Here is a 56,753-nt window from a genome sequence, read left to right on the forward strand (position 1 = left end):
CCGCGGCATTGCCGCGTGGCCTGCCGAACGCCCGGCCAGGATGGTCGGGCTGGGCGATCCGAAGTCATTGCGTGGCGCCAGGGATGGCAGCGGCAACATCATCGAAGCGAGTGCCCGCGGCACTGCCGCGTGGCCTGCCGAACGCCCGGCCAGGATGGTCGGGCTGGGCGATCCGAAGTCATTGCGTGGCGCCAGGGATGGCAGCGGCAACATCATCGAAGCGAGTGCCCGCGGCACTGCCGCGTGGCCTGACGAAGCCCGGCGAGGATGGCCGGGCGGGAAGATCAGAGGCCGATCACGCGATCGATCGCCGTCCTCATTTCGTCGGCGAGAACACCACCTTCGTGCTCACTGCCACTTCGTTCGGAAGCACGCTCGTGTCGGCCCAGTCACCGGTGCCGATGCCGAAATCCAGGCGCTTGACCGTGGCCTTGCCGCTCAGCACCGGCTGCGCGCCAGGCGTCCAGGTGAACGTCAGCGTCACCGGCTTGCTCACGCCGCGCAGGCTCAGTGTGCCGTCGGCCGCGTACTGGTTGCCGCCGAGGCTGCGGAACTTGCTGGACGTGAAGCGCGCCTGCGGGAACTTCGCGATGGAGAAGAAATCGGCGCCCTTCAGTGCTTCGTCGCGATCGTCGTTGGCGGTGGTCACGCCGGTGAGCGGGATCGCCACGTCCAGCTTCGACGTCGCCAGCTGCTTCGGGTCGAACGACAGCTTCGTGGTGAAGCTCGGGAACTTGCCGGTGAACACTTCGCCTTCGTACTTGCTGGCGAAGGTGAGGCTGGAACCGGCGGCCTGGACGTAATCGGCGGCGAAGGCGGGTGCGGCGACGACCAGCGACAGCGCGAACGCAGTCGTCAGCGTGGAGGACTTGATCGACATCAACGGATCTCCGAAGCGGGGGAAGTGGTGCGACGACGCGGCAACATGCGCGTGAGCGTGGCGTCGCGCTGGACGAGGTGGTGGTAGAACGCGGCGGCCGCGTGCACCAGCACGAGGGCGATGAGCGCCCAGAACAGCCATTCGTGCCAGTCGCGCACCAGCGGTTTCAGCGCCTGGCTCGGGTCGGCGAGCTTGGGCACCTTGAACAGTCCGAACCAGCGCAGTGGACGCAGGCCGCTGACCGAGTCGTACAGCCAGCCCGACAACGGCACGGCGAAAGTGAGCGCGTACAGCAGCCAGTGGGTGATGCTCGCCACGCGCTCCTGCCAGTGCGGCGTGCCCGCGACGGCGCGCGGCGCACCGGCGATGAAGCGCCACGCCAGGCGCAGCGCGACCAGCGCGAGCACGCTCAGGCCGAACGATTTGTGCAGGTCGTACACCCAGAAATAGCGCGGCGACTTGGGCAGCTCGACCATCACCAGGCCGACCACGCCCAGGCCCAGGATCAGCAGCACGATCAGCCAGTGCAGCAGCTGGCTGATGGGGCCCCAGCGGTCGTCGGTGTTCTTCAGGATCATGGCGTGGGTTCGGGCTGCGGTTCGGTGGGCGGCGCCGGTTCGGCGGGTGGTTCGTTCGTGGGCTCGGCCTGCGTGTCGGCGGGTGTTTCACCGGATGCATCAGCGCGACCGCGCACGGCCTCGGCTTCGATGCGCAGTTCGATACTGTCGCCGATGACGTTCTTCCACGCGTCGATGCCGTACTCGGCGCGGCTCAGCGTGGCGGTCGCGGAGAAGCCCGCCGTGCGGCGGAACGGCGGCAATGGATGACGTTTGAGTGCGTTGAGCACGACATCCATGCACAGCGGCCGCGTCGTTCCGCGCAGAGTGAGGTCGCCGCAGACTTTGGCGTGGTCGGCTTCGCCGGGTTCGACCGTGTGCGAGACGAAATGCGCTTCGGGATGGCGTTTGCCGTCGAGCAGGTTCGTCGCCAGCACCGCTTCGTTCCACTTCGCATCGCCCAGATCGAGACGATGGATCGGCACGCGCACGTCGAGCTTCGCGCTGCGCCAGTCGTCGCGATCGAACACGAGCGTGCCGGAGCTTCCCGACACCGTGCCCATCGCCTTGGAGAAGCCCGCATGCTCGACCGCGAACAGCACGCGCGTGTGCACCGGGTCGAGCGTGTAGGTTTCCTCTTCGGCGTGCGCCGCGAGTGGCAACAGCAACGCCAGTGCGAATGTCGCCAGCGACGGGACGCGGCGACCGGCCGCGAGGGCGGGACGGGCGAACGGCATGCGACGGCTCCTGGCGGACGGGTTGCCCGGGATTCTAGGCGCAGCCGGGTGAACGGGTCGGACGATCCCTGTAACGAACCGTTGCAGGCTCCGCCCGGACACAGTCGCACTTGCGCCCTCGGCCGCATTGGCCGAGCCTAGCGCCGGGGTTGGGGACAGGACGACGGAACGCCATGCTGGCAAGGGCAATCGTGTGGGCAGTACTGGCATGCATGCTGTCGGGGCCGGTCCGGGCGCACCTGCCGGAAACGCCGCGGCCGCGCCAGATCACCGTCGCCGACGGTCTGCCGTCCAACCGCATCAACGGCATCACCGAAGACCGCAACGGTTATCTGTGGATCGCCACCAGCGACGGGCTGGCGCGTTACAACGGCATCGGCTTCCGCGTGTGGCGCGTGGAGCAGGGACTGCGCGACAGCTTCGTATGGGCGGTGCACGTCGATGCGCGCAATCGGGTCTGGGTCGCGACCAAGACCGGCCTGGCGATGCTCGACCGCGAGCGTAAACGCTTCACCTGGCACGACCGCGCCAATACGCCCGGGATGGGCGACGACATCATCTGGACGGTGACCTCCACGCCCGATGGCGCGGTCTGGTTCGGCACGCCGTTCGGCGGACTGCATCGCCTCGACGCCGACGGCAAGGTCACCCGCTTCATGCCGCGCGAGGGCGACCCGCGCAGCCTGCCCGATGCGGAAGTCTCGCAACTGGTGGTCGCGCCCGACGGCACCTTGTGGGTCGGCACCAAGGGTGGCGTCGCGCGCTGGACCGGCCGCGACTTCGAACGCGTCCCCGAACGCGCGCTCAGTTCGCCGCTGATCAACGGCATCACCGCCGAACGCGACGGCACGCTGTGGTTCGCCACGCCGCGTGGTGTCGGCGTGCGGCGCGCGGACGGCACGTACTCGGCCACGCCGTGGCAGGACGCGGGCATGCGCGACACGATCCTGCACGTGCTGATGCGCGATCGCGGCGGCACGTACTGGTTCGACGTGCCGCAGGGGCTCGGGCGCGAGGACGACGGGCAGATGGGCATGGTGCCGCTGTACAGCAACGCCGCGCAGGGCATGGTGCGCCCGTCGTGGGTCGGTGCCTATGAGGACCGCGAGGGCGGGCTGTGGTTCGCCAGCAGCAGCAACGGCCTGTGGTACCTGCCGGGCAACTGGCGCCAGTTCGCGGTGCTCAACCGCCGCATCGACGATCCCGCTTCGCTTGCCAACGCGCACGTGCGTGCGATCGCGCCCGCATCGGACGGTGCGATGTGGCTGGTCGGCAGCGGTGGCGTGCTCGACCGGCTCGATCCCGACACCGGCCGCGTGCGCCATGTCGCCTCGGACATCGGCCACGGCCTGATCCTTGAAAGCGTGGTCGAGGATTCACACAAACGCGTATGGGTCAGTTACCGCGGCGGCCTGGCGCAAGTGGAACCCGCGAGCGGGCAGGTACGGCGCTGGAGCGAGGGCGACCGCACGGATGCGCCCCCGGCGGGCGTATCGCAACTGGTGTGGACTGCCGACGGATCGTTGTGGATCGTCACCGAGGAAGGCGACGTGCAGCGTCGCGACAAGGACGGCCATGTGCGCGACACCCTTCGCGCCGGCGATGGTCGCGGCCTTCCGCGCGACATCTTCGTCGAGGACGTCGAGCAAGGCCCGGACGGCGCGCTGTGGGTCGCCGGTTCGCGGGGACTGGTGCGATGGAATGATGCGGCCGGACGCTTCGAGCGCCTGCCGGGCGTCGACGAGGGACGCGTCGCCGCGTTCGTGGCCGACGGTCGCGGCGGGATCTGGCTGGCGCGGCTGGGACGCATCGAGGCGTACCGCTGGGATGGCGCGTCGATGCAGCGCACGCTGGAACTGACCGGCGCCGACGGCCTGCCCGCGCTGGCACCGAGCAGCCTCAACGTCGACGCGGCCGGCATCGTCTGGGCATCGAGCGTGCGCGGCCTCCTGCGCATCGATCCGGCGCGGCGTTCCACGCGCGTCTACGGCGTGCGCGATGGCCTTCCCAGCCAGGAATTCGACGGCTCGCTCGTATCGCGCCCGAGCGACGGCCACATGCTGGTCGGATCGCCGGTCGCGCTGGTGATGTTCGATCCCGCCGACGTGCGGCCCAACACGCAGGCGCCGCACCTGGTGGTGGAGAACATCGACGTGCGCCATCAGGACCGTCGCGTCGTGCTCGATCCCACGCGCTCGTTCGAACTCGCGCACGAGGACCGCGACCTGCGCATCGTCGTGCGACTGATCTCGTTCAACGACGCGCGCAACCACGTCTACCGCTTCCGCCTCGTCGGCTACGACCCGGACTGGGTGCAGGTCACGGGATCGGGCGAGCGCGTGTTCACGCAGTTGCCCTCGGGCCAGTACCGGCTGGAAATCCAGGCGCGCACGGTCGACCACGTCTGGTCGCAGGCGCGCACGATCGACTTCGCCGTCGCGCCGCCGTGGTGGCGCACCTGGGCGGCGATCATCGGGTTCGTCGGCCTCGCGGTGCTGCTCGCGTGGTGGGCCGCCGATGCGTATCGCCGTCGCCTCAAGCGGCGCCATGCGTGGCAGCTGTCCGAGCACGAGCGCGAGGTCGCCAAGGAGGCCTCGCTGGCCAAGACCCGTTTCCTCGCCACGCTCGGCCATGAAGTGCGTACGCCGATGACCGGCGTCCTGGGCATGAGCGAGCTGTTGATGGACACGCCGCTGGACGATCAGCAGCGCGGCTACGTCGATTCGATCCGTCGTGCCGGTCGGCACCTGCTGCGGCTCGTCAACGATGCGCTCGATCTGGCGCGGATCGAATCCGGACGACTGGAACTATCGTCTTCGCCGTTCGACGTGCGCGCCGTGGTCGACGAGGCCGCGTCGCTGATGGCGCCGCTGGCGCACAAGCGCGGCCTGCGTTTCCTCGTCGATGTCGCGCCCGATGCCCCGCGTGGCCTGCGTGGCGACGTCAATCGCGTCTGCCAGATCCTGCTCAACCTGCTCGGCAACGCGATCAAGTTCACCGAGGCCGGCGAAGTTGCGTTGCGCGTCGCCGCGCTGGAAACGGGCGGCGTGCGCTTCGTGGTCGAGGACACCGGGCCGGGTCTCAACGAGGAACAGCAGGCGCGCCTTTTCCGCCGTTTCGAACAGGCCGAAGGCGCGCGCACCGCCGCGCGTTATGGCGGCAGTGGCCTGGGCCTGGCGATCTGCCAGGAACTCTCCGCCGCGATGGGCGGCGGCATCCGCGTCGAAAGTGCGCCTGGCGAAGGTGCGCGCTTCATCGTCGACCTGCCCCTGGAGGCGGCCGCATCGCCGGCCGCGCACGATGGCGGCGACGCACTGCTGGCGCTGCGTGGCAAGCCGCTTTCGCTGCTGCTGGTGGAGGACGATCCGACCGTCGCCGAAGTCATCGCCGGACTGTTGCGTGCGCAGGGCCATCGCGTCGTGCACGCCGCGCACGGTCTGGCGGCGATGAGCGAGACCGCAACCGGCAACTTCGATGCCGCGTTGCTCGACCTCGACCTGCCGGGCATGGACGGCTTCGCGCTCGCGCAACAACTGCGCCGACAGGGGTTCTCGCGTCCGCTGCTGGCGATCACCGCGCGTGCCGACGCCGATGCCGAACCGCAGGCGACAGCGACGGGATTCCAGGGTTTCCTGCGCAAGCCGGTGACCGGCGCGATGCTCGCCGGCCTGCTCGAAGGCGTGCCGCGCCGATGAGCGTGCGCCGGTAAAGCGAAAGGCCGCGCAGTGCGCGGCCTTTCCGGGTGGCATCGTGTGCGTAATCGATCAGCGTGCGCTGAGCTCGTGCACCGCCTGCACCAGCGCGGCGACGTGGTCCGGGCTCATGTCGGGCGACATGCCGTGGCCGAGGTTGAACACGTGGCCTTCGCGCGAACCGCCGTTGCCGGTGGCGTAATCGTCGAGCGCGCGGCCGACTTCGCGACGGATCGCGTCGGGCTGCGCGTACAGCGTGACCGGATCGAGGTTGCCCTGCAGCGCGATCTTGCCGCCGGTGCGGCGTGCGGCGTCGCCCAGGCCCACGGTCCAGTCGATGCCGACGCCTTCCGCGCCGGTCGCGGCCAGTTCCTCCAGGTACGCGCCGTTGCCCTTGCCGAACAGGATCAGCGGCGTGTTGTCGTCGCCGCGCGGCAGCGACTGCGCGATGCGGGTGAGGTAACGCAGCGAGAACTCGCGGTACATCGACGGCGACAGCACGCCGCCCCAGGTGTCGAACACCTGCAGCGCTTGCGCGCCGGCCTGGCGCTGTGCGTCGAGGTAGGCGATCACCGCGTCGGTGACGACGTCGAGCAGGCGATGCATCGCCGCCGGATCGTTGAGCGCGAGCGACTTCACCTTGGAGAAGTTGTCGCTGCCGCCGCCTTCGATCATGTAGCAGGCCAGCGTCCACGGGCTGCCGGAGAAACCGATCAGCGGCACCGAACCGGCCAGCTCGCGACGGATCGTGCGCACCGCGTCGGTCACGTAGCGCAGTTCGCGGTCCATGTCGGGCACGGCCAGCTTCGCGATGTCCTCGTGCGTGCGCACCGGGCGCTCGAACTTCGGACCTTCGCCTTCGACGAAGTACAGGCCCAGGCCCATCGCATCGGGCACGGTGAGGATGTCGGAGAACAGGATCGCCGCATCGAGCGGGAACCGGCGCAGCGGCTGCAGCGTCACTTCGCAGGCGAGCTCGGGGTTCTTGGCCATGCCCAGGAAGCTGCCGGCGGCGGCGCGGGTGGCGCGGTACTCCGGCAGGTAGCGACCGGCCTGGCGCATCAGCCACACCGGCGTGCGGTCCACGGGCTCGCGGCGCAGGGCGCGCAGGAAACGGTCGTTCTGGAGGGGGCTGGCGGCGGTCATCGGGATCCTTCGGCGCGGGGGCGCGAAACGTGGGCGGCATTATCGCGGCGGAGGCCACCGCGGGAGCGGTGCGCGGCGCCTTGCGCGCGCACCGGACTGTTGCATGGGCAGGGCTTACTTCGGCGCGTCGGCACCCTGCACGAACATGAGCTGGAAACCGCGCTTGAGCTGCTGGTCGCGGGCCGCTTCCAGCGCGGCCATCGCGCTGGCCTGGTCGAGGAACTGCTCGCGGCGCAGCGTGCTGCGGCCGCCGATCTGTCCGCTTTCGCGCACCAGCGTCCACCCGCCGAGCAGGTCGGGTTGCAGCATGAGCTGGACGAAGCGCGGCGCTTCGCGGCCGTCGGGCCGTTGTTGCAGGAGCAGGCGCATGGCGGGCAATTGTACGTGAGCCGCGGCGGCGGCCTTCATCGGCGGGCCCGGTGGGCGAGGTTCAGCCCGCGCGCAGCACGTCCAGTACGCGTTCCTCGGCCACGCCGGCGGCCAATTTGGCCAGCCCCGCACGCTCCCACAGCACGAAGCGCAGGCCCGACGCGTCGGCCTTCTTGTCCAGGCGCATGCGTTCGAGCAGGGCCTCCGGGCGCAGTCCGGCCGGGATCGCGGTCGGCAGGCCCAACCGTTGCAGCAGGGCCTGCAGGCGCTGCGCATCGGCGGCCGGCGCGCGTCCCGTCGCGGCGGACAGGCGGGCGGCGAGGACCATGCCCACGGCCACGGCCTCGCCGTGGTTGAGCGCGTCGGAGCCCGCGCCCGAGTAGCCCTGTTCGGCCTCGATCGCATGGCCGAAGGTGTGGCCGAAGTTGAGCAGCGCACGTTCGCCGTGTTCGTAGGGATCGCGCGACACCACCTCGGCCTTGTACAGGCACGAACGCGCGATCGCCTCGGCCAGCGTCGCGTCGCGCCCTTCGAGCAGCGCGGCGGCGTTGGTTTCCAGCCACGTGAGGAAATCGACGTCGAAGATCGCACCGTACTTGACCACTTCGGCCAGGCCGGCGCGCAGTTCGCGTTCGGGCAGGGTGCGCAGCGTCGTCGTGTCGGCGACCACCGCGCGCGGCGGATGGAACGCGCCGACCAGGTTCTTGCCGGCGGGCACGTCCACCGCGGTCTTGCCGCCGACGGACGAATCCACCATCGCCAGCAACGTGGTAGGTACCTGCACGACATCGATGCCGCGCATCCAGCACGCCGCGGCGAAGCCGGCAAGATCGCCGACCACGCCACCGCCGAGCGCGACCACCGCCGCGTCGCGCGTGGCGCACAGCGAGGCGAGCGCGTCGAGGCATTCGCAGAAGCGGGCGAGGGTCTTTTCCTGCTCGCCGGCGGGCATCACGAAGCGCGACACCTGCAGCGCCGGGCGCGCGGCGCGCAGCGTCTGCTCGACGCGGTCCGCGTACAGCGGCGCGACGTTCGCGTCGCTGACGATCAGTGCGTGCTTGCCACGCAGGACGCCCGCGAACAGCGACGCCTCGGCGATCAGCCCCGGACCGATGCTGATGTCGTAGCGGGACTCGCCATCGACCTTGACCGTGCGCATCGTGCTCATGTCGGCTCCGTCTGGGTGCGGCCGGCGGCGTCCGCCGCGCTTCGCGGTGCGGGACGTTGCCAGCGGGCATCGAGTTCCTGCGCAAGCCGCGCGGCTGCCTCGGTGCTGGAATAGTCGTTGGTGTCGAACACCAGGTCGGCGACCTCCGCGTACAACGGCGCGCGTTGCGCGGCGAGGGTACGCAGCACGTCCTCGCGATCGCCGCGCGCGAGCAGCGGACGGCTGCGGTCGCGCGCGAGCCGCTCCAGCTGCTGCTCGACGCCGACGTGCAGGTGCACGACGAAGCCGCGTTCGCGCAGGAGGCGACGGTTGTCGGCGTCGAGCACCGCGCCGCCGCCGGTGGAAAGGACCAGCCCGTCGTCGCCCAGCAGCGTCGCGATCGTCGTGCGTTCGCGCGTGCGGAAGCCGCTCTCGCCCTCGCACTCGAAGATGGTGTTGATGCTGGCGCCCGCCACGCGCTCGATTTCCTTGTCCGCGTCCACCATGCGCAGGCCGAAGCGCTCCGCCAGCCAGCGGCCGACGCAGGTTTTGCCAGCGCCCATCGGGCCGACCAGGACGAGGTTGGTGGCGGGATTCATCAGACGATTGTAGCCACCCGGGTGGACGGCGGCGTGTTGCCGCGTCAGCCCCGTGGGCGCCGTTCTGCGTCCAGCGCCAGCGTCCATTCGGCGATGCCGGGCAGGTGCTGCAGCGCCTGCCGGCTCACGCGCTCGAACACCTGCACGAAACGCGCCACCTGCGCGCGGTCCATGCCGCCGCGCGTCGTGCGCGCCGCGCGCAGGGCCGTTTCCTGCTGCCAGCGCCACTCCGGCACGGTGTCGAAGCCCGGCGGTTGCAGGAACAACATGCGATCCAGCCGCGACCACAGCGCCGGATAGTCGCGGCCCAGCGCGTCGTTGCAATAGCGACGCCATGTGCCGTCGCGGTCTTCCTCGCGTTCAACCGCGTTGATCGGCTCGTCCAGTTCGGCCGGCATCTGTGGCGGCGTCTTCAGGAACCAGCCTTCGAACAGGACCAGATCCGCCGCCTCCACGCGCGGCCAGCGCGTGGGCACGCGGCGGGTGTCGGTGAGCTTGTCGAAACGCGGCACTCGCACCGGCACGCCCGTGCGCAGGGCGTCGAGCGTCTCGCACGCCAGCGTCACGTCGTGCGTGCCCGGCGGGCCGCGCGTGGCCAGCAGCGGATGCACGCGGCGGGCGAGGTTCAGGCGCTCGCGCCGGCCCAGGTAGAAATCGTCCACCGACAGCACCGCCACGCGCAGGCCGCGACCGCGCGCGAGCGCGGCGACCTGCGCCGCCAGCGTGGATTTGCCCGATCCCTGCAATCCGGCGATGGCGTAAACGCGGCTGTCGTGCGCCAGCGCATCGTCCAGCACCCGCCGGACCAGTGCATCGTCGAAACCCGGGGCAGGGGATGGGTGCGATCGCGACGGCATCGGCCCACAATAGCGCAATGGATACCCCCGACCTGCTCAGCGAAGCCCTCGCCACCTTCGACACGCTGTTCGCGGAAGCGCAGCGTGCCGGCGAGCCCGATCCCACCGCCATGACCGTGGCCACCGCCAGCCTCGACGCGCGTCCGTCGGCGCGCATCGTGTTGCTCAAGGCGCACGACACGCGCGGGTTCGTGTTCTACACGCACCTGGACGGACGCAAGGGCCGTGAACTGCAGGCCAATCCGTACGCCGCGCTGCTGTTCCACTGGCCGCGCGTGCGCGACGGCGTGCAGGTGCGGATCGAAGGTGCGGTCGAGATCGTTTCCGACGACGAGGCCGATGCGTACTTCGCTTCGCGTCCGCGCGGCAGCCAGCTCGGCGCATGGGCGTCGAAGCAGTCGGAAACGCTGGAATCGCGTGAGGCGTTCGAGGAACGGCTGGCGCACGCCGAACGGGAATTCGAAGGCCGCGACGTGGCGCGTCCCGCGCGCTGGACCGGCCTGCGCGTGCGGCCGACGACGATCGAGTTCTGGTACGGCGCCAACTACCGCCTGCACGAACGCCAGAGCTACGAACGCGACGTCGCCGGCGACTGGCATCGGCGGATGCTGTTCCCGTGACGCGCGGCCCGCGACGCATCGTCTGCCTCACCGAAGAACCCACCGAGACGTTGTACGCGCTCGGCGAGCAGGATCGCATCGTCGGCATCAGCGGTTTCACCGTACGGCCGGCGATCGCGCGTCGCGAGAAGCCCAAGGTCAGCGCGTTCACCAGCGCGAAGATCGGCGAGATCCTCAAGCTTCGCCCCGACTTCGTGGTCGGGTTTTCCGACATCCAGGCCGAGATCGCGGGCGAACTCATCCGCCACGGCGTGGAGGTGTGGATCAGCAACCACCGCAGCGTCGACGGCATCCTCGACTACATCCGTCGCCTCGGCGCGCTGGTCGGCGCCGGCGCGCGTGCCGATGCGTGGGCCGCGGAGCTGCAACGCGGGCTCGAGGACATCGCGCGCGAAGCGGCGACGTTGGCGCGCCGGCCGAAGGTTTACTTCGAGGAATGGGACGAGCCGCTGATCAGCGGCATCCAGTGGGTGGCGGAGCTGGTCCGCATCGCCGGCGGCGACGACGTGTTCCCCGAACGCGCGGCGGAATCGCTGGCGAAGCAGCGCATCCTCGAGGATCCAAGCGAAGTGGTGCGTCGCGCGCCCGACATCATCCTCGGCTCGTGGTGCGGCAAGAAGTTCCGCCCGGAAAAGGTCGCCGCACGCGAGGGCTGGGACGCGATCCCCGCCGTGCGCGATGGCGAGCTGCACGAGATCAAGTCGCCGGTGATCCTGCAGCCGGGCCCGGCTGCGTTGACCGACGGAGTGGCGGAGATCGCGAAAGTGATCCGGGGCTGGGCGGCGAAGCACGCGTAACGCGTTGCTGACTCCGCCTTGCGGAAGCGGAAGCGGCTTACTCCGCGCCCGCGTCCAGGTCCACCCACACCAGGTGATGATCGCTGCCGTCCGCGATCGCCGCTTCCGGCGTGGCGGACGACGGCCAGAACACGCCGCTGTCCTTGACCGCGAATCCCACCGACGGCAGCACGTAATCCAGTCGCATCGTGCCGGCCTTCGGGCCGAAGTCGCCGGTGGCGTGGGCGGGCGCGCCGCGATGGACGACGCCGGCGTCGGCGTACTTCTTCGCCACTTCGGCCGCACCTTCGCTGCGCGGTGTCGCCATGCGCACGACGCGCGGGTGTTCGAGCAGTTCGAGGATGGCTTCGTGGCGACCGTCGCCGTCGATCGGGTCGTTGTTGAGATCGCCGGCGATGACGAAGCGCGCGTCGGCGGCGAGCCCGCCGCAGCGGCCGCGGTCGTCGCACAGCCACGGCTTGTCGCCCGGCGAGAGGTATTCGTGCCACAGGCGGATCTCGTCCGCGTTGCGTGCGCCGTTGCGGTCCTCCGGACCGTCGAACACCGGCGGCGTCGGATGCGAGACGAGAAAATGCACGACGCCCGACGGCGTCTTCACCGGCACGTCCCAGTGCGACTTCGACGACAGCCGCAGCTGCGACCAGATCGGCGGCGCGTACCACGCCGTGCCGGTCTTCGGATCGCGCGGCTGGCGCGCATCGGGGAGTGCGCTCCACTTCAGCAGCTGGAAGGTGCGCACCTGCGCGGCGTCGATCGGGAACTTCGACAGCACGAGCATGCCGTACTGGCCGGGATGCAGGCCGTAGCCCCAGGCATCGTTGCCGCGATTGCGTCCATCGCCGCCCGCGCTGCCGTTGCGGTCCAGGTCCAGTCCGCTGGGCACGCCGGTGTTCACCGGCGCGAGGTAGCGGTACGGATACCGCAACGGATCGCCGCCGCCGGGCTGGGCGACGCCGAGGTAGTACTGCTGGAACAGATCCGCCGCGCGGCCGTCCGCGTCGTAGTCGAACTCGTTGAGCAGCACCAGGTCCGGACGCACGCGTTGCAGGACGGACGCGATCTTGCGTGCGCCGGGGTCGCCACCTTCGAGGCGGCGCACCAGGCCGCCGGTCGCGTCGTCGAACAGCGAGGTGTTGTAGGTCGCCACGCGCAGCGTCGTGCTCGCCCCGCTGCTCATCGAGCGCACCCATGCTTCGGGATCGCCCTTGACGTTGACCTGGGTGCAGGCGGCGAGGAGCACCGCGAGCGATGCGGAAACGATCGGGAGGAATCTGGACATCGCGCGATTCTGTCACGGCCTCGCGCGATGCGGATGACAGGACGTGGCGGTCGCGGTGGGCTCAGGGCAGGTCGTGCCATTGGCGCCCATCGAAGGCCTCCAGAGGACGGAAGCGGCGCTTGTAGTCCATCTTCGGATGGCCTTCGATCCAATAGCCGAGATAGACGTGGCGACGCCGTTCGCGGCGTGCCCATTCCAGCTGGCGCAGGATCGCCAGTGTGCCCAGCCCGCGGTGGGCTTCGTCCGGATCGTAGAAGGTGTACACGGCCGAGAGCGCGGTCTCGGTGCAGTCGGTGACGGCGACCGCGAGCAGTTTGCCCGGGCCTTGCGGCGAGGGATCGCGCAGTTCGAGGAAGCGGCCTTCGCTCCAGCTGCCGATCAGGAACTGGTCGAACTCCGACGCGCCATGTCCGTCCATGCCGCCACCGGCGTGGCGCGAGGCGAGGTAGCGGCGGTACAGGGCGAGCTGTTCGGCCGTGCGCTGCGTGGGCAGCACGCGCATCTCCACGTGCGCGTTGCGCGCGAGGCAACGGCGCTGGCTGCGGTCGGGTTCGAAGCGGTCGACCGGAATGCGCACCGCCACGCACGCGCGGCAGTTGGCGCAATGCGGGCGGTAGACGATGTCGCCGGAGCGGCGGAAGCCCCAGCCCAGCGCGTGCGGATACCAGTGGCGCAGGCGCGGGTCGCGCGGATCGAGCACCAGGTCGCGGGCCGATCGGTCCGGCCAGTAGCCGCACGCGTGTTCCCCCGTGTGGAACAGGCGGAGATCGTCGCTGTCCTGCGGTTCGGTGCCCATGCCCGGAGCATAGCGCCGCCGCACGTGAGGGGAACGCTGTCGCCAGACTGAACGCGGCCGGCCGTACGTCAACCGTCGCGGTGCCGGGACGTTGTTGTGGTCATCGGCGCCGCCCGGTGCCGCCCGCAGGAGTCGTATCCATGAATCGCAACACCCTTTCCGCACTGCTCGCCACCGCCGTCGCCGCGGTCGTCGCCGGTACCGCGCTGGCCGCACCGCAGGCCGGGGACGCACCGCGACCGAAGCTGGACGTCAACAACGACGGCGCCGTCGATCGCAGCGAGGCCGCCGCGCATCCGCGTCTGGCGGCGAAGTTCGACGAGCTCGACCGCAACAAGGACGGCCGTCTCGACGCGTCCGAACGCCCGCACCGCAAGGGCCACGGCCACCGTGGTGGGCACGGTGGCATGGGCGGCGTGGTCGCGGCCGACAAGGACGGCGACGGTCGCATCAGCCGCAGCGAAGCCGTGGGCCTGGAGCGGATCGCCACGTCCTTCGACCAGATCGACGCCAACCGCGACGGCTACATCGTCCGCAGCGAGCTGACGAAGTACCACGACCGCATGCGCCCGCAGCGCGAGGCCGAGCGTGCCAAGCGCGCGGAAGAGCGCTTCGCCGCCGCCGACCTCAACAAGGACGGCAAGCTCAGCCGGGTCGAGGTCAGCGAGAAGATGCCGCGCCTGGAGAAGGCCTTCGCCTTCATGGACGAGGACCGCGACGGCTTCCTGACCCGCGACGATCTGAAGCCTTCGATGCATCCCTGAACTTTGTCCGGGTCGCGCGGTCCATAGGATCGAGCGACCACGGACAGGTTCCACGGTTCAGCCCGTGCCGGTTTCTCCCCGGCACGGGCTTTTTCTTTGTGGGGCGGAGAATCCGGGCGGCGGGGCGGCGCCCGCCGCGTCACATCGCCACGTGCCTGACCGTGCGCACGACCTGCCAGCCGCCCTCGGTCTGTTTCACTTCCAGCGTCTTGTACGACGCCGACATGCGGTGGTGGTAGGCCGTGTAGTCGACGAGGCCGGTGACCAGGCCGCTCTCCTCGTCGCGCGACTGCGGACGGAAGGCGTTCACGTCGATCATCAGCGCGGGCCGGCCGGAGGCGCGATGCGAGCTGCCGACGTCCTCGTTGGCGGTGCGCACGCACTGCGACGCCGGCACGACCTGGCGCTTGTCGTCCTTGATCGCCTGCTGCATCGCCTGCGCCAGTTCGGGCGAGACGTCCTGGCCGTCGATCGACAGGCACAGCACGTCGATGCGCGCGCGCGGCAGTTCCTGCGCGAACACCGTCGCGGCGAGCGATTGCGGGATCGCCGCCGGCGAGCCGTCGAGCGGATGCGTCTTCAGCGCTTCGGTCGGGATGTCGAGCTTCACCGCGTGCATGATCGCCAAGCCGCCGATCACGACGATGCCGGCTATCAGCAGAAGCTTGATGCGCAACATGCGCGTGTTCTTCGCCGACTTGGCCGGGCTCTCGCTGTCGAGGCGGAAGCTCGGGCCGGCGAAGCTCTCGCGCGTGGTTTCCAGCAGACCGGCCTCGCGCAGGATCTCGCGCGCACGCGTGCTGTCTTCCGAACGCACCACCCACACCGCCGGCTTCGGCCCGGCTTCGTCGCTGTAGCTGAAAGTGCCGCGACGACCGCCCTTGTACGAACGGCCGTTGGTGATGCGCACCTCGATGTCGGCGTCGCGCAGCATCTGCGCGACGGACTCGACGTTTTCCAGGCGCTGGCTGCTGAAGACCTGTCTCATCGCAGCGTCATTCCTTCGCCGGCACGTGTGCCGCGGCCGCTGCGTCCTTGACCACGCGGATCAGGCCTTCCTGCGCGGTGCTGGCGACGAGCCGGCCACTGCGATCGAAGATCTGTCCGCGCGCGAGGCCGCGACCGCCCTGCACGCTGGGGCTGTCGATCGAGTACAGCAGCCAGTCGTCGGCGCGGAACGGACGATGGAACCACAGCGCGTGGTCGAGCGAGGCCATCTGCACGTTCGGCTGGTAGTAGCTGATGCCGTGCGGGAAAGTGGCCGTACCGAGCAGGTGGAAGTCGGAGGCGTAGGCAAGCAGGGCGCGATGCAGTTCCGGCGCATCGCCGACGCGCTCGGACAGGCGGAACCAGAACTGCTGGTACGGCGGGCGCTTGGGCGGGTTGAGTTCGTCGCGCGGGTACACGTGGCGGAACTCGAACGGCCCTTTGCGCGAAAGCCAGCGCTGGATCTTGATCGGCAGCGTCGCCATCACGTGCTCGGGCACCGCCAGTGCGGGTTCGATGTCCTCGGGCTTGGGCACTTCGGGCATCGACAGCTGGTGTTCGACACCGTCCTCTTCCTGCTGGAACGAGGCGGCCATGAAGAAGATCACTTCGCCATGCTGGATCGCGGTGACGCGGCGCACCGAGAAGCTGCCGCCGTCGCGGGTGCGGTCGATCTGGTAGACGATCGGCGCGGCGATATCGCCGGCGCGGAGGAAGTACGCGTGCAGCGAATGCGCGCCGCGCGGTTCCTTCATCGTCGCCTGCGCGGCCGACAGGGCCTGGCCCAGCACCTGGCCACCGAACACGTACTTGGTGCCGATGTCGCGGCTCTGTCCGCGGAAGAGGTTGTCTTCCAGGCGCTCGAGCGAGAGCAGTTCGACCAGTTCGTGGACGACTTGCTCGGAAGCGGGGGCGGTCATGCGATGCGCTCGTGGGATTCGAGCGCGAAGTATAGCGGGCGGGGTGGGGCGGCCCGGTGTCGGGCGCTGCCCCTCTCCCATGCGGGAGAGGGGCAGCCAGCGGGACTGTGCCGCTTAGAGGTGACCGCGCTCCCACGGACCGGTGATCGCGAAGGTGATGCCCGGCGTCTGGATGTTGACGAACAGCGTGCGGCTCCACGGATCCCAGCAGGCGCCGCAGAATTCGGACTCGCGGTAGTCGCCTTCCTCGATGGTCTTGCCCGCGTTCGCGATCTGGGTCGAGGTGAGTTCGATGTTGTTCTTGCAGAAGTAGAACGACTCGCCGCGTCGGGTCAGGCCGATCAGGCGCGCGCCGGGGCCGTATTCGTCCGGGCTTTCGCCACCGTCCTCGCACAGCAATACGCCGCCGCGCGCGCTGACGGTGATGTTGTCCGGGTTGTGCGCGGCCAGCTGGTTGCCGCTGACGAACAACGCACGGATGCGCTGCGTGGCCAGGTCCAGCACCCACACCGACCCGTTGCCACGACCGCGACGCCCCTGCGCGTCCACGCCGGTGCTCGTGTCGACGATGAACATGCGGCCCGAGCTGTGCCAGATGCCTTCACCACGGCTCATGCGCAGTGCGCCGGAACTCCACGCCTGCGCGAACGGACCGCTGAGCGTCTCGCCGGCGGAAATGTCGGGAAAGCCGGCCGGCGCGGCGATGCTGTCGAGATCCGGATCGGGAACGTCGACCCAGTCCAGCGCGTATTCGTCGCCGATGGCGGCGACGGTGAGGTCGGCGTTGGGGCGACCGCGCACGCGCGCGGCCTGCAGGCGGCCGCCGTGTTCGAGCGAGCCATAGCGTCCCGCACGATCGCTGGGAATGAAACGGTAGAGCGCGGACTTGTTGCGGTCGTCCTCGGTGAGATAGACGATCCCGGTGCGCGGATCGATCGCCACGGCCTCGTGGCTGAAACGACCCAGTCCCACCAGCGGCCGGCCGCTGGTGCGTTCGGCATCGGCGTGTACTTCGAACACGTAGCCGTGCTTCTTGCCGGCGCTCGACACCGCGTCGCTCTTGATCTCCTCGCAGCTTAGCCACGAGCCCCACGGCGTCGGGCCGCCGGCGCAATTCACCACCGTGCCGCCGAGGCTGGCTTCGATGTCGTGCCATTCGCCATTGCGGAACGTGAGCGTGGTCGTGCCGCCGCCGGCAAACTGGCCGCCGCCGAGATCGCCGCTGTCGTACACGCCGGGCGCGTTGATCGGCGTGGCCGCGCCACGTTCGTGGTTGCGGATCAGGACCAGCTCATGGCCGTGTCCATAGCCGTTTCCGTGATGATCGCGCGGACCGCGACCGGGCTTGCGGACCGACACCACCGCCATGCCGTCGTGGCGATCGGGGCAGGGCAGGCCGTCGCTCATGCGGTCGCCGCTCCAGCCGAAGGAGCGGTAGCTGAAGCCGCGCGGCAATTGCAGCAGCGGCAGCCCGGTGCTGCGGTCGGCGACGGGGGCGAGGACGCCGTAGCGGCTGGGGATGGGGGCGAGGCGGGTGGGGTCGCCGGCGGCGAGCGCCTGGCGCGTGTACAACGCGCTGAGGCTGCCGATGGCACCCACCGCCATCGCGGCGGCACTGCCTTTCAGGACCTGGCGGCGGGAGGGATCGAACGCATCCATCTGTATCTCCTGCGGGGCTGGGGGAAGCCCGAACGCTAGGAGCGCGGCATGGCCGGAAGATGACACCCGCGCGTCAGCGCACCGGATCGTGACGCGCAACCGCTACCATCCCCGTAATGAAAGCGAAACTGATCGCCGTGGGCGAGCGTGCGCCGCGCTGGGTGGCCGAGGGATTCGGCGAATACCAGAAGCGCCTGTCGCATTGGCTCCCGCTGGAACTGGTCGAAGTCGAGCCCGGCCTGCGTGGCAAGGGCCGGGACGCCGCGCGCGCGATGCAGGACGAAGGCGCGCGCGTGCTGGCCGCGTTGCCAAAGAACGCGCTGGTGGTGACGCTGGACGGACGCGGCAAGCCCTGGTCGTCGGAACAGCTCGCGCAGCGGCTTGAACATTGGCGCGCACAGGGCCGCGACCTGGCGTTCCTGATCGGCGGTCCCGAAGGCCATGCGCCGGAAGTGATCGCGCGCGGCGACGAATCGTGGTCGCTCGGCCCGCTAACGTTGCCGCACATGCTGGTGCGATTGGTCGCGGCGGAACAGCTGTATCGCGCCGCTGCGCTGCTGGCGAACCATCCGTATCACCGGGCGTGAATCTCTGCACTGACGCGAACGATCCGCGCGAAGCGGATCGTTCGCGGTACGGGTCAGATCACTGCAACGAGAACTCGATCGGCACGCGCCCCAGTGCCTGCACGGGTTGTCCGTCGCGCATCGCTGGCTGGAACGTCCAGCGCTTGAGCACGGTTCGCGATGCTGCCTGATCGAGCACGCGATGGCCGCTGCTGCGCACGATGCGCACGTCGAGCGGGCGTCCGTCGATGCCGACGAGGATTTCCAGTTCGACCACGCCGGTCAGTCCGTCGCGCATCGCCTGGCCAGGATACGGCGGCGGTGGCGAGTTCAGCGCTTGCAGTTGCGCGGCCGCAGCGGGCGGCATGGGATCGAGCGTCGCGCCTTCGTCGACGGCGATCTGCGCAGGTTCGATCGCGATGTCACCCGGCTGCGGATCGACCACGGGCGTCTCGTTGCGCGCGATCGGCTGCGGATGCAGCGACGGCTGCGAGGTGGGCGTCGGCGGGCGCTGTCGGATCTCCACATGCTCCGGCGGCTTGATCGGCTTCGGCTTGACGGGCTCGTAGATGATGGGCCCTTCCTCACGCGCAGGCGGCTCGCGCACCACGTGTGCCGTCAGCGGTATGAGCAGCAACAGGATCAGCGCAGCGTTGACGAGGAGGGTGCCCGTATTGGCGGCGATGCGGCCGGCGTCGATGGGTTCGCGCGGCGGGAACGGAAACGATGCGGCGTGGGTCATGGCAGGACCTCCTGTGGTTGCCATGAATCGCCAACGTGCCAGCGCGCGCGATGGGGTTGAGGCCGTGCACGCTCGGCACAAAAAGAGAAGGGCCCGCGCAAGGCGGGCCCTTCGATGCATCACGATCACGCTGCTTAGTTGGACTCCGGTCCCTTTTCCGGTTCGCGTTCCAGTCCACCTTCGTCCGGATCGGGCTCGCGCTTCGGGTGCGGAGCACGCACGTCGTCGCGGTCGCGCGGCTTCGGCTCGGCGTAACCCGGATTGTGGCCGGGACGCGGATCGGGGGCGGGCGGAGCGGTCTTTCCGGAGTGGGCCATCGTCAGTTCCCGAGTTCGAACACCACGTCGAGATTGACCGACAGAGTGTTTTCGCCCGGTGAGATCGGCGTGGATTCCATGCGATCCATCGCCTTCATCGCCATCATCGGCATCGGGCGCGGCGGGGCGAAGCTGCCGCCTTCGCTGATGCTGACGATGCGGCGCACCTTCTTGCCCAGGGTCTTGGCGTACATCTCGGCGCGCGCCTGTGCCTTCTCCACCGCCGCGCGGCGGGCTTCGTCGTAGGCGGCTTCCTTCTTCGCGTCGTCGAGGTCGAAGGTCGGGCCGTTGATCTGGTTGGCGCCGGTGGCGACCAGCGCGTCCATGATCTTCCCGAGCTTGGCGATGTCGCGCACGGTGACGTTGACGTTGTTGATCGCCTGGTAACCGGTGATGGTCGGCGGCTGGTTCTCGCCGTACTTGTATTGCGGGTTGAGGTTGACCCCGCTGGTCTGCACGTCGCGCTCGGCGATGCCGGCGGCCTTGATCGCGGCGACGACCTTGGCCATCTGCTCGGCATTGGCGCGCATCGCGGCATTGGCGTCGGCGGCCTGGGTCACCACGCCGGTGGACAGCGTGGCGATGTCCGGCGCGCGGCGCGCTTCGGCCTGGGCCGACACGTTCAGCAGCGTGCCGTCGGTGGCGACGAAGGGCGTGGTCTGGGCAGGGCTCACGGCGGGCAGGGCTCCGAAGGCGAGGGCGGCGGCAAGGACGAGCGGGCGCAGCGTGAAGCGGGTCGACAGCTGGGGCATGGACAACTCCTCGTGGTGGGGGAAACAGGGCTGCCGTCTGCGACGGGCCCTAGGGTCTTGGCGATCCGGTGAACGATTCGTGAGCCCGGTCGGGGTTAACGATGATGCCCGTTCGGAGCCCCAGTCAGTGCGGGTTATGCTTTGCCGATGCTGTATCTCGCCTCCAAATCCCCACGCCGTCACGAATTGCTGGGCCGGCTGCTGTCGGGCCAGCCCGGTGCCGAATTCGGTGCACTCGACATCGACATCCCGGAACATCCGCAGCCCGGCGAGCCCGCGGAGGACTACGTCCGTCGCGTCGCCCGGGAGAAAGCGGGCGCCGGCCTGCTGAAAGTGGTCGCCAACCCGAGCGCGGTCGTGCTCGGTTCCGATACCGAGGTGGTCCTCGATGGCGAGGTCTTCGGCAAGCCGGCCGACGACGCGGGCGCGGCGGCGATGCTGCGCCGGCTGTCCGGCCGCACCCATCAGGTCATTTCCGCGGTGTCGCTGGTCTCGCCGTCGCGCGAGGGCCAGGCGGTATCGATTTCCGAAGTCACCTTCGCCCCCCTGGGCGAGGCGCAGATCGACGCCTACGTCGCCAGCGGCGAGCCGCATGGCCGCGCCGGCGCGTACGCCATCCAGGGTCTGGCCGAGGCGTTCACCACCCGGCTCTCCGGCAGCTATTCCGGGGTCATGGGCCTGCCGCTGTACGAGACGGCCAAACTGCTGCGCGAGTTCGGGGTGTTGAAGTGAGGCCAGCGCGTTTGCGTTGCACCGGATGCCTGGGGGGCTGAGATGTCGGAAGAGATTCTTGTAAACGTCACCCCGCGTGAGACCCGCGTAGCGGTCGTCGAGAACGGCATGCTGCAGGAACTGCACATCGAGCGCGGCTGGCGTCGCGGCGTGGTGGGCAACATCTACAAGGGCAAGGTGCAGCGGGTGATGCCCGGCATGCAGGCCGCGTTCGTCGATATCGGCCTGGAGCGTGCGGCGTTCCTGCACGCGGCGGACATCGTCAAGCCGGTGCCCGTCGCCGAAGGCGAGAACGCCGGCGAGGAAGCGCCGCTGCCGCCCGCACCGACGCGTCCCATCGCCGAGCTGCTGCGCGAAGGCCAGGACATCGTCGTGCAGGTGGTGAAGGATCCCATCGGCAGCAAGGGCGCGCGCCTGACCACGCAGCTGAGCATTCCCTCGCGTTACCTGGTGCTGTTGCCGCGCACGCGCGTGGTCGGTGTGTCGGCGCGCATCGAGGACGAAGCCGAGCGTGCGCGCCTGAAGGCGCACATCACCGCGGCCGCGCCATCGGGCGAGGGCCACGGCTACATCGTGCGCACCAACGCCGAAGGCCAGCCGGAAGAGCAGCTGAGCGAGGACGTCGGTTACCTCGCCCGCGTGTGGGGCCTGATCGAGGAACGCGCCCGCAACGCACGCGTCGGCGAGCGCGTGTACGAAGACCTGAACCTGCCGCTGCGTGCCGTGCGCGACCTCATGCGCAAGGACGTGGAGAAGGTGCGCGTGGATTCGCGCGAGACCTGCGAACGCCTGCGCGTGTTCGCGGCGCAGTACATGCCGGGTCTCGATGAAAAGATCGAGCACTACACCGGCGCACGCCCCATCTTCGACCTGTACGGCGTCGAGGACGAGATCCAGCGCGCACTGGACAAGGAAGTGCCGCTGAAGTCCGGTGGCTACCTGGTCATCGACCAGACCGAAGCGATGACGACGGTGGACATCAACACCGGTTCGTTCCTCGGCCAGCGCAACCTCGAGGAAACGGTGTACCGCACCAATCTCGAAGCGGCGCAGTCGGTGGCGCGCCAGCTGCGCCTGCGCAACCTGGGCGGCATCATCATCATCGACTTCATCGACATGACCGATGCCGAGCACAAACGCCAGGTGCTGCGACAGCTGGAAAAGTCGCTCGCGCGCGACCACGCCAAGACCACGGTGTACGAATTCTCGCCGCTGGGGCTGGTGGAGATGACGCGCAAGCGCACCACCGAAAGCCTGGAGCGCCAGCTCAGCGAGCCCTGCCACGAGTGCGGCGGGCGCGGCACGCTGAAGACGCCCGAGACGGTGACCTACGAGATCTTCCGCGACATCGTCCGCCAGGTGCGCCAGTTCGATGCGCAACGCCTGCTGGTGATCGCCTCGCCGAAGGTCGTCGCGCGCATCACCGACGAAGAATCCGCGGCGGTCGCCGAACTGGAGGAATTCCTGGGCAAGTCGATCCGCTTCCAGGCGGACGATCAGTACGCGCAGGAGCAGTTCGATGTCGTGCTGCTGTAACACCGTGGCTGCGGTCGTGCGCGGGGAGCGCTGATGCCCACTCCGATGCGCCGCCGCTTGCGCCTGGCCCGGCGTGGACTGGCCTACACCGTCGCGCTGACGCTGGTGCTGGTCGCACTCGTGCTGGCCGTCGCGAGCCAGGTACTGCCGATGGCCGAAAGCAATCCGCAGCGGATCGCTGCGTGGTTGAGCGAGCGCGCTGGCCGACCGGTGACGTTCGATCGCGTCGAGACGGCGTGGACGCGTCGTGGCCCGCTGCTTCGCCTGGACAACCTGCGCGTCGGCGAAGGCACGCAGGAGTTCACCGTCGGCGATGCCGAGATGCTGGTGTCGGTGTACGCGGGCCTGCTGCCGGGGCATGCGTTCTCCGAGCTGCGCCTGCGCGGTCTGGACCTCACGCTCGAACGCGCCGACGACGGGCGCTGGAAAGTGCGCGGCCTGCCCGGACAGGAACAACCCGCGCAGCGCGATCCGCTGTCGGCGCTGGAAGGTCTCGGCGAATTGCAGGTGATCGACGGCAAGCTCACCGTGATCGTTCCGCAGCTCGGCGTCGACGCGCGCATCCCGCGCATCAACCTGCGCCTGCGCGTGGACGGCCCGCGCGTGCGCGCCGGCGTGCGCGCATGGCCTGGCACCGGAGTGCCCGGTGCGGCGACGTCGCCGCTCGACGCCGTACTCGATTTCGACCGTCGCCAGGGCGATGGACGCGCCTACGTCGGCGCTCGTCGCGCGGATCTTTCCGCATGGGCCGCACTGGCGCAGGTCGCCGGCGTCGGTGCGGAAAGCGGGCAGGGTCGCGCCGAAGCGTGGGCGGACCTGCGTGGGCATCGCATCACCCGCGTCACCGCCGACGTCGCGCTCGACCAGGTCGGGCTGCGCGGAGCCGCGCTGGCCGGCAGCACGATTCCGCGCGTGGCGTTTTCGCACGTCGAAGCACTCGCGCGCTGGCAGGCGATCGACGGCGGCTGGCGCGCGGACGCACCGAAGCTGCGCATCGACAGCGTCGGACTGACCCAGAAACTCGACGGCCTCGCTGTCGCCGGCGGCAATCGCTACGCGCTGCGCGCGGACCGCATCGATGCCGGTCCGCTGCTGGCCGCGGCCGCGCTGAGCGATCGCCTTGCGCCCGGACTGCGCGCGTGGCTGCACAACACGCGGCCGCGCGTGGCGCTGCAACGTATCGACGTGGCCGGCGTGCGCGGCGGCGCGGTGCGTGCGCATGCGCGCATCGACTCGTTCGGCTTCGAAGCGGTCGGGAACGCGCCGGGACTGAGCGGACTGGCGGGTGAGTTCGACGGCGACGCCGACGGCTTCAACCTGCAGCTCGATCCGAAATCCCCGATGCGTTTCGACTGGCCGAGCGGCTTCGGCGTGAGCCACACCGTGAACCTCGAAGGCGCAGTCGCCGGCTGGCGCGAAGGCGCGGGCTGGCGCATCGGCACGCCGGCGTTGCGCGTGAAGGGCCAGGGCTTCGGCGTGCACGCGCGCGGCGGTCTGTGGTGGCAGGGCGATGGCACGCGTCCGTGGATCGATATCGCCGCCGCCATCGACGAAACCCCGTTGCCGGTCGCGAAGGGCTTCTGGATCCGCCACCTGATGCCGCCGCGCGTGGTCGACTGGCTCGACAACGCATTGGTCGGTGGCCACCTGCGCGACGGTCGCGCGGTGATATCGGGCGATCTCGACAATTGGCCTTTCCGCAACCACGACGGTCTGTTCGACGCACGCGCGCGACTCGACGGCGCAGTGATCAAGTTCCAGCCCGAGTGGCCGGCGGTCGATGCGCTCGATGCGGACATCGCCTTCGTCGCCGACGGTTTCACCGTCGAAGGTCGCGGCCGCCTTGCCGGCGTCGGCATCGAACGCGTGCGCGCGGGCATCGATCACTATCGCGGCGGCGCGCTCACCGTGGAGGCACAGGGCGCGGGCGATGCGATGCAGCTGGTGCAGCTACTGCGCGAGAGCCCGTTGCAGAAGGAACACGCCGACACGTTGAAGAACGTCGTCGCGAACGGTCCGGCGAAGGTCGGCTTCCGCATGAACATGCCGTTGCATCCGAATGCGGTGACGACGATCGCCGGCGACGTCGAACTGAAGGACGCCAAGCTCGCCGATCCGAGGTGGAAGCTCGCGTTCGACCAGGTCAACGGACGCGCCGAGTACGCGCGCGGCGGCTTCCGCGCCGAAGGACTGAAGGTGCGTCACGAAGGCCAGCCCGGTTCGCTGTCGCTGCGCGCGGGCAACGATTTCGTGCGCGACAAGGGCAACGTGTTCGAAGCCGGGCTCGATGCACAGATGTCGGCTCCGGAGCTGCTCGATCGCGCGCCGGAACTGGCGTGGCTGAAGCCGCACGTGAGCGGACGTTCCGCGTGGACGGTCGGCATCGCGATTCCGAAGACGGCGCCGGGCAGGACCGCGCCGACGTTGCTGCAGTTGCAGACGAACCTGGTCGGCACGGCGCTCGACCTGCCGGCGCCACTGCGCAAGCCGGCAGGGGATTCGCTCGCGACCTCGGTGGAAACGCCGTTGCCGATGGGCAGCGGCGACGTGCGCGTGAACCTGGGCAACCTGATCGCGGTGCGTGCGCGCAGCCAGAACGGCCAGACCGGCATCCGTCTCGCGCTGGGCAGCAGTCGCGTGGACGACCTTCCGCCCGCGCGCGGCCTGGTCGCGACCGGACGCGCGATGAGCCTGGATGCGATCGACTGGATCGGCCTGTTGCACGGCGGCAGCGGCGACGGCCTGCCGCTGCAGCGCATCGACGTCACGGCGCAGCGGCTGAACCTGCTCGGCGGCGTGTTCCCCGAAACGCACCTGGTGGTCGTGCCGGCGCCGCAGGGTGCGACCGCGGTGCAGGTCGAGGGCGCGGCGCTGCAGGGCGCGGTGCTGGTTCCCGCGGCCGAAGGTGCGGCGATTGCAGGGCGCTTCGAGCGCATGCACTGGCGCGCGCCCAGGCGTGCGGGGGCGAGTACGGCCGCCGCGCCGGATGCCGCGCCGGTCGTTGTCGAGGATCCATTCAATCCGGCGAAGATCCCGCCACTGACCATCGACATCGCCGACCTGCGCGTGGCCGACGCACGCATGGGTGAGGCGAAGATGCGCACGCATCCCACCGCCACCGGCATGCGCATCGAGCAGGTGCAGATGCGCGGCGAGCGCCAGCGCATCGACGTCAGCGGCGACTGGAACGGGCGCGGCGAATCGTCGCGCACCGCGCTGGACGTGCGCATCGACAGCGACGACCTCGGTCAGTTGCTGTCCGGCTTCGGCATGGGCCAGCAGCTCGCGGGCGGTGTGGGCACGATGCACTTCGACGCGTCGTGGGCCGGCAGCCCGGCTGCGTTCAACGTCGCTTCGCTGGACGGCACGCTCGACGCGAAGATCCGCGACGGTCGCCTGCTCGAAGTCGAACCCGGCGCGGGCCGTGTGCTGGGACTGCTCAGCCTCGCCCAGCTACCGCGGCGCTTGATGCTCGACTTCCGTGATTTCTTCTCCAAGGGCTTCGCCTTCAACGAGGCCGGCGGCACGGTGCGCTTCGCGGGGGGCACCGCGCACAGCGACAACCTGTCCATCGACGGACCGGCCGCGGCCATCATGATCCGTGGCAGCGCGAACCTGCGCGCGCAGAGCTTCGACCAGACCATCGAGGTCCGGCCCAAGGCCGGCAACCTGCTGACCGTGGCGGGCGCGATCGCCGGCGGGCCGGTCGGCGCGGCCATCGGCGCGGCCGCCAATGCGGTCCTGCAGAAGCCGCTGGGCGAGATGGCATCGCGCACCTACCGCGTGACCGGACCCTGGAAGGAGCCCAAGGTCGAGGTGGTCGGCAGCCAGCAGGGGCGCGCGGACGCCACGCCGCCCCGCTGAACCCCGCGTGTCGCGGCCGCCGTAGGCGGCCATCGCCGGGCACTCACCGGTTGGATTCGCCGGTTGTGCCACCATCTTCCCCACGACGGCATCGCCGTCCGTCCCACCTTGTTCGCCGCGCCCCCAGCCGGGCGCTGGGCGACACCGAATTCCTGTCGAGATCACCGAATGACCCTGCCGATCCAGATTGCCGAAACCCGCCTCCTGCTGCCCGCCGGGCTCGACGCGGGTGGGCTCGAACGCACCTTCGGCACGCTGATGGGCCCGGGCGTCGACTACGGCGACCTGTATTTCCAGCACGCACGCCGCGAGAGCTGGACCGTCGAGGACGGCATCGTCAAGGACGGCGCGCATTCGATCGAGCAGGGCGTCGGCGTGCGCGCGATCAGCGGCGAGAAGACGGGCTTTGCCTATTCGGACGAAATCAACACGCAGGCGCTGCTGTCGGCGTCGAAGTCGGCGCGCGCCATCGCCCGCGACGGTGCGGTGCATGCCTCGCACGCGCTGGTGCGCGGCGGCGGTCGTGAGCTGTACGCGCCGGAAGATCCGATCGACGGTTACGCCAATGAAGCCAAGGTCGAAGCGCTGCGTCGCGTCGACCGCCTGCTGCGTGCCGCCGATCCGCGCGTGAAGCAGGTGATGGTGAGCCTGTCCGGCGGCGTGGACACGATCCTCGTCGCGCGCACCGACGGCGTGCTCGCCGCCGACGTGCGTCCGCTGGTGCGCCTGAACGTGCAGGTGATCGTCGAACAGAACGGCCGTCGCGAGAGCGGCTATGCCGGCGGTGGCGGTCGCTACAGCTACGCGGAGCTGCTCGACGGCGACAAGCCGGAGAAGCTCGCGCGCGAAGCGCTGCGCCAGGCGCTGGTGAACCTGGAAGCGATCGACGCACCTGCCGGCATCATGCCGGTGGTGCTCGGCAGCGGCTGGCCAGGGGTGTTGCTGCACGAAGCGGTCGGCCACGGCCTGGAAGGCGACTTCAACCGCAAGGGCACCTCGACCTATGCCGGCCGCATGGGCCAGCGCGTGGCGTCGCCGGGCGTGACCATCGTCGACGACGGCACGCTCGCCGGTCGTCGGGGCTCGCTCAACGTCGACGACGAAGGCACGCCGACCAACTGCACCACGCTGATCGAAGATGGCGTCCTGGTGGGCTACATGCAGGACACGCTCAACGCGCGCCTGATGGGCATGACGCCGACCGGCAATGGCCGTCGCGAGTCGTTCGCGCACCTGCCGATGCCGCGCATGACCAACACCTACATGCTCGCCGGCCAGCACGATCCGGAAGAGATGATCCGCTCGGTGAAGAAGGGCCTGTACGCGGTCAACTTCGGCGGCGGCCAGGTCGACATCACCAGCGGAAAATACGTGTTCTCCGCGACCGAGGCCTATCTGATCGAGGATGGAAAGATCACCGCGCCGGTGAAGGGCGCGACCTTGATCGGCAACGGCCCGGAGACGATGCAGCGGGTCAAGATGATCGGCCACGACCTCGCGCTGGACGAAGGCGTGGGCGTATGCGGCAAGGACGGGCAGAGCGTGCCGGTGGGCGTCGGTCAGCCGTCGCTGCTGATCGACCAGCTGACGGTGGGCGGTACGCAGGCGTGATGGACGCCGCTTCCCTTCTCCGCCGGAGAAAGGGATTACTCGGCGTCGTCGTCGGCCAGTTCGTCGGTATCGTCGGACGCCGTACCCGTGCCCAGGATCACCTCGCGCAGCTCGCGGTACAGCTCGCGGAACTGCCGCGGCGGCTTGTTCTTGTTGCGCTCGTCGAGCGCGCCGCGCACGAGCTGGCGCAAGTGCTGGCGGTCGGCGGTCGGGTATTCGTCGAGCAACTGCGCCAGCGCGGCATCGCCGTCGGCGAGCAGGCGCTCCCGCCACGCCTCGACGCGGTGCATCGCCGCGACTTCGCGCCGCGCGGCGTCGCCGTCCTCGTCGAGCGCGTCGCGCAGCGCTTCCAGCACGTCGTCGTCCTCGCGGCGCATCTGCTTGGCCAGGTACGCGAGCTGGCGCTTGTGCGCGATGTGCGCGGTGATGCGCTTGCACTCGCGGATGTGCGGCAGCAGCGACTCGGGTACGGGCAGCTTCGCCAGCTGGGCCTCGGTCAGCGACACCAGTTTCTCGCCCAGGGCCAGCACTTCCAGCGCCTCGCGCCGGTTCTGGCTGCGGCTCGGGCTCAGGAACTCGCCGGTTTCGTCGTCTCTACCACGCATGTGTCCACTTCCGGTTGCCTGGCGGGCGCCGCGGTGTCCGCGCGTAACCGCCTTGAAGAAATCCGATCCGCGGGCCTGCCGCCGGATCGCCAGTGAAAGGATAAGCCATTGAACGTGATCGAACCTTCCAGCCTGCCGGCCTACGCGACCTCGCTCGGCGACAGCCATGCCCGCCTGGACGCCCTCGCGGACATCTCGCAGCGCCTGCTGGACGCCTGCCGCGCCCAGGGCGCGACCCAGGCCGAGGTGTCCTGCTCGGAGGAATCCGGCCTCAACGTCAACGTGCGCATGGGCGAGGTGGAGACGGTCGAGTCCACGCGCGACCGCGGCATCTCGGTGACGGTGTACTTCGGCCAGCGCAAAGGTAGCGCCAGCACCGCCGACCTGCGCGAGGAAAGCCTGGAATCCACGGTCGAACAGGCCTGCGCGATCGCGCGCCACACCGAGGACGACGCGGCCGCCGGGCTGGCCGATGCCGCGCTGATGGCGAAGGACCTGCGCGAATTCGACTCGTGGCATCCGTGGATGATCGACGCCGACCGCGCCCTCGACCTCGCGCTCGCCTGCGAGCAGGCCGGTCGCGATAGCGACGCGCGCATCGAGAATTCCGACGGCGCCTCGGTCGGCACGGGCGAGAGCATCAGCGTCTACGCCAACTCGCACGGTTTCATCGGCCGCGAGCGCAGCACCCAGCACAGCCTCGGCTGCGCGTTGATCGCCGGCCGTGGCGATGCGATGCAGCGCGACGGCTGGTACAGCATCGGCCTGTCCGCCGACGACCTGGAATCGGCCGCGACCATCGGCCGCAAGGCTGCGCAGCGCGCCGCTTCGCGCCTGCAGCCGCGCCAGATAGCCACCGGCGAATACCCGGTGCTGTTCGCCGCGGAAATGGCCCGTTCGCTGGTCGGCCACCTGCTCGGCGCGGTGTCCGGCGGCGCGCTGTACCGTCGCGCCAGCTTCCTCGTCGACAGCGTCGGCACGAAGCTGTTCCCGGACTGGTTCGCGGTCGACGAACTGCCGTTCCTGCCGCGCGGTTTCCGTTCCGCTTCATTCGATGCCGAAGGCGTGGCCACGCGCGAATCGCCGCTGGTGACGGGTGGCGTGCTGCAGCGTTACATCCTCGGCAGCTACTCGGCGCGCAAGCTTGGGCTTGCGACCACAGCCAACGCAGGCGGCGTGCACAACCTGCAGATCGAGGCGAACGCGGGCGATTTCGAATCGATGCTGCGCGGCATGGGCCGTGGCTTGCTGGTGACCGAGCTGATGGGGCAGGGCGTGAACACCGTGACCGGCGATTACTCGCGCGGCGCCGCGGGATTCTGGGTGGAGAACGGACAGATCCAGTATCCGGTCGACGGCATCACCGTGGCCGGCAACCTGCGCAACATGTACACGGCGATCGAAGCGGTCGGCAGCGACGTCGATCCGCGTTCGCACGTGCGCACCGGTTCGATCCTGGTCGGACGCATGACGGTGGCGGGCGAATCGGAAGGCTGAGCCCCCGCGCGGGCGTGACGTTCGATGCTTGACCTGTCAGCGGCCCCGGCGGAAAGTGGGCCCGTCCACTCCAAGGAGCAGGTCATGAGCGAAAACCCGTTCGATCCGAGTCAGGCCTCCGCACCACCTCCGCCACCTCCGCCGTCGCAGGACCATCCCAGTGGCATCGTCGCCGAACAGCGCCAGTGGGCGATGTTCGCGCACCTGTCGGCGATCCTCGGCGCGGTGCTGACGTCCGGCATCGGCGGTTGGGGCACGTTCCTCGGCCCGCTGATCATCTGGCTGTTGAAGAAGGACACGATGCCCTTCGTCGACGACCAGGCGAAGGAAGCGCTGAACTACAACATCACCGTGGCGATCGTGTTCTTCGCGCTGTGGGTGCTGGTGTTCATCACCCTGGGCATCGGCTTCCTGATCGCGATCCCGGCATGGATCGTCATCGGCATCGCGTGGCTGGTCTTCACGATCATCGCGGCGATCAAGTCCAACGACGGCGTGGCCTACCGCTATCCGTTCACGATGCGGCTGGTGAAGTAAGCGCCACCAGCCGTTCGAGCCGAAACCGGAAAACAGGAACGCCCGCTTCGTCGAAGCGGGCGTTCTTTTTTGCCGTCATTCCCGCGAAGGCGGGGTCTCTTGGGTCGCCGAACGGCGGAACTATCCAACCGTGCTTGCATCGCGCTCGCCGGAAGGCGGAGTCGGGTCGGCGACATGGATCCCCGCCTTCGCGGGGATGACAGCTTGCTACACCTCGATTCGCCCTCAGCGATCCCGTTCGATCGCCATCCGTCCCAGCGCGGTCAATGCGTCCGCACGCGCGCCGAACGGCGCCAGTGCTTCGGTCATGGTGTCGCGCAGTTCTTCCAGCCGCGCGCGCGATGCGTCCAGGCCGATCAGCGCCGGGAATGTGGCCTTGTCCTGCGCGACGTCCTTGCCGGCGGTCTTGCCGAGCGTGGCGCTGTCGCCTTCGATGTCGAGGATGTCGTCGCGTACCTGGAAGGCGAGGCCGAGCGCGGTCGCGTAGCGATCCAGGCGAATGCGTTCGTTCTGCGTCGCGCCGCCGCACAGCGCGCCCATGCGCACGGCCGCGCGGATCAGCGCACCGGTCTTGAGCGAGTGCAGCGTTTCCAGTTCGTCCACCGACAGCGACGTGCCGTTGCCGGTCGCGGCCAGGTCGAGCGCCTGTCCGCCGCACATGCCCGCGCTGCCGGAGGCGATGGCGAGCGTGCGGATCAGGCCGACGCAGATCGCGGCGTCGACTGGCGCGTGCGCGAGCACGTCGAAGGCGAGCGATTGCAGCGCGTCGCCGGCGAGGATCGCGGTGGCTTCGTCGAACGCGACGTGCACGGTCGGCTGGCCGCGACGCAGGGCGTCGTCGTCCATCGCCGGCAGGTCGTCGTGGACCAGCGAGTAGGCGTGGATCAGTTCGACCGCGACCGCGGGCGCGTCGAGCGTGTCCAGCGACGCGCCGAACACCGAGCCGGCGGCGTACACCAGCAGCGGACGCATGCGTTTGCCGCCGAGCAGCACGGCGTGGCGCATCGCCGCGTGCAGGCGCTGCGGCGAGGTCTGCGGGTCGGGCAGGGCGCGTTGCAGGGCGGCGTCGGCGCGTTCGCGCCAGCCGGCGAGGTCAGCCATCGTTGCCGTTCTGGGCGGGCGGTGCGTGGAACGGCTCGCCGGCGGCGGGATTCTGCGGATCGCTGAGCAGGCGCACGCGCAGCTCGGCCTGTTCGAGCGCGGTCTGGCAGCGGCGATAGAGACCGACGCCGCGCTCGTACGCGGCGAGCGAGTCCTCGAGGCTCATCTCGCCGTGCTCCATCTTCTCGACCAGTTGTTCGAGCGCGTCCAGCGACTTCTCGAAATCGGCGACCGGCGAAACGGCGGGCGAGTCTTCGTTGGCGGGGTTGCGGGGCATGGGCGAAGTTTGCGGCCCGGAAGAAACGGAATCAATTGCCGGGCGTGGGCAGTGGCCACGGTTCCCAGCACAGGCGGGCGCCGCGATCGCGCAGCCAGCGGTCGAATGCGTCCGAGAGGGCCACGTCGCCAGCGGCCAGCAGGCTGCCTTCGCGGTCGAACAGCAGGGGCAGTCGTTCGCGTTCCCACGGCGGGATGCCGAGGTCCTGCAGGACGTGCTTGAGCGCATGCGAATGGCGGCGTCCCGGCAGCGCGATGCGCTCTCCGCCCTGCCGCGCCCGCGCGATGAGCGCCTCGTCGAACCTCGCCGCGCCGTCCAGTCGCAGCGCGCCGCCGTGCGGCAACGTGAGCGGCGATGAGCCGTCCCAGTCCGCGTGCCAATCCCCGGGCAGCGGCGGGCGCCGATGGCCGGCCCACAGCAGGTCGCGCCAGGCGCGTATGACCACGCCGTGCCAGTGGAATTCCGGCTCGGCGTCGTCGCGCGCGCCGAGCAGTTCGGCTTCGATGCGCTCGACGCCGTTCGCGGGCAAGGGCGGCAATCGTAGCGATGCGATCCATTGCCGCAGCACGCGCGCACGGCGAGCGGCCGGCAATGCCATCAGGCGTGTGCGCGAGAGGGCCTGCGGATCGGCCGTCGTCACCTCGGCGAGTGCCAGCGCATCGCCGTCGTCCAGCAGTTCGTGTGCCTGCGCGCACAGCGCGGCCGACTGCGCCAGGGTCGCGTCCGCCTGCGGCCAGCGTTCGCGCAATAGCGGCAGCACGTGCTGGCGCAGGAAGTTGCGGTCCAGCCGCGTGTCGGCATTGCTCGGATCGTCGATCCACGACAGCCCGTGCGCCTGCGCCCAGGCCTGCAGGTCGTCACGGCCGTGCGCGAGCAGCGGTCGCCACAGTGAGCCCGTACCGAACGCACGCCAGCGCCGCATCGCCGCGAGTCCGTCGGGGCCCGACGCGCGCAGGGCGCGCAGGAGGAAGGTCTCGGCCTGGTCGTCGCGATGGTGCGCCAGCACCAGCACTTCGCCCGGCGCGAGTGCGCGTTCGAACGCGGCATGGCGCGCCGCACGCGCGGCGGCTTCCAGCCCGTTGCCGTCGGGCACCACCGTGACGTGCACGATCTCCAACGGCACGCCCAGCGCCGCACACGTTTGCACGCAGTGCTGCGCCCACGCGTCGGCCTGCGGATGCAGGCCGTGGTGCACGTGCACCGCGCGCAGGCCGGTCTCGCGCGGCGCGGCGGCGAGCAGGTGCAGCAGCACGGTCGAATCCAGCCCGCCGCTGTAGCCCACGCACAGCGGGGCGTCGGGCCGGTCGTGAAGGGCCTGGGCCAGCGCAGGAGCGGGTCGCGGGGTCATCCGGCGATGGTGCCATGACGATGGAATGCAGCAACCCACCGATGGGGGCTGTCCTGACGGCCGCATGGACGCACCATCTTGTTCGTGTCTCGCCGTCGCATCGCCTGGAGTCCCACCGTGCCCCGTCTCTTCGATCCTCTCGAACAGCGCTCGCTCACGCTGCGCAACCGTCTGGTCGTGGCGCCGATGTGCCAGTACTCGGCGGTGGATGGTGTTCCCAACGACTGGCACCTGGTCCATCTGGGCAGCCGCGCGGTCGGCGGCGCGGGCGCGATCATCGCCGAGGCCAGCGCCGTCTCGGCCGAAGGTCGCATCTCGCCCTCCGACACCGGCCTGTGGAACGACCGCCAGGCCGAGGCATGGTCGCGCATCGCACGCTTCATGGCCTGCCAGGGCGCGGTGCCGGGCATCCAGCTCGCCCACGCCGGGCGCAAGGCCAGCGTCGCACCGCCGTGGCTGGGCGGCATCGCGGTCACCGCGGAAGACGGCGGCTGGACTCCGGTCGCGCCGTCGGCGATCGCCTTCAGCGAAACCTCGGCGGTGCCGCGCGCGCTGGCGACGAGCGAGCTGCACAACATCGTCGATGACTTTGCCTCCGCCGCGTGGCGCGCGCAGGCCGCGGGCTTCCGCCTGATCGAACTGCACGCCGCGCACGGCTACCTGCTGCACCAGTTCCTGTCGCCGCTGTCGAACCATCGTACCGACACCTACGGTGGTACGTTCGAGAACCGCATCCGCCTGCTGCTGGAAGTGATCGACGCGGTGCGCAAGGTCTGGCCGGAGCGCCTGCCGTTGTGGTTGCGCGTGTCCGCGACCGACTGGGCCGACGGCGGCTGGGATGTGGAGCAGAGCATCGAGCTGGCGCGCATCGCCAAGACGCGCGGCGTCGATCTGATCGACGTATCGAGTGGCGGCCTCGTGCACGGCACGAAGATTCCGCTGGAACCGGGCTACCAGGTGCCGTTTGCGGCGCGTATCCGACGCGAGGCGGGTATCGCGACGGGCGCGGTGGGCTTGATCACGAAGTCCGAACACGCCGAGTCGATCGTGGATCGCGGCGATGCGGATGTGGTCCTGTTCGCGCGCGAACTGCTGCGCGATCCGTATTTCCCGCGTCGCGCGGCGAAGGAGTTGTCAGGCGACCTGCATGCGCCGGAGCAGTACTTGCGGGCGTGGTGACGCTGGGCATTGGCAACCGCTTTCGAGCAACAGCGTTGGAGCAATAGCAACAGCTTCCGACCGTCTAAAGCCGGTCGGGTTACTTTTCTTTGCTGACCCAAAGAAAAAGTAACCAAAAGAAAGAGTCATTGAGATCCAACCCAGTCCTGCGACCGGACAGCGAAAGGGTGCCTTCGCGAGTCGGCTCCTGCCTCCGCGCGAAGCGCCGCACGTCCTGTGCGACGCCCTCCGGGGCTAGAAACGAGCGGGCTGTTCGCGAAGCCGAGCAAGAGCGAAGGCCCCCACTGTCGCCGCCGTTGTGTGCCGTAGTGCCGTAGCCCGGGTAAGCGAAGCGCACCCGGGGCATTCCCTGCACTTCCCGGGTGCGCTTCGCTTACCCGGGCTACGTGACTGCTGTTGCTGTTGCCGTGCACTGCTGTTGTTCTTGCTCTTCGCCCTTCAGCGACTTCCGATCGAGCCGAGCACCGGAGCCGGAAAGGGGCCGAAGAGCCGCCCACTGTTTGAGCGGAGCGCAGCGCAGCGAGTTTGGGCGGCGTGCCCCTTTGCGGCGTAGGCGCGCAGGGCACCGCCGCGTAGCGGCGGCTCGTGAGAGGAGCGAACGGTTTTGGTTACTTTTGCCAGGACAAAAGTAACCCGCTCGCTTGCGAGCGGAAGCTGTTGCCGTTGCTGCAACGCTGTTGCTCGAAAGCGGTTGCTTTCGCAGTTCAACCACGCCCGCAACCCCGCTTTCGCGGGGATAGCCATCCGAACTTACGCCGCCTCGTACGCGCCGTAGCTGCGCAGGCGCTGGTAGCGGCGTTCCAGCAGTTCCTCGACGGGCAGCTGTTCCAGCGTGTCGAGTTCATTGAGCAGCACCGCCTTTAGGCGCGTGCCCATCTGCTTCGGATTGCGGTGCGCGCCGCCGATCGGCTCGCGCACGATCTTGTCGACCAGACCCAGGCCGAGCAGGCGCTTGGCGGTGAGGCCGAGCTGCTCGGCCGCGTCCTTGGCCTTGCCCGCGTCCTTCCACAGGATCGAGGCGCAGCCTTCCGGCGAGATCACCGAGTACGTGCTGTATTCCAGCATCAGTGTGCGATCGCCTACGCCGATGGCGAGCGCGCCGCCGGAACCGCCTTCGCCGATGACGGTGCAGATCACCGGGACCTTCAGCTCGCTCATCTCCAGCAGGTTGCGGGCGATGGCCTCGGACTGGCCGCGCTCTTCCGCGCCCACGCCCGGATACGCGCCGGGGGTGTCGATGAAGGTCAGCAGCGGCAGCTTGAAGCGCTCGGCCAGCTTCATCAGGCGCAGCGCCTTGCGATAGCCCTCCGGACGCGGCATGCCGAAGTTGCGCTTGATCTTGCTCTTGGTGTCGCGGCCCTTCTGGTGGCCGATGATGACCACGCTGCGACCGTTGATCCGGCCTAGGCCACCGACGATGGCGGCGTCGTCGGCGAACGCGCGGTCGCCGGCGAGTTCCTGGAACTCGTCGCACATCACGCGGATGTAGTCGTTGGTGTACGGGCGCGCCGGATGGCGGGCCAGCTGCGAGACCTGCCACGGGCTCAGGTCGCGGAAGATCTGCGCGGTACGGATGCGCAGCTTGTCCTGCAGCGCATGCACTTCGGCGTCCACGTCCACGGCCGGGCCATTGCTGGCGTGGCGCAGCTCCTGGATCTTGGCTTCCAGGTCGGCGATGGGCTGCTCGAAGTCGAGGTAATTCGGGTTCATGCGTGGGCCAATGGCCGGAAAGGGCGACAGTCTAGCCGAGCCGGGGTGACCGTACCGAGAGGTGTGTTCTGAGTACGGAACGCGCATTGAAAACGACTTCATGGCACTCGCGGGCCGCGCGCCCCCGGGCCCGTGCTTGAATCCGGTCAATGACTTGGACGGGGATGGTCGGATGAAGGCATGGGGATGGGCAGCCTGCACGCTGCTGGCGTGGGGGCTGGCCGGGCCGCTCGAAGCGGCTGGCTGGCGTCATCTGGGCGAGGCGGGGAAGGTCGAGCGCCGGGCCGACGGAGCGATCGTCCACAGCGGGCCGGCACGGTTGCAGGTGAGCGCCTACGCACCCGGCGTGTTCCGCGTGCGTCTGGCCCCGGACGGGCGCTTCGACGTGGATGCGTCGTGGGCCGTGGTGCAGGACGCCGCACCGCCGACCGTATCCGTGGGCGAAACGCGCGAGGCCGTGCGTATCGATGCGGGCGAGATCGTGGCGGTCGTCCACCGCTCGCCGCTGCGGGTGACGTTCACCGACCGAGAAGGCCGCACGCTGCTTGCCGACGCACCCGACATGCCGATGGCCTGGGCCGACAGCGCGCACGGCCCGCGCGTGCGCGCGTGGAAGACGATGCCGGCCGACGAGCACTACTACGGCCTCGGCGACAAGGCCGGTCCGCTCGACCGTCGCGGCCGCGCCTTCACCATGTGGAACACCGATGCGTACTCGTGGCAGGGCCACAGCGATCCACTGTACAAGTCGATCCCGTTCTTCATCGGCCTGCGCGCCGGCAATGCGTACGGCGTGTTCTTCGACAACACGCACCGCAGCAGTTTCGACCTCGGCAAGGAATCGGAGGAGTACTTCTCCTTCGGTGCCGAAGGCGGTGCGCTCGACTACTACGTCATCGCCGGACCGCAGCCGGCGAAGGTGATCGAACGCTACACCGCGCTGACCGGTCGCACGCCGCTGCCTCCGCTGTGGACGCTGGGTTTCCAGCAGTCGCGCTACAGCTACAACCCGGAAGCGAAGGTGCGCGAAATCGCGGCGAAGCTGCGCACGCAGCGCATTCCCAGCGACGCCATCTACCTCGACATCGATTACCAGCAGGGCTATGCGCCGTTCACCGTGGATCGCGCGCAGTTCCCACATTTCGAGGACATGATCGCCGATCTGCGCACGCAGGGACTGCGCACCGTGCTGATCACCGACCTGCACATCAAGCACGATCCGGGCAAAGGGTATGCGCCGTTCGATTCGGGACTGGCGGCGGACGCGTTCATCCGCAATCCCGACGGATCGCTCTATGTCGGTCCGGTATGGCCGGGCTATGCCGTGTTCCCCGATTTCACCTTGAATCGCGTGCGCGAGTGGTGGGGCGGGCTGTACCGCGATTTCGCGGCGATGGGCGCAGCCGGCTACTGGAACGACATGAACGAGCCGTCGGTGTTCCGCGTGCCCGGCAACACGATGTCGCTCGATGCCGTGCACCGCATGGAAGACGGCACGGCGCGCGACCACCGCGCGATCCACAACGCCTACGGCATGCTCAACGCGCGTGCGACCTACGAAGGCTTGCTGGAACTGCAGCCGAAGCAGCGCCCGTTCGTGCTCACGCGCGCGGCCTACGCGGGCGCGCAGCGCTATGCGGCGACGTGGACGGGCGACAACACCGCCAGCTGGCACCACCTTGCACAGAGCACGTCGAACCTGCTGAGCCTCGGGCTGTCCGGCATGGCGCTGGCCGGCGACGACGTCGGCGGTTTCATCGGCTCGCCGCCGCCGGACCTGCTGACGCGCTGGTTCCAGCTCGGCGCGTTCAATCCGGTATTCCGCAACCACGCCGCGACCGACACGCGGCCGCACGAAGCGTGGGTCGATGGCGCGAAGCAGGAAGCGCTGCGGCGCGCGGCGATCGAGCAGCGTTACCGTCTGTTGCCGTATCTCTACACCGCCGCCGAAGAGAATGCGCGCACGGGCATGCCGATCATGCGTCCGGTGTTCCTGCAGTTTCCGCAGGCCGAGACGTTCTACGGCAACGATCGCGATTTCCTGTTCGGCGCGGACCTGTTCATTGCGCCCGTCGCGGACGAACGCCTCGATGCACACACGGTGACGCTGCCGCCCGGCGAGTGGTACGCGTTCGGCACCTCGACGCGACAGGTCGCGGCGAAGGAACCGATCCGTTTCGATCCACGCCCGCAGGCCGTGCCCGTGTACGCACGCGCGGGGGCGATCGTGCCGATGCAGCCGCTGGTGCAGCACACCGGGCAGACGCCCGATGGCCCGCTGCAACTGCACGTCTACCTGCCGTCCGCGCAGGCGAATGCGCCGTGCGCCGGCGCGCTGTACCAGGACGATGGCGAGAGTTTCGACTATCGCGACGGTGCGTTCTTGCGCATCGCGTACGCGTGCGAGGCGACGCAGGCATCGGCCGCGATCGAATCGCGCATCGAGCACGATGGCTTCACGCCCTGGTGGCGAGATGCGGAGGTCACGGTGTTCGGCGTGGAACGCAAGCCCGCGTCGGTGACGCTCGATGGCATCGCGGTGGAGGGTTGGCGGTTCGATGGGAAGGCGGGAACGGTGGTGCTGACCGTGCCGCAGGCGCGCAGGAACTGGCGAGTGGAGTTGCGCGAGTAGGGTGGCTGCGCGTTAACCCCTCTTCCGCCCTTCGGGCACCTTCTCAGCTCTGCACTCCCTTCGGTCGCCGCAAGGGGAGAAGGAAGGGCAGGAGCGGAGCGCGAGCGACTGCAAGGGAGTAAGAGCAGCGCGTTGGCGTGAGCGATACCTACCCTGCCTCAATGCGCCCAGGGCTTCCCCAGCGACAGCCGCACCGCGCGCACGCCCGGCAACGCGCGCAGGCGTGATGGCAATTCGGCGTCGGCACGGATCGACAACGTGCCGTTGAGATCGAGCGAACCCGCCGCGCCATGCTTGACCAGCAGGTCCATGCGGATCGGCGTGCCGCCCGGACGATGCGTGGCGAGCAGTGCGTCCACGCGCTGCAGCGTGCCCGGCTCGCGCAGGTCCAGGCGCAGCGACAACCGCTGCGCATGCTTCTCGCAGATCTGCTCGAAGCTCCAGCACTTCGACGCGCGCAGCGCGAAGCCGCCGCTGAAGCTGTCCTCGCGCAGGCCGCCCTGGATCACCAGCAGGCGGTCGCGCACCAGTAGCGGCGCGAAGTCGGCGTAGGTTTCGGCGAAGAACGCGCATTCGATGCGGCCGCGACCGTCCTCGATCTGCACGAACATCTGGCTGTCGCCCTTCTTGCGCAGGCCGACGACGAGACCCGCGACGACGGTGTCCACTTCCTGGCGCCACGTGCCGCGCGCGGGTTCCGGGCGGTTCTCCCAGATCTTCTCCAGCGCACCGAGGTCGTTGCCGATCAGGCCGCGCACTTCCTCGCGATACGGATCGAACGGATGGCCGCTGAGGTAATGGCCGAGCGTCTCGCGTTCGCCGTTGAGGATCTGCGTGAGCGGCCACTCATCGGTTTCCGGCAAATCCAGGTGCAGCGCCGGCGCGGCGGCCTCGAAGCCGCCGAACAGCGACACCTGTCCGGCTTCGCGTTCCTTCGCCAGCTGGTCGGTGGCCTTGAGCACTTCCGGCAGCTGCAGCATCAGGCTCGCGCGGTTCTTGCCGAGCTTGTCGAGCGCGCCGGCCTGCGTGAGCGCTTCCAGCGCGCGGCGGTTGAGTTTGCCGCTGTCCACGCGCTTGCAGAAATCGAGCAGGTCCTCGAACGGTCCCGCGCGTCGCGCCTCGACGATCGCCTCGCACGCGCCACGCCCCACGCCCTTCACCGCACCGATGCCGTAGCGGATCGTGTTGGCGTCCTTGGCCTCGAACATGTACGCCGACTCGTCCACGTCCGGGCGCAGCACGTTCAGACCCATCACGCGGCATTCGTCGAGGAAGCTGGTGACCTTGTCGGTGTTGTCCATGTCCGACGACAGCACTGCGGCCATGAACTCGGCCGGGTAGTGCACCTTCAGCCACGCGGTCTGGTACGCGACCAGCGCATACGCGGCCGAGTGCGACTTGTTGAAGCCGTACTCGGCGAACTTCTCCATCAGGTCGAAGATCGGCGAGGACACCTTCGGCTCGATCCCGCGCTCGGAGCAGCCAGCCTCGAACTTGGCGCGCTCCTTCGCCATCTCCTCTGGCTTCTTCTTGCCCATCGCGCGGCGCAGCATGTCGGCGCCGCCGAGCGTGTAGCCCGCCAGCACCTGCGCGATCTGCATCACCTGTTCCTGGTACACGATGACGCCGTAGGTCGGCGACAGCACCGGTTCCAGCGACGGATGCGGGTACGAGACTTCGGTGTTGCCGTGCTTGCGATCGACCCATTCGCGATCCATTCCCGAACCCAGCGGGCCGGGACGGAATAGCGCGGCGAGCGCGATGATGTCCTCGAAGGTGTCGGGGCGTGCGCGCTTGAGCAGTTCGCGCATGCCGCGCGATTCGAACTGGAACACCGCGACCGTATCGCCGCGCGCGAACAGCTCGTAGCTGGCCTGGTCGTCCAGCTCCAGCGTGGCGATGTCGAGCGGCGCCTGGCCTTCGGCCGCGCGGCGCTTGTTGATCGCCTTCACCGCCCAGTCGATGATCGTCAGCGTGCGCAGGCCGAGGAAGTCGAACTTCACCAGGCCGACCGCTTCGACGTCGTCCTTGTCGAACTGCGTGACCGGGTTCTTGCCACGGCCTTCGCCGTCGTGTTCGGCGAACAGCGGGCAGAAATCGCTGAGCGGGCTCGGTGCGATCACCACGCCGCCGGCGTGCTTGCCGGCGTTGCGGGTCAGGTCCTCGAGGCTGCGCGCGAGGTCCATCAGGTCGCGCACGTCTTCTTCGGCGTGGTAGCGCTGGATCAGTTCGGGCGAGGCGAGGGTGTTGTCCTGCTTCGCGGCGTCCGACTCGCCCATCGCGTCGTCGAGCGAAATGCCCAGCGTGTTCGGGATGAGTTTGGCGATGCCGTCGACGAAGCCGTACGGATGGCCGAGCACGCGGCCGGAGTCGCGCACCACGGCCTTCGCGGCCATCGTGCCGTAGGTGATGATCTGCGAAACGCGGTCGCGACCGTACTTGCGGGCGACGTAGTCGATCACCTCGTCGCGGCGGTCCATGCAGAAGTCGATGTCGAAGTCGGGCATCGACACGCGTTCCGGGTTGAGGAAGCGCTCGAACAGCAGGTCGTACGGCAGCGGGTCCAGGTCGGTGATGCCCAGCGCCCACGCGACCAGCGAGCCGGCGCCCGAACCGCGGCCCGGACCGACCGGAATGTCGTGGTCCTTCGCCCAGTTGATGAAGTCGGCCACGATCAGGAAGTAGCCGGGGAACCCCATCTTGATGATGACGTCGAGCTCGATCTCCAGGCGCGCGTCGTAGTCCTCGCGCGACTTGCCGGACGCGAGCGGGTTCCTTTCCAGTCGCTTTTCCAGGCCATCGCGCGCGGTGCCGCGTAGCCAGCTCTCGATGGTGTGCTCGCTCGGCACCGGGAACGCGGGCAGCGCGTACTCGCCGAGCTTCATCTCGACGTTGCAACGCATCGCCAGCGAGAACGCGTTGTCGAGCGCGTCGGGCACGTCGGCGAAGAGCGCGTGCATCTCCTGCGACGACTTCAGGTACTGCTCGGCGCTGTAGTCCTTCGGCCGCTTGGGATCGTCGAGCACGCGGCCCGAGGCGATGCACACGCGCGCCTCGTGCGCGTCGAAACCTTCGGCATCGAGGAAGCGCACGTCGTTGCTGGCGATCAGCGGCAGCGAACGCGCGGCCGAGGCGTGCATCGCGAACGCGTTGAACGCGTCCTCGCCCTCACGGCCCGTGCGGGTGAGTTCCAGGTGCAGGCGTTCGCCGAACACACCGCGCCAGTCCATCAGCCAGGCTTCGGCGAGTTCGTGGCGATTGCTGGTGGCGAGGCGGCCGGCCAGGCTGTGCCGGCCGGCCAGCGCGAACAGGCCCTCGTTGTCCTCGCGCAGCCACTCCGGGCGCAGCGCGACGCCGTCGACGCGATGGCCTTCCATCCACGCGCGCGAGAGCAGGCGCGACAGGGTGAGGTAGCCGGTGCGGTCGCGGCAGAGCAGGGTCATGTGCGACGCGGCTTCGTTGCCGTCGGCCAGGCCGATGTCGGCGCCGATGATCGGCTTCAGGCCGGCGCCTTCGGCCGCCTTGTAGAACTTCACCGCCGCGAACAGGTTGTCCAGGTCGGTCAGCGCGACGGCCGGCTGGCCGAGCTTCACGCAGCGCTTGACCATCTCGCCGATGCGGATCGTCGAGTCGGCGAGCGAGTACTCGCTGTGCAGGTGGAGATGAACGAAACGGGATGGAGTCATGCTGTCCTGACGCGGGGCTCGGTCGAGGGAAACCCGACGAGCGCGGCACCGGCCAGCCTATCAGTCCGGCCGGGGTCGACCAAGCTTGACAGGGCGCCGTCCTGCGTCCGCGCACGGCCGGTCACCGCCACGCGCGGTCGGTCGCTTCCGCAGCGCGATGTCAGCTCACCCGGAACAGCGTCGTCGGCAGGTTCCAGGGCGCGTAATGCTGAGCGCGCACCCACAGCATGTGCTGCCACAAGGCGAGTTCGTCGAGGCGGTCGCGGATCCACGCCGCGCGTCGCTCCGGCGGCGTGCCGTCCGGGTGCTCGAGCTGGCGATAGGCGCAGTAGTCGCGGTAGTCCTCGGCCTCGTCGGCGAATGCCGGCCAAGCCAGTTCGATCAGCAACACATCGTCGAGCTGGCCCAGCAGCGGCGTGCGATCGGCGATGACGTCGTCCTCGCGGTCGATGTAGGCCAGCAGCTTGGCGATGCGCGCGCGCACCGCCTCGTCGATGTCCCAGTCGGGGTCGGCCAGCATCGTGCGCACTTCCTGCACGCGGGCCAGCCGCGAGTCGATGACGTCGTGCGCGTCCTGCGTGGGCAGCGTGAGCAGCCACGAGCACAGCTGCTGCAGGCGATCGATGTCGACGCGGGGCGCATCGGCGTGGATCTCGTGGAGGAGCTGGTCGAACTGCACGACGGCCACGCGCGACAGCGGGATTTCGTCCGCGCTCTCGCGCGCCTGCATGCCGCTGTACAGGTGGTCGAAGGGGAGCGGTTGCGCCGTGGGTGTCGGATGGAACATGCGCATGGCACACCTCGCTTCCGGCCGGTGGTCGGGCCCGTGCCGTGGCCGGCGACATCGCGCGAGCCGATGCGATTCCGTGTGGGGAATGCGGATCGATCATGCGCGCTCGCGTGGCGACTGAAGGTGAAAGCGCGCTGCGCGTTCACGACCGTGAAGGACGCGGACGCGGGAAGGCCGCCTTGCGGCGGCCTCCCGTGGAACCTCGCAACATCGCGGTCTCAGTGGACGCGGAACATCGGCGCCGATGCCGGCAGGTAGCTGCTCTCGCGGATCCGGCGCTCGTGTTCGGCGAACACCGCGGCTTCGTAGCGGAACTCCTCGAAGTCGGCGCGGGTGAACTCGAACGCGGACGCGGTCAGGCCGCGCTGGTGCGCCAGCTGACTGCGGACGCGGCTGTACTCCATGTAGTCGTCGACTTCGGCCGACAGCTGCGGCCAGGCGGCCTCGACCACGATCGCATCGTCCAGGCGCCCGACCTTGGGCAGCCAGTCGGGGATGAGGTCGTCGCGGCTGCGGGCGTATTCGACGATGGCGGCGGCGGTGTCGGTGGCCTCGTTGGCCGGCTCCCAGCGACGGTCGCCCAGGAGCTGTTCGACCGCGGCGATCCAGCGCAGGCGCTGGCGGATGCACGGCGGCGCGGAGGTCTGGTTGCCGGGGCGGCACAGTTCGCGGCCGGCCGAGGCGAGCTGGTCCGTTTCCAGACCCTGGTGCCGGCCGATCCTGGCCAGCAGGCGGTTGAAGCGGTCGACCTCCGGGCTGCTCAGCTGGAAGCCGTTGATGCACTGGCGACGAGTCGGTCCGTCAAAGGGCGCCTGCAGGATCGTCGGCAGCGGGTTCGCGGTGGAGAAAAGGACGTTCATGGCGGTCTCCGGGGGAAGGTGTGGCACCGTTCTTGCGGCGCCGGATCAGGTTCCACCCCCGTCCCGCATGAGTCATGATGGCCGTGCGTGCCTTTCCTCATCGTCCGCTCCGATGATGAGGTCGCCATGAGGTTTTGCCGATGAATCCGGACGGGATGGCAGGCCAGGGCGGGCTGACCGGTGAAAGCTATCGATTCGACGACATCGTCGTCGACGCGGTCGCGCACACCCTGTCGCGGGCGGGACAGGAGCAGACGGTCGAGCCCAAGGCCTTCGCCGTATTGCTGATCCTGTTGCGGCGGGCGGGTGAACTGGTCGGCCGGGAGGAGCTGCTCGATCAGGTCTGGGGCCATCGCCATGTCACTCCCGGGGTGCTGACCCGGGTCATCGCGCAGCTGCGCAGCGCCCTGGGCGACGACTCCCAGCGGCCGCGCTTCATCCAGACCCAGCACGCGCTGGGCTACCGCTTCATCGCGCAGATGCGGCCGGCCGAGGTCGAGCCCGAACCGGAAGCAGTCCATGAACCCGAGCCCGTCGCCGAGGAACACGCGACGGAGATCCCCGAGGGCGTGGCGGCGGTGCGCCAGTCGGTCCCGCCGGCGTTCACCGTGGCCGCCAATGAGCCCGAACCGGTGGTCCTGGCGGTAGCACCCGTCGAGACCGCGCGGCCGGCGCCGCACGCCTCACCACGACGGCGGCAGATGTGGCTGAGCGCGATGGCCCTGCTGCTGGCGATCGCCGCGGGCGGCTACTGGTTCGGCCAGCGCAGCCGCTCGGCGCCGCCGCTGGCGGATGCGTCCATCGCGGTGCTGCCCTTCACCAGCCTGAGTGCGGATCGTGGCGACGGCTACTTCGCCGAAGGCCTCGGCGTGGAGATGCACGACGCCCTTGCCGGCGTGCCGGGCCTGAAGGTGGTGACGGCCGCACGCGGTGGCCAGGTGGACGTGAAGGCGCTCGGCGCGCAGCTGGGCGTGGCCGCGCTGCTGGACGCCAGCGTGCGCCGCGAGGGCACGCGGGTGCGGGTCAGCGCGCGCCTGTCCGATACCCGTACGGGTTTCACGTTGTGGGCTCATAGTTACGATCGCGAGAGCAGCGACGTGTTCGCCCTGCAGAGCGACATCGCCAACGAAGTGGTGCAATCGCTGGTTGGCGTGCTTCCCGGCACCGGCCTGGCGGGCGCGCGCGAGGCGATGGCACGGCGTTTGACGCCGACCCGCGACATCGGCGCGTACGACGCCTACCTCAAGGGACAGCAGCAGATCCGCGCGGGCGATCGCGCCGCCGCGGACAGCGCGATCAACTTCTTCCGCGGCGCGCTCGCCATCGATCCGCGCTTCGCGCGCGCGCAGGCCGGCATCTGCCGCGCGGAGATCGCACGTTTCGAGGACGCACGCGATACGCCTGCGTTCGATCGCGCACAGGCTGCATGCGACCGCGCCGCGAAGATGGACCCGTCGGTGCGCGAGGTGAGCCTTGCGCTCGGCGATCTCTACCGCACACGCAGCGATGCCGACAAAGCGTTCGAACACTACACGCGCGCGCTGGAGGATCCCGCGTTGCGTCCGGATGCGTACATCGGCTTGGCGAAGGTGGCGAGTGTGCAGGGACGCAGCGATGTCGCGCTCGATTACTTCGAACGCGCGCGCAAGCTCGCGCCAAGCGATCCGCGCCTGTTCCGCGAGCGTGGCTTCCACTATTACGCCAATGGCGACCTGCCGGCCGCGATCGCATCGCTGCGCACCACGGTGACGCTGCGGCCGGACGACTTCCGTTCGTGGAGTTCGCTCGGCGGACTGTACCAGGCCAACGGCGACATCGCGCAGGCGATGGCCGCGTTCGAGCGTTCGCTGAAGATCAAGCCGAACTACCCGGCGCTGAGCAATCTGGGCACGATCAAGTTCAACGCCGGCGACTACGCCGAAGCCGCGGACCTGTACCGCCACGCCTACGAACTCGACCGCAGCGATTTCCGCCTGCTCGGCAACGTCGGCGATGCGCTGTCGGCCGATCCCGCCACGGCATCGCAGGCGCGCGAGTACTACCAGCGCGCCGCCGACCTCGCAGAACCCTACCTGCGCATCAAGCCCGACGATGCGCAGGGCCTGGCCGAACTGGCGTGGTACCGCGCCAACCTCAACGAACACGCACAGGCGCGTTCGCTGCTGGCGAAGGCCGAATCGCTCGCCATCGAGCGCGGCGAAGTCGCGCTGTGGGGCGCGCAGACGCTGGCGATGCTCGGCGATCTGGATGGCGCACGCCGGCAGATCGCGATTGCGCGCAGCGAGGGCATTCCCGACCAGCGCATCGATGCCTTGCCCGTGCTGAAGCAGAAGCTCGCGCCGACGACATCGTCCGCGCCCGCGAAGGGTCGCTGAGCTCCAGTTTGACGTCCGGCCCGTCCCCCCGCCGGCACCACCGAGGAGAAGAAGAATGAAAAGCAGGTCGCTCGTGATGGCGCTCGTCGCCGTCGCCGTCGTGATGTCCGCGGCCGGTTGCGGCGGCACCGACAAGACAGCATCGTCGGCCGAGGCACCGGGCCTCGCGCCCGACCCGGACGGAATCCTCTGCCCCGACAACGCCAAGGGTCCGAAGGCGGTCGCGGTGTATATCAACATCGCCTACGCGCTGGATGGCACACCGTCCGCGAGTCCCGACCAGTGCTACGTCGATGCGGGAACAAAAATCACCTGGCGCGATCCGCCCGACAAGACGACTGCTTTCAACGTGATCTTCTCCAGTGCGCCGCCGACGGCCGAAGGCGCGGCGCGCCTCAGCGCAATGTCCGCGGCCGGTCGTTACAAGGTGACGATCACCACCTACGGCAGCGCCGGTTCGTACAAGTACGGACTCCAGGCCAACGGCAAGACAGTCGATCCCGCGATCATCATCCGTTGACGTCACCATCGGCCTGCGTGGCGCGATCGACACGCGCGTCGATCCGCCGCGCAGCCGCACATCCCGCGAGGTATGCCCATGTGTCCCCCGGACGACGAAGACATCGTCACCCTTACACCCGGCTCTCCGCCGACCGCGAATCCCGATCCGTTCGTGGTGCCGATGCGCAGGAAATTCCGGCTCGAGTCCGCGCGCCCGTTCGTGGTGCAGTTCCACGACGACTCACCTGACGAGGACGATCCCCAGCGCGAGCGGCGCTCGCGTCCGCGCAACGGCAAGCACGTGGTCCGCATGCGCGCGCGACGTCGTGACGGAAACTACGGCTACAGCATCGTGATGGACGGCGAAGGCGGCGATCCCGCCATCATCATCCGACGCCAGTGATCAGTCTTCGACGACCAGCGTCGTCGCCATGTCGCCGAGTGGAAGGCCCTGCATCGCGGCGCGCACGGGTGCGAAGCTGCGGCGATGCTGCGGGCACGGACCGTGTTGCGCCAGTGCGGCCAGGTGCACGGGCGTGGAATAGCCCTTGTGCTGGTCGAAGCGGTACATCGGCCACTGCTCGTGCAGCGTCTTCATGTAACGATCGCGCGCGACCTTGGCGAGGATCGACGCGGCCATGATCGAGCGATCGCGCGCGTCGCCGCCGATCCACGCTTCGGCCATGCACGGCAGGCTGCGCGGCAGCGCATTGCCATCGATGCGCGCGACGTCGACCGAATGGCCCAGGCAGAAGAGCGCGCGGCTCATGCCGGTCATGGTCGCGTGGTAGATGTTGAGGCGGTCGATTTCCTCGACATCGACGAATTCGATGTGCCACGCGACGGCGCGCTCGACGATGCGTTCGTACAGCGCCTCGCGGCGTTCGGCGGTGAGCTGCTTGGAATCGTCCAGACCGTTCACCGGTGTGCGCCCCGGTGCGAACACCACGGCAGCCACCACCACCGGCCCGGCGAGCGGGCCGCGTCCGGCTTCGTCCACGCCGGCCACGCGCAGCGGCGCACCGTCGCGACGCGCGCTCAGGTCCAGCGGCATCTGCGCGTCGTCAAGCGACACGGGGCGCCTCCAGCAGTTCGGCGACGGCATCGGCCGCACGCGCGGAGGCGTCGCGGCGCAGTTCGCGGTGGAGTTCGAGGAAACGCGGCTGCAACGCCGCGGCGGCGGCCGGGTCGTGCATCCAGCGCGTGACTTCGGCGGCGAGGTTCTCCGGCGTGCAGGCGTGCTGCATCAACTCGGGCACCACGCGTTCGCCGGCGAGCACGTTGGGCAGCGCGTAATGATCGACCTTGAGCATGCCCAGGCCCTTCACCAGCGCGTAGGTCATCGGCGCCACCTTGTACGCCACCACCATCGGACGCTTGGCGAGCATCGCCTCCAGCGTGGCGGTGCCGGAGGCGAGCAGGATCACGTCGCTGGCGATCATCAGCGTGCGCGCCTGTCCGGAGATCACGCGCAGTGCGCCCAACGCGAGGCTGTCGGGATGTGCGGCCAGTACGCGCTGGAACGCCGCGTGCGCGTGTTCGTTCGCCATCGGCACGACCACCTGCAGCGCGGGATCGTCCTTGAACAGGCGCGCGGCGGCGGAAAGGAAATCGTGGCCAAGGCGCTCGATCTCGCCGACGCGCGAGCCCGGCAGCAAAGCGAGCAGTGGCCGCTGCAGGTCCAGGCCGAGTTGACGACGTGCGGCGTCGCGGTCGGGTTCCAGCGGCATCTCGTCGGCCAGCGGATGGCCGACGAAACGCGCGTCCACGCCGTGGCGCGCGTAGATCGGCGGCTCCATCGGGAACAGGCACAGCACGCGATCGGCGCTGCGGCCGATCTTCTCGGCGCGCTTCTCGCGCCACGCCCACACGGACGGGCTGACGTAGTGCACGGTGCGCACACCGCGCTCGCGCAGCCACTTCTCCATGCCGAGGTTGAAGTCCGGCGCATCGATGCCGATGAACACATCCGGCTGCCACGCCAGCAGTCGTTCGCGGAACGCGCGACGCAGCCGCAGCAGGCGCGGCAGATGGCGTAACACCTCGGCCAGCCCCATCACCGCCAGTTCGGAGGCATCGAACCATGCATCGAGACCGGCGGCGCGCATCTGATCGCCGCCGATGCCGGCGAACTGTGCATCGGGATAGCGCAGTCGCAGCTGTGCGAGCAGCCCGGCGCCGAGCAGGTCGCCCGAGGCTTCGCCCGCGCACAGCGCGACGCGCAGGGGGCGTTGTTCGGTTGAGCTGGATCCGGAAAGCATAGCGGCGGCGCTCGCGTCTCGCGCGTGCGTCAACGCGCCAGCGGACGTTCGCCGCTGTCGACGAATTCCAACACCGTGCGCACGTCTTCGCTGCCGGCCGCAAGTTCGGCCAGCTTGCCGCGTGCGTCTTCCATCGACGCGCCCGACATGTACAGCGCACGGTAGGCGCGCTTGATCGCGCCGATGCGGTCCGCGTCGAAGCCGCGACGCTTGAGACCTTCGCTGTTGATGCCGCGCGGGCGGCCGTAGCCGTCCTGCGCCACCATCACGAACGGCGGCACGTCGCCGTTCACCAGCGCGCCCATGCCGATGAACGCGTGCGCGCCGATGCGGCAGAACTGGTGGATGCCGGCGAAGCCGCTGAGGATCACGTGGTCGCCCACGGAAACGTGGCCGGCGAGCGTGGCGTTGTTGGAGAACACGCAGTGGTTGCCGACCATGCAGTCGTGCGCGACGTGCGTGTAGGCCAGGAACCAGTTGTCGTTGCCGATGCGCGTGATACCGCCGCCAGTGCCGGTGCCGCGGTTGATCGTGGTGAATTCGCGGAACAGGTTGCGGTCGCCGATCTCCAGCTCCACGCGTTCACCGCGGTACTTCTTGTCCTGCGGTTCGCCACCGATGGCGCAATGGCCGATGAAACGGTTCTCGCGGCCGATGCGGGTCGGGCCGTGCACGCTGCAGTGCGGACCGAACGTGGTGCCGTCGCCGACTTCGACGTCCTCGCCGATATAGCAGAACGCGCCGACCTGGACGCCGGCGCCCAGGCGTGCGCCCGGTTCGACCACGGCGCTGGGATGGATGCGGGTTTCGCTCATGGCTCAGCTCTTGGCTTCGGCGCAGACGACCTCGGCGCAGGCGACCTGTTCGCCGGCGACACTGGCGAGGCAGGTGTAGATGGCGACGTTGCGGATCACGCGCTTGAGCTGCACTTCCAGATCGAGGCGGTCGCCCGGCACCACCATCTTGGAGAACTTCGCGTTGTCGATCTTCACCAGGTAGAACAGGCGGCCGTCGGCCGTGCTCTCGTTCGACAGCTGGGTCAGGATGCCGCCGGCCTGGGCCAGCGCTTCGACGACCAGCACGCCCGGCATCACCGGATGACCGGGGAAATGGCCTTGGAAGAAGGGCTCGTTGCAGGTCACGTTCTTGTAGGCGAGCACGCGCTTGTGCGGCTCGAACTCGACCACGCGGTCGACCAGGAGGAACGGATAGCGATGCGGCAGCAGGGTCTGGATCGTGGTGACGTCGAGGGGCAGTTGCACGTTGTGGCTCATGGAAATTCCTGTTTGCGCGTCCCGCGCATGACGACCCCGCGTCCGGCGGGGCTCTCAGATTCGGGTGGCGGCCCGTGATGCGTCCGGGCCGAATCGTACCGCGACTGGGCGGCGGACGCCCCCGACGGCGGGGTACGGCTACTCGCTGCGGCCGGACACGCGGCGGGCGAGGGCGTCGAGCTGCTTGAAGCGGGCGGCGTTCTTGCGCCAGCTGCGGTTGTCCATCAGCGGCGTGCCAGAGGAGTACTCGCCCGGTTCGCGGATGGAACTGGTGACCAGGCTCATCGCGGTGACGACCACCTTGTCGCAGATCTCCAGGTGGCCCAGCACGCCGGCGCCGCCGCCGATCAGGCAGTAGCGGCCGATCCGGGCGCTACCGGCCGCGGCCGAGCAGCCGGCCATCGCCGTGTGCGCGCCGATGTGGACGTTGTGGCCGATCTGGATCTGGTTGTCGAGGCGCACGTCTTCCTCGAGCACGGTGTCCTCGATCGCGCCACGGTCGATGCAGGTGTTGGCGCCGATCTCGCAATCGTCGCCGACCGACACGCCACCGAGCTGCGGCACGTTGAGCCAGCGTCCGCCTTCCATCGCGAGGCCGAAACCGGCCGCGCCGAGCACCGCGCCGGGATGGATCACCACGCGCTGGCCGAGGCGCACGCGCGTGACCAGGGTGACGCGCGCGATGAGTTCGCTGCCGGCGCCGACCACGCAGTCCTCGCCGATCACGCAGCCCGGGCCGATCACCGCGCCGGCTTCGACGCGGCTGCGTGCGCCGATGCTGACGAACGCGCCGATGTGCGCGGAGGGATCGACGTGGGCATTCGCATCGATCGCGGCGGAGGCATGCACGCCCGGATCGCGGACCGGGCGCGGTTCGAACAGCGCCGAGATCTTGGCGAACGTGGCGTAGGGATCGCGTGCGATCAGCGCCGTGCGCGCGTAGTCCTGCGCGTCGTCCTCGCGCATCACCACCACCGCGGCATGGCTGTCGGCCAGCTGGTTGCGGTACTTGGGATTGGCGAGGAAGGCGAGCTGCGATGCGCCCGCACGGGCCAGCGTGCCGACGCCGTCAACGTGCGTGGCGGCCTCGCCGTGCAGGCGCAGGCCGAAGCGCTGCGCCAGTTCGCCGGCGGTGTATGAGGCGGACGACATCGTCGTCGCCGTCAGAACGTACCGCCGAAGGTGAACTGCAGACGCTCGAGCTCGTCGGCCTCCCGGAGCAGGGTGCCGTCCGCGGCGTATTCCCTGTCGTACTTCTTGATCGGGAATGCATAGCTGATGGAGATCGGGCCCATCGGCGAGCGCCACATCAGCGCGACACCGGTCGAGGCGCGCAGTTCGCCCGCGTCGAACGCGTCGTAGTCCTTGTACACGTTGCCGACGTCGACGAACGCGGAGACGCGTGCAGCCGGCGTGTCGAGCAGGGTCGGGAAGTACATTTCCAGCGAGCCCACGGTCTTGAACGCACCACCGATCGGCTGCGAGTACGTGCTGCCCGGGAACGGCACGTCGCGCGGACCCAGCGTGTTGTCCGTGAAACCGCGCACCGAGCGCACGCCACCGGCGTAGAAGTTCTCGAAGAACGGCAGGCCGTCGGCGGTGACGGTACGCACGTAGTCCGGACCGCCCGGGACACAGCTGTAGTTGAGCGGCGTGGCGCAGATGTGGCGCGTGGTCTCGTCGCCGTAGCTGTCGCCGTAGCCCAGTTCCGCGCGCGTGTTGAGCACGAAGTGGCGCGACAGCGGCCAGAACTTGGAGATGTTGTAGTTGAGCTTGTAGTACTCGACGGTCGAGCCCGGCAGGGTCGTTTCCAGCCAGACGCGCTGCTGCATGCCGCGGGTCGGGGTCAGGAAGCTGTCGAGCGAGTTGCGGCCCCAGCCGATCTCCGCGCGCCATGCGTGGAAGGTCTGGCGGTCGAGCGCCAGGATGTAGTCGACGATGCTCTGCGGTGTCGAACCCGGGAACACCAGAATCTCGTTGGTGTCGATGCCGAGCATCGCGGTGACCGTGTCGGTCTCGGTGATCGGCAGGCCGAACACCGCCTGCGCGGCGCCGCTGTTGGTCGAGTACTGCGCGGTGTTGAAGTCGGAGTAATCGAGTTCGCGCCACCACAGGTTGTAGCCCAGCGACAGCCCGTTGTCCGTGAAGTACGGATTGCGGAACGAGAAGTCGTAGCGCTGCATGTAGTCGTTGCGCTGCGCCTGCACCGACACCTGGTTGCCGCTGCCGAGGAAGTTGGTCTGCGACAGCTGCACCTGCGCGGTCAGGCCCGACAGCTGCGAGAAGCCCAGGCCGAACACGAAGCTGCCCGACGTGGTTTCCTTGAGGTTGTAGACGACGTCGACCTGATCGTTGGTGCCCGGGACCGGCACGGTCTCCACGTCCACCGACTCGAAGTAACCCAGCTGCTGCAGGCGGATCTTGGAGCGGTCGACCGCGGCCTGCGAGTACCACGAACCTTCGAACTGGCGCATCTCGCGACGGATCACTTCGTCGCTGGTGCGGCTGTTGCCCTTGAAGGTGATGCGGCGGACGTTGACGCGCGGACCCGGCACGACCTGCATGTTGATGCCGACCGTCTTGTTCTCGCGGTTGACGTCCGGGATCGGGTTGACCTGCGCGAACGCGTAGCCGACGTTGCTCAGCGTCGCGGTGATCGCGTCGGAGCTGAACTCGAGCAGGCGCCGCGAGAAGATCTGGTCAGGCTTGACCAGCACCAGGCGCTCGATCTGTTCCTTCGGCAGCACCGTGTCGCCGGTGACCTGCACGCTGGACACCTTGTACTGCTCGCCTTCGGTCACGCCGGCGGTGATGAACATGTCCTGGCGATCGGGGCTGATCGAGACCTGGGTCGAATCGACCGCGAAGTCCACGTAGCCGCGGTCCAGGTACCACGAGTTGAGCTTTTCCAGGTCGCCGGAGAGCTTCTCGCGCGAGTACTGGTCGTCGCGGCGGTACCAGCTGAGCCAGTTGTGCTCGCGCGATTCCCAGGTGCTGACGATGTCTTCCTCGGGGAACTTCTCGTTGCCGATCAGGTTGACGTGGCGGATCTTGGCCGCCTTGCCTTCCTTGACCGCGATGGTGACGTCGACGCGATTGCGGTCCAGGCGTGAGACCGTGGGCGTGATCTCGACGTTGTACTTGCCGCGGTTGTTGTACTGGCGCGTGAGTTCCTGGGTGACGCGGTCGAGCGCGAGGCGGTCGAACGTGTCGCCTTCGGACAGGCCGGCTTCCTTCAGGCCCTTGAGCAGGTCCTCGGACTTAATGTCCTTGTTGCCCGTCAGGGTGAGCTTGTTGATCGCCGGACGCTCGGTCACGGTGACCACGAGGATGCTGCCCTGGCGGCCGATGTCGACGTTCTCGAAGAATCCGGTCTTGTAGAGCGCGCGGATCGCCTCGCCGATGCGCGAGGAATCGACGGTGTCGCCGCGTTCGATCGGCAGGTAGGTGAACACCGTGCCGGTCGCGATGCGCTGCAGGCCGTCGATGCGGATGTCGCTGACGGTGAACGAACCCGCGGTTGCCGGCTCGGGCGCCGATGCCAGCGCGAACGGGTCGGCCGACTGCGCCAGCGCGGGCAGGGCGGTCGAGCCCAGCGCCGTGACGAGGGCGAGGGCGAGCAGGCGGCGGTTAGGGGTTCGCGTCATCATTACGTCCGGTTGAGGGTCGTGCAGGCCCGGGGCCGGGCGTCGGGTCGAGGCGGTGGAAGGTCTGCGCAGGCAGGGGTCCGGCATCAGCGCACCAGGTTGTTCATGATGTCGTTGTAGAACGCCAACCCCATCAAACCGGCGATCAGAGCCAGGCCCACGTATTGGCCGGCCGCCATCGCGCGTTCGCTGACCGGGCTGCCTTTGACCAGCTCGATAAGGTAATACAGCAAGTGACCGCCGTCCAAGATCGGGATCGGCAGCAGGTTCAGGATGCCCAGGCTGAGCGAGAGCAGCGCCAGTATCTGCAGGAACCAGGCCGCACCGTGCTGGGCCGAGGCATTGACGGCGCGCGCGATGGTTATCGGGCCGGCCACGGTGTTCTGCACCGACACGCGACCGCTGAAAGCACGGCCGATCATGGCGAACAATTCTTGGGTCTGGTGCGCGCCCTCCCGCACTGAGGCCGGAATGGCGTCGATCGGGCCGTAGCGCAGCACCGCGTCCTTCGCCGGCGGCGCCGTGCGCCCGGAGGCGATGCCCAAGGCCCAGTAGTCCTGGCCGGTCTGCGTGTTCCTGGTGAGGCGAGGCGCAAGCAGCAGCGCGAGTCGGGGATCGTCCTTCCGTTCCACTTCGATCATCGCCTCGCCGCCGCGCGCGCCGAGCTTCTGCACCAACGGTGCGATGTCGTCCCACGAGTGGACCGGCTCGCCGTCGATCGCGGTGACGCGGTCGCCTTCGATGAGTTGGCCGAAGGCCGGCGAGTCGGGCAGCACGCGACCGATCACCGCCGGTGCCAGCAGATGACGAGGGGTGATACCGATCAGGTCCACCGCACGTCGTTCGTCGAACGAGTCAGGCAGCTGCGACAGATGCAGCGTGCGCGTGGACTCGCCGCCGCCAGCGGTACGCACGCGCACGCGCGCGTCGGTACGGTCCAGTGCGAGCGGAAGCAGCGCGAGCTGCGCTTCGCTCCAGGTCGGCGTGTCGCGCTCGCCCACGGCAAGCAGCGTGTCGCCCGCACGCAGGCCCGACGATGCGGCGATGCCTTCGACATGGCCGACGACAGGCAGGTAGTCCGGACGGCCAATCACGAACATGGCCCAGAACAGCGCGACGCACAGCAACAGGTTCGCGATCGGACCGGCGGCGACGATGGCGATGCGCTTGAACACCGACTTGCGGTTGAAGGCCTGGTCGACCTCGTTCGCGGTGACCGCGCTTTCGCGCTCGTCGAGCATCTTGACGTAGCCGCCGAGCGGAATCGCGGCGATGACGTATTCGGTGCCGTCCTTGCCGCGACGGCTCCACAGCGGCTTGCCGAAGCCGACCGAGAAGCGCAGCACCTTGACCCCGCAGCGGCGCGCGACCCAGTAGTGGCCGAACTCGTGGAACGTGACGAGCACGCCGAGTGCGACGATCAACCACCAGATAGAGCCGATGAACTCACTCATGACGTTGTTGGCTCTGGTCGGCGAAGGTCATGCGCATGCCCCGACGGCCTGCGCGGCGATGCGGCGCGCCTGGGCATCGGCGTCGCGCAGGACCGCCAGCGACGTCGCCGGGGTGGAAGGGAGCGCGGCGAGGGTGTCCTCGACCAGCGCGGGTATCGCTAGGAAACCGATCCGGCGCTGAAGAAACGCTGAAACCGCGACTTCGTTGGCGGCGTTCAGGACGGCCGGTGCGGTGCCGCCCGCGGACAGGGCCTCGAAGGCCAGTCGCAGGCAGGGGAAGGCGTCCAGATCGGGCGGTTCGAAGTCGAGCCGACCGTGGGCCAGCATGTCCAGCCCGGCCACGCCCGAAGCGATGCGCTCGGGCCAGCCGAAACCCACCGCCAGCGCGGTGCGCATGTCCGGCAGGCCCAGCTGGGCCAGGGTCGAGCCGTCTACGAACTCCACCAGCGAATGCACCAGGCTCTGCGGGTGCACCAGCACCTGGATGCGGTCGCCGTCGACGCCGAACAGGTGGTGGGCCTCGATGACCTCCAGTCCCTTGTTCATCAGCGTGGCCGAATCGACCGAGATCTTCGGTCCCATCGACCACTTGGGATGCGCAACCGCCTGTTCCGGCGTGACCTGCGTGAGGTCGTCGCGGCGACGCCCGCGGAACGGGCCGCCCGAGGCGGTCAGCAGGATGCGCTTGAGCCCGGCGTGTGCGTGCGCGTCGGGCAGGCACTGGAAGATCGCGTTGTGTTCGCTGTCGATCGGCACGATGGTCGCGCCGCCCGCGTGCGCCGCCTGCATCAGCAGTTCGCCCGCCAGCACCAGCGATTCCTTGTTGGCCAGCAGCAGGCGCTTGCCCGCCGTGGCGGCGGCCAACGTCGAAGACAGCCCGGCGGCGCCGACGATCGCGGCGACCACGGTGTCGCAGGCATCGCCCGAGACCAGTGCGTCGAGCGCTTCGCCGCCGCAGTGCGCCTGCGTGGAGAGTCCGGCATCGAGCAGGCCGTCGCGCAGCGCGGCGAAGCCGGCTGCGTCGTCGATCACCGCGTGTTCCGGACGATGACGACGGCACAGTTCGAGCAGCGCCGCGACGTTGCTGCCGGCA

At 69.0% G+C, this 56,753-nt stretch carries 48 protein-coding genes and 1 pseudogene (1 of these 49 running past the window's edge); 16 read left to right on the forward strand and 33 right to left on the reverse strand.

Annotated features, from left to right (window positions below; all coding sequences use genetic code 11):
- The 4 genes from FOF45_RS18350 to FOF45_RS12215 form a co-directional block, all read right to left on the reverse strand.
- The coding region (locus FOF45_RS18350; RefSeq protein WP_233264138.1) for a hypothetical protein at positions 1-216 on the reverse strand (216 nt) is incomplete at its 3' end.
- Positions 217-316: 100 nt separating this feature from the next.
- Positions 317-880, reverse strand: a complete 564-nt coding sequence (locus FOF45_RS12205; protein WP_158985242.1) for a YceI family protein — start codon at positions 878-880, stop codon at positions 317-319.
- On the reverse strand, positions 880-1,458 hold the full coding sequence (locus FOF45_RS12210; RefSeq protein WP_158985244.1) for a cytochrome b: 579 nt from the start codon (positions 1,456-1,458) through the stop codon (positions 880-882). The genes FOF45_RS12205 and FOF45_RS12210 overlap by 1 nt, the downstream gene beginning before the upstream one ends.
- Positions 1,455-2,126 (reverse strand): YceI family protein, encoded by a 672-nt coding sequence (locus FOF45_RS12215; RefSeq protein ID WP_425481958.1) that lies wholly within the window; start codon positions 2,124-2,126, stop codon positions 1,455-1,457. The genes FOF45_RS12210 and FOF45_RS12215 overlap by 4 nt, the downstream gene beginning before the upstream one ends.
- 221 nt (positions 2,127-2,347) lie before the next feature.
- Between FOF45_RS12215 and FOF45_RS12220 the strand changes: the two genes are divergently transcribed.
- A complete protein-coding gene (locus FOF45_RS12220; protein WP_199244480.1) occupies positions 2,348-5,869 on the forward strand; it encodes a hybrid sensor histidine kinase/response regulator in 3,522 nt (1,173 codons plus the stop codon).
- A gap of 69 nt (positions 5,870-5,938) precedes the next feature.
- Here FOF45_RS12220 and hemE read toward each other — a convergent pair whose 3' ends face one another.
- From hemE to FOF45_RS12245, 5 genes are all read right to left on the reverse strand, one after another.
- The gene (hemE, locus tag FOF45_RS12225) at positions 5,939-7,012 is read right to left on the reverse strand and encodes a uroporphyrinogen decarboxylase (protein ID WP_158985248.1); all 1,074 of its coding nucleotides are present in this window, start codon (positions 7,010-7,012) and stop codon (positions 5,939-5,941) included.
- Between the two features lie 114 nt (positions 7,013-7,126).
- Entirely contained in the window at positions 7,127-7,381 is a 255-nt protein-coding gene (locus FOF45_RS12230; protein ID WP_158985250.1) for a WGR domain-containing protein, read from the reverse strand.
- 61 nt (positions 7,382-7,442) lie between these two features.
- The gene (gene aroB, locus FOF45_RS12235; protein ID WP_158985252.1) at positions 7,443-8,549 is read right to left on the reverse strand and encodes a 3-dehydroquinate synthase; all 1,107 of its coding nucleotides are present in this window, start codon (positions 8,547-8,549) and stop codon (positions 7,443-7,445) included.
- Positions 8,546-9,127 carry a shikimate kinase gene (locus FOF45_RS12240; protein WP_158985254.1) on the reverse strand — a complete coding sequence of 194 codons (582 nt, stop codon included), beginning with the start codon at positions 9,125-9,127 and terminating at the stop codon, positions 8,546-8,548. Before FOF45_RS12240 ends, aroB begins: the two co-directional genes overlap by 4 nt.
- 44 nt (positions 9,128-9,171) lie before the next feature.
- Complete coding sequence (locus FOF45_RS12245) at positions 9,172-9,984, reverse strand: kinase (protein ID WP_158985256.1); 813 nt, start codon at positions 9,982-9,984, stop codon at positions 9,172-9,174.
- 17 nt (positions 9,985-10,001) lie between these two features.
- Here FOF45_RS12245 and pdxH point away from each other — a divergent pair, with 17 nt between their 5' ends.
- Entirely contained in the window at positions 10,002-10,604 is a 603-nt protein-coding gene (gene pdxH / locus FOF45_RS12250; RefSeq protein WP_158985258.1) for a pyridoxamine 5'-phosphate oxidase, read from the forward strand.
- Positions 10,601-11,401: an ABC transporter substrate-binding protein gene (locus tag FOF45_RS12255; RefSeq protein ID WP_158985260.1), complete on the forward strand. Its 801-nt coding sequence runs from the start codon at positions 10,601-10,603 to the stop codon at positions 11,399-11,401. Before pdxH ends, FOF45_RS12255 begins: the two co-directional genes overlap by 4 nt.
- 37 nt (positions 11,402-11,438) lie before the next feature.
- On the opposite strand, the gene FOF45_RS12260 is transcribed toward FOF45_RS12255, so the two are convergent.
- Together FOF45_RS12260 and FOF45_RS12265 are read right to left on the reverse strand one after the other, a co-directional pair.
- Entirely contained in the window at positions 11,439-12,680 is a 1,242-nt protein-coding gene (locus tag FOF45_RS12260) for an endonuclease/exonuclease/phosphatase family protein (RefSeq protein WP_158985262.1), read from the reverse strand.
- A gap of 61 nt (positions 12,681-12,741) precedes the next feature.
- Positions 12,742-13,476 carry an arginyltransferase gene (locus tag FOF45_RS12265; protein WP_158985264.1) on the reverse strand — a complete coding sequence of 245 codons (735 nt, stop codon included), beginning with the start codon at positions 13,474-13,476 and terminating at the stop codon, positions 12,742-12,744.
- Positions 13,477-13,616: 140 nt separating this feature from the next.
- Here FOF45_RS12265 and FOF45_RS12270 point away from each other — a divergent pair, with 140 nt between their 5' ends.
- On the forward strand, positions 13,617-14,240 hold the full coding sequence (locus FOF45_RS12270; protein WP_158985266.1) for an EF-hand domain-containing protein: 624 nt from the start codon (positions 13,617-13,619) through the stop codon (positions 14,238-14,240).
- Between the two features lie 139 nt (positions 14,241-14,379).
- On the opposite strand, the gene FOF45_RS12275 is transcribed toward FOF45_RS12270, so the two are convergent.
- From FOF45_RS12275 to FOF45_RS12285, 3 genes are all read right to left on the reverse strand, one after another.
- A complete protein-coding gene (locus FOF45_RS12275; RefSeq protein ID WP_158985268.1) occupies positions 14,380-15,228 on the reverse strand; it encodes a hypothetical protein in 849 nt (282 codons plus the stop codon).
- Positions 15,229-15,235: 7 nt separating this feature from the next.
- Complete coding sequence (gene tesB, locus FOF45_RS12280; protein ID WP_158985270.1) at positions 15,236-16,147, reverse strand: acyl-CoA thioesterase II; 912 nt, start codon at positions 16,145-16,147, stop codon at positions 15,236-15,238.
- A gap of 114 nt (positions 16,148-16,261) precedes the next feature.
- Entirely contained in the window at positions 16,262-17,806 is a 1,545-nt protein-coding gene (locus FOF45_RS12285; protein WP_158985272.1) for an alkaline phosphatase PhoX, read from the reverse strand.
- Between the two features lie 116 nt (positions 17,807-17,922).
- Here FOF45_RS12285 and rlmH point away from each other — a divergent pair, with 116 nt between their 5' ends.
- Complete coding sequence (rlmH, locus tag FOF45_RS12290; RefSeq protein ID WP_158985274.1) at positions 17,923-18,393, forward strand: 23S rRNA (pseudouridine(1915)-N(3))-methyltransferase RlmH; 471 nt, start codon at positions 17,923-17,925, stop codon at positions 18,391-18,393.
- 58 nt (positions 18,394-18,451) lie between these two features.
- On the opposite strand, the gene FOF45_RS12295 is transcribed toward rlmH, so the two are convergent.
- The 3 genes from FOF45_RS12295 to FOF45_RS12305 all read right to left on the reverse strand — a co-directional run bounded on the left by FOF45_RS12295 (position 18,452) and on the right by FOF45_RS12305 (position 20,183).
- A complete protein-coding gene (locus FOF45_RS12295; RefSeq protein ID WP_233264139.1) occupies positions 18,452-19,114 on the reverse strand; it encodes an energy transducer TonB in 663 nt (220 codons plus the stop codon).
- Between the two features lie 134 nt (positions 19,115-19,248).
- A complete protein-coding gene (locus tag FOF45_RS12300; protein WP_158985278.1) occupies positions 19,249-19,431 on the reverse strand; it encodes a hypothetical protein in 183 nt (60 codons plus the stop codon).
- A gap of 2 nt (positions 19,432-19,433) precedes the next feature.
- Positions 19,434-20,183 (reverse strand): SIMPL domain-containing protein, encoded by a 750-nt coding sequence (locus tag FOF45_RS12305; RefSeq protein ID WP_158985280.1) that lies wholly within the window; start codon positions 20,181-20,183, stop codon positions 19,434-19,436.
- A gap of 147 nt (positions 20,184-20,330) precedes the next feature.
- Here FOF45_RS12305 and FOF45_RS12310 point away from each other — a divergent pair, with 147 nt between their 5' ends.
- The 4 genes and pseudogenes from FOF45_RS12310 (at position 20,331) to tldD (ending at position 27,926) form a co-directional block, all read left to right on the forward strand.
- A complete protein-coding gene (locus FOF45_RS12310; protein WP_325063854.1) occupies positions 20,331-20,915 on the forward strand; it encodes a Maf family protein in 585 nt (194 codons plus the stop codon).
- A gap of 42 nt (positions 20,916-20,957) precedes the next feature.
- Positions 20,958-22,451, forward strand: a complete 1,494-nt coding sequence (gene rng, locus FOF45_RS12315; RefSeq protein ID WP_158985284.1) for a ribonuclease G — start codon at positions 20,958-20,960, stop codon at positions 22,449-22,451.
- 33 nt (positions 22,452-22,484) lie between these two features.
- A pseudogene (locus FOF45_RS12320) lies at positions 22,485-26,340 on the forward strand (YhdP family protein).
- A 143-nt stretch (positions 26,341-26,483) separates the two neighbouring features.
- The gene (gene tldD / locus FOF45_RS12325; RefSeq protein WP_158985288.1) at positions 26,484-27,926 is read left to right on the forward strand and encodes a metalloprotease TldD; all 1,443 of its coding nucleotides are present in this window, start codon (positions 26,484-26,486) and stop codon (positions 27,924-27,926) included.
- A 35-nt stretch (positions 27,927-27,961) separates the two neighbouring features.
- Here tldD and yjgA read toward each other — a convergent pair whose 3' ends face one another.
- Positions 27,962-28,531, reverse strand: coding sequence for a ribosome biogenesis factor YjgA (gene yjgA / locus FOF45_RS12330; protein WP_158985290.1), 570 nt, complete (start codon positions 28,529-28,531; stop codon positions 27,962-27,964).
- Between the two features lie 108 nt (positions 28,532-28,639).
- Between yjgA and pmbA the strand changes: the two genes are divergently transcribed.
- On the forward strand, positions 28,640-30,028 hold the full coding sequence (gene pmbA / locus FOF45_RS12335; RefSeq protein WP_425481921.1) for a metalloprotease PmbA: 1,389 nt from the start codon (positions 28,640-28,642) through the stop codon (positions 30,026-30,028).
- Positions 30,029-30,112: 84 nt separating this feature from the next.
- Complete coding sequence (locus FOF45_RS12340) at positions 30,113-30,565, forward strand: DUF4870 domain-containing protein (RefSeq protein WP_233264140.1); 453 nt, start codon at positions 30,113-30,115, stop codon at positions 30,563-30,565.
- Between the two features lie 225 nt (positions 30,566-30,790).
- On the opposite strand, the gene ispA is transcribed toward FOF45_RS12340, so the two are convergent.
- From ispA to tilS, 3 genes are read right to left on the reverse strand one after another with little or no spacing between them, the layout of a single operon-like run.
- Positions 30,791-31,666, reverse strand: coding sequence for a (2E,6E)-farnesyl diphosphate synthase (gene ispA, locus FOF45_RS12345; RefSeq protein WP_158985292.1), 876 nt, complete (start codon positions 31,664-31,666; stop codon positions 30,791-30,793).
- Positions 31,659-31,943 (reverse strand): exodeoxyribonuclease VII small subunit, encoded by a 285-nt coding sequence (locus FOF45_RS12350; protein ID WP_158985294.1) that lies wholly within the window; start codon positions 31,941-31,943, stop codon positions 31,659-31,661. The genes ispA and FOF45_RS12350 overlap by 8 nt, the downstream gene beginning before the upstream one ends.
- A 31-nt stretch (positions 31,944-31,974) precedes the next feature.
- On the reverse strand, positions 31,975-33,291 hold the full coding sequence (gene tilS / locus FOF45_RS12355; RefSeq protein ID WP_158985296.1) for a tRNA lysidine(34) synthetase TilS: 1,317 nt from the start codon (positions 33,289-33,291) through the stop codon (positions 31,975-31,977).
- 117 nt (positions 33,292-33,408) lie between these two features.
- Between tilS and FOF45_RS12360 the strand changes: the two genes are divergently transcribed.
- Positions 33,409-34,470: an NADH:flavin oxidoreductase/NADH oxidase gene (locus tag FOF45_RS12360; RefSeq protein WP_158985298.1), complete on the forward strand. Its 1,062-nt coding sequence runs from the start codon at positions 33,409-33,411 to the stop codon at positions 34,468-34,470.
- A 750-nt stretch (positions 34,471-35,220) separates the two neighbouring features.
- Here the strand turns inward: FOF45_RS12360 and FOF45_RS12365 are convergent.
- Entirely contained in the window at positions 35,221-36,180 is a 960-nt protein-coding gene (locus FOF45_RS12365; RefSeq protein WP_158985300.1) for an acetyl-CoA carboxylase carboxyltransferase subunit alpha, read from the reverse strand.
- A 172-nt stretch (positions 36,181-36,352) separates the two neighbouring features.
- Between FOF45_RS12365 and FOF45_RS12370 the strand changes: the two genes are divergently transcribed.
- Positions 36,353-38,812, forward strand: coding sequence for a glycoside hydrolase family 31 protein (locus FOF45_RS12370; RefSeq protein ID WP_158985302.1), 2,460 nt, complete (start codon positions 36,353-36,355; stop codon positions 38,810-38,812).
- A 158-nt stretch (positions 38,813-38,970) separates the two neighbouring features.
- Here FOF45_RS12370 and dnaE read toward each other — a convergent pair whose 3' ends face one another.
- From dnaE to FOF45_RS12385, 3 genes are all read right to left on the reverse strand, one after another.
- Positions 38,971-42,498, reverse strand: coding sequence for a DNA polymerase III subunit alpha (gene dnaE, locus FOF45_RS12375; protein ID WP_158985304.1), 3,528 nt, complete (start codon positions 42,496-42,498; stop codon positions 38,971-38,973).
- 160 nt (positions 42,499-42,658) lie between these two features.
- The gene (locus FOF45_RS12380; RefSeq protein ID WP_158985306.1) at positions 42,659-43,291 is read right to left on the reverse strand and encodes a YbdD/YjiX family protein; all 633 of its coding nucleotides are present in this window, start codon (positions 43,289-43,291) and stop codon (positions 42,659-42,661) included.
- Positions 43,292-43,506: 215 nt separating this feature from the next.
- Positions 43,507-44,148 (reverse strand): DUF1232 domain-containing protein, encoded by a 642-nt coding sequence (locus FOF45_RS12385; RefSeq protein ID WP_158985308.1) that lies wholly within the window; start codon positions 44,146-44,148, stop codon positions 43,507-43,509.
- Positions 44,149-44,288: 140 nt separating this feature from the next.
- Between FOF45_RS12385 and FOF45_RS12390 the strand changes: the two genes are divergently transcribed.
- The 3 genes from FOF45_RS12390 (at position 44,289) to FOF45_RS12400 (ending at position 47,427) form a co-directional block, all read left to right on the forward strand.
- On the forward strand, positions 44,289-46,523 hold the full coding sequence (locus FOF45_RS12390; RefSeq protein ID WP_158985310.1) for a tetratricopeptide repeat protein: 2,235 nt from the start codon (positions 44,289-44,291) through the stop codon (positions 46,521-46,523).
- Between the two features lie 55 nt (positions 46,524-46,578).
- Positions 46,579-47,043 carry a hypothetical protein gene (locus tag FOF45_RS12395; protein WP_158985312.1) on the forward strand — a complete coding sequence of 155 codons (465 nt, stop codon included), beginning with the start codon at positions 46,579-46,581 and terminating at the stop codon, positions 47,041-47,043.
- Between the two features lie 78 nt (positions 47,044-47,121).
- Positions 47,122-47,427, forward strand: coding sequence for a hypothetical protein (locus FOF45_RS12400; RefSeq protein WP_158985314.1), 306 nt, complete (start codon positions 47,122-47,124; stop codon positions 47,425-47,427).
- Here the strand turns inward: FOF45_RS12400 and FOF45_RS12405 are convergent, their stop codons facing one another.
- The 8 genes from FOF45_RS12405 to FOF45_RS12440 form a co-directional block, all read right to left on the reverse strand.
- Complete coding sequence (locus FOF45_RS12405; protein ID WP_158987485.1) at positions 47,428-48,078, reverse strand: ribonuclease HII; 651 nt, start codon at positions 48,076-48,078, stop codon at positions 47,428-47,430.
- A 10-nt stretch (positions 48,079-48,088) separates the two neighbouring features.
- Entirely contained in the window at positions 48,089-49,285 is a 1,197-nt protein-coding gene (gene lpxB / locus FOF45_RS12410) for a lipid-A-disaccharide synthase (RefSeq protein ID WP_158985316.1), read from the reverse strand.
- Positions 49,286-49,314: 29 nt separating this feature from the next.
- Positions 49,315-50,100 carry an acyl-ACP--UDP-N-acetylglucosamine O-acyltransferase gene (gene lpxA / locus FOF45_RS12415; RefSeq protein ID WP_158985318.1) on the reverse strand — a complete coding sequence of 262 codons (786 nt, stop codon included), beginning with the start codon at positions 50,098-50,100 and terminating at the stop codon, positions 49,315-49,317.
- Positions 50,101-50,103: 3 nt separating this feature from the next.
- Entirely contained in the window at positions 50,104-50,559 is a 456-nt protein-coding gene (gene fabZ, locus FOF45_RS12420; RefSeq protein WP_158985320.1) for a 3-hydroxyacyl-ACP dehydratase FabZ, read from the reverse strand.
- 138 nt (positions 50,560-50,697) lie between these two features.
- Positions 50,698-51,711, reverse strand: coding sequence for a UDP-3-O-(3-hydroxymyristoyl)glucosamine N-acyltransferase (gene lpxD / locus FOF45_RS12425; RefSeq protein WP_158985322.1), 1,014 nt, complete (start codon positions 51,709-51,711; stop codon positions 50,698-50,700).
- 11 nt (positions 51,712-51,722) lie between these two features.
- A complete protein-coding gene (gene bamA / locus FOF45_RS12430; protein WP_158985324.1) occupies positions 51,723-54,206 on the reverse strand; it encodes an outer membrane protein assembly factor BamA in 2,484 nt (827 codons plus the stop codon).
- 86 nt (positions 54,207-54,292) lie between these two features.
- On the reverse strand, positions 54,293-55,660 hold the full coding sequence (gene rseP / locus FOF45_RS12435; RefSeq protein ID WP_158985326.1) for an RIP metalloprotease RseP: 1,368 nt from the start codon (positions 55,658-55,660) through the stop codon (positions 54,293-54,295).
- 27 nt (positions 55,661-55,687) lie between these two features.
- Positions 55,688-56,753, reverse strand: the 3' portion of a protein-coding gene (locus FOF45_RS12440) for a 1-deoxy-D-xylulose-5-phosphate reductoisomerase (RefSeq protein ID WP_158985328.1). It continues 101 nt past the right edge of the window; only the last 1,066 of its 1,167 coding nucleotides appear in the window; the start codon falls outside the window, past its right edge; its stop codon occupies positions 55,688-55,690.

The organism is Lysobacter panacisoli, assembly GCF_009765165.1.
Classification (GTDB): domain Bacteria; phylum Pseudomonadota; class Gammaproteobacteria; order Xanthomonadales; family Xanthomonadaceae; genus Lysobacter_J; species Lysobacter_J panacisoli.

What these genes read in the sequence shown, in the direction of transcription:
- lpxA (WP_158985318.1), bottom strand. Translation starts at nt 50,100, where the DNA reads ATGAGCGAAACCCGCATCCATCCCAGCGCCGTGGTCGAACCGGGCGCA.
- FOF45_RS12205 (WP_158985242.1), bottom strand. Translation starts at nt 880, where the DNA reads ATGTCGATCAAGTCCTCCACGCTGACGACTGCGTTCGCGCTGTCGCTG.
- dnaE (WP_158985304.1), bottom strand. Translation starts at nt 42,498, where the DNA reads ATGACTCCATCCCGTTTCGTTCATCTCCACCTGCACAGCGAGTACTCG.
- FOF45_RS12260 (WP_158985262.1), bottom strand. Translation starts at nt 12,680, where the DNA reads ATGTCCAGATTCCTCCCGATCGTTTCCGCATCGCTCGCGGTGCTCCTC.
- FOF45_RS12350 (WP_158985294.1), bottom strand. Translation starts at nt 31,943, where the DNA reads ATGCCCCGCAACCCCGCCAACGAAGACTCGCCCGCCGTTTCGCCGGTC.
- tldD (WP_158985288.1), top strand. Translation starts at nt 26,484, where the DNA reads ATGACCCTGCCGATCCAGATTGCCGAAACCCGCCTCCTGCTGCCCGCC.
- fabZ (WP_158985320.1), bottom strand. Translation starts at nt 50,559, where the DNA reads ATGAGCCACAACGTGCAACTGCCCCTCGACGTCACCACGATCCAGACC.
- ispA (WP_158985292.1), bottom strand. Translation starts at nt 31,666, where the DNA reads ATGGCTGACCTCGCCGGCTGGCGCGAACGCGCCGACGCCGCCCTGCAA.
- pdxH (WP_158985258.1), top strand. Translation starts at nt 10,002, where the DNA reads ATGGATACCCCCGACCTGCTCAGCGAAGCCCTCGCCACCTTCGACACG.
- yjgA (WP_158985290.1), bottom strand. Translation starts at nt 28,531, where the DNA reads ATGCGTGGTAGAGACGACGAAACCGGCGAGTTCCTGAGCCCGAGCCGC.
- FOF45_RS12265 (WP_158985264.1), bottom strand. Translation starts at nt 13,476, where the DNA reads ATGGGCACCGAACCGCAGGACAGCGACGATCTCCGCCTGTTCCACACG.
- FOF45_RS12305 (WP_158985280.1), bottom strand. Translation starts at nt 20,183, where the DNA reads ATGCCCCAGCTGTCGACCCGCTTCACGCTGCGCCCGCTCGTCCTTGCC.
- FOF45_RS12270 (WP_158985266.1), top strand. Translation starts at nt 13,617, where the DNA reads ATGAATCGCAACACCCTTTCCGCACTGCTCGCCACCGCCGTCGCCGCG.
- hemE (WP_158985248.1), bottom strand. Translation starts at nt 7,012, where the DNA reads ATGACCGCCGCCAGCCCCCTCCAGAACGACCGTTTCCTGCGCGCCCTG.
- FOF45_RS12285 (WP_158985272.1), bottom strand. Translation starts at nt 17,806, where the DNA reads ATGGATGCGTTCGATCCCTCCCGCCGCCAGGTCCTGAAAGGCAGTGCC.
- FOF45_RS12220 (WP_199244480.1), top strand. Translation starts at nt 2,348, where the DNA reads ATGCTGGCAAGGGCAATCGTGTGGGCAGTACTGGCATGCATGCTGTCG.
- rlmH (WP_158985274.1), top strand. Translation starts at nt 17,923, where the DNA reads ATGAAAGCGAAACTGATCGCCGTGGGCGAGCGTGCGCCGCGCTGGGTG.
- FOF45_RS12240 (WP_158985254.1), bottom strand. Translation starts at nt 9,127, where the DNA reads ATGAATCCCGCCACCAACCTCGTCCTGGTCGGCCCGATGGGCGCTGGC.
- lpxD (WP_158985322.1), bottom strand. Translation starts at nt 51,711, where the DNA reads ATGTCGTCCGCCTCATACACCGCCGGCGAACTGGCGCAGCGCTTCGGC.
- aroB (WP_158985252.1), bottom strand. Translation starts at nt 8,549, where the DNA reads ATGAGCACGATGCGCACGGTCAAGGTCGATGGCGAGTCCCGCTACGAC.
- FOF45_RS12310 (WP_325063854.1), top strand. Translation starts at nt 20,331, where the DNA reads ATGCTGTATCTCGCCTCCAAATCCCCACGCCGTCACGAATTGCTGGGC.
- tesB (WP_158985270.1), bottom strand. Translation starts at nt 16,147, where the DNA reads ATGACCGCCCCCGCTTCCGAGCAAGTCGTCCACGAACTGGTCGAACTG.
- FOF45_RS12395 (WP_158985312.1), top strand. Translation starts at nt 46,579, where the DNA reads ATGAAAAGCAGGTCGCTCGTGATGGCGCTCGTCGCCGTCGCCGTCGTG.
- FOF45_RS12390 (WP_158985310.1), top strand. Translation starts at nt 44,289, where the DNA reads ATGAATCCGGACGGGATGGCAGGCCAGGGCGGGCTGACCGGTGAAAGC.
- FOF45_RS12230 (WP_158985250.1), bottom strand. Translation starts at nt 7,381, where the DNA reads ATGCGCCTGCTCCTGCAACAACGGCCCGACGGCCGCGAAGCGCCGCGC.
- FOF45_RS12245 (WP_158985256.1), bottom strand. Translation starts at nt 9,984, where the DNA reads ATGCCGTCGCGATCGCACCCATCCCCTGCCCCGGGTTTCGACGATGCA.
- FOF45_RS12380 (WP_158985306.1), bottom strand. Translation starts at nt 43,291, where the DNA reads ATGCGCATGTTCCATCCGACACCCACGGCGCAACCGCTCCCCTTCGAC.
- FOF45_RS12210 (WP_158985244.1), bottom strand. Translation starts at nt 1,458, where the DNA reads ATGATCCTGAAGAACACCGACGACCGCTGGGGCCCCATCAGCCAGCTG.
- lpxB (WP_158985316.1), bottom strand. Translation starts at nt 49,285, where the DNA reads ATGCTTTCCGGATCCAGCTCAACCGAACAACGCCCCCTGCGCGTCGCG.
- FOF45_RS12365 (WP_158985300.1), bottom strand. Translation starts at nt 36,180, where the DNA reads ATGAACCCGAATTACCTCGACTTCGAGCAGCCCATCGCCGACCTGGAA.
- FOF45_RS12275 (WP_158985268.1), bottom strand. Translation starts at nt 15,228, where the DNA reads ATGAGACAGGTCTTCAGCAGCCAGCGCCTGGAAAACGTCGAGTCCGTC.
- FOF45_RS12295 (WP_233264139.1), bottom strand. Translation starts at nt 19,114, where the DNA reads ATGACCCACGCCGCATCGTTTCCGTTCCCGCCGCGCGAACCCATCGAC.
- tilS (WP_158985296.1), bottom strand. Translation starts at nt 33,291, where the DNA reads ATGACCCCGCGACCCGCTCCTGCGCTGGCCCAGGCCCTTCACGACCGG.
- FOF45_RS12340 (WP_233264140.1), top strand. Translation starts at nt 30,113, where the DNA reads ATGAGCGAAAACCCGTTCGATCCGAGTCAGGCCTCCGCACCACCTCCG.
- rseP (WP_158985326.1), bottom strand. Translation starts at nt 55,660, where the DNA reads ATGAGTGAGTTCATCGGCTCTATCTGGTGGTTGATCGTCGCACTCGGC.
- FOF45_RS12300 (WP_158985278.1), bottom strand. Translation starts at nt 19,431, where the DNA reads ATGGCCCACTCCGGAAAGACCGCTCCGCCCGCCCCCGATCCGCGTCCC.
- FOF45_RS12405 (WP_158987485.1), bottom strand. Translation starts at nt 48,078, where the DNA reads ATGCCGCTGGACCTGAGCGCGCGTCGCGACGGTGCGCCGCTGCGCGTG.
- bamA (WP_158985324.1), bottom strand. Translation starts at nt 54,206, where the DNA reads ATGACGCGAACCCCTAACCGCCGCCTGCTCGCCCTCGCCCTCGTCACG.
- rng (WP_158985284.1), top strand. Translation starts at nt 20,958, where the DNA reads ATGTCGGAAGAGATTCTTGTAAACGTCACCCCGCGTGAGACCCGCGTA.
- FOF45_RS12400 (WP_158985314.1), top strand. Translation starts at nt 47,122, where the DNA reads ATGTGTCCCCCGGACGACGAAGACATCGTCACCCTTACACCCGGCTCT.
- FOF45_RS12385 (WP_158985308.1), bottom strand. Translation starts at nt 44,148, where the DNA reads ATGAACGTCCTTTTCTCCACCGCGAACCCGCTGCCGACGATCCTGCAG.
- FOF45_RS12370 (WP_158985302.1), top strand. Translation starts at nt 36,353, where the DNA reads ATGAAGGCATGGGGATGGGCAGCCTGCACGCTGCTGGCGTGGGGGCTG.